This window comes from Macrococcoides caseolyticum (assembly GCF_002902665.1).
GTDB lineage: Bacteria > Bacillota > Bacilli > Staphylococcales > Staphylococcaceae > Macrococcoides > Macrococcoides caseolyticum.
In genome coordinates this window covers 1-54,798 of record NZ_PPRM01000011.1, presented here as the reverse complement: position 1 = coordinate 54,798, position 54,798 = coordinate 1, and the positions used below count along the sequence as shown (strand labels likewise).

The following is a 54,798-nucleotide window of genomic DNA, read 5'->3' as shown; positions in this document are numbered from 1 at the left end:
GGGTAACGATAGAGAATAAAAGAATATATTTTATTATTAAAAAAACTTTTAGGCTTACCTAAAGTTATGGTATATTATTGTATAAGGAGATGATAATATGAATAAAAGTCTGGAAGAAATAAATGGTAAGGTGTCTTTTGATAGTGAGGCACATGGCATCAAGAAAATGATTATGTATTTGGGACCAGGGCTGTTGGTAGCCGTCGGTTATATGGATCCAGGAAACTGGATCACATCAATGGCAGGGGGTGCACAGTTTGGGTATACGCTGCTCTTTGTCATACTGTTATCCAGTCTGTCAGCGATGCTCTTGCAAAGTATGTGCGCGCGTCTTGGGATTGCTAGTGGTATGGACCTCGCTCAGGTTACCAAGCATATGAGCAATAAGCCTGTGTCCATCGCTGCATGGGTTGTTACAGAGCTTGCAATTATGGCGACAGATATTGCGGAGATCATCGGTAGTGCAATTGCTTTAAATCTGCTGTTCAACATTCCTCTAGTTATCGGAGTAACGATTACTGTTGTAGATGTCTTGCTGCTACTTGTCATCATCAAGCTGGGTTTCAGGAAGATAGAAGCTATTGTTGGTGTTTTAGTATTCACGGTCTTATTTATCTTTATGTTTGAAGTATATTTTTCTTCACCTGAATGGAGAGACGTGCTGGAAGGATTTCTGCCAAGTACAACTATCGCTACAAACAGTAACCTGCTATATCTTGCTCTTGGAATCATCGGTGCAACCATCATGCCCCATAATCTTTATCTGCACTCATCTATCGTGCAGTCTCGGAACTATATACGTGATAATGTTGCTAAGAAGAAAGAGGCTATTTGGTATGCAGTGATCGACTCACATATTCAGTTGACGATTGCTTTTGTAATCAACTGTCTTATATTGATACTTGGGGCTTCGTTATTCTATGGCAACGGGGAAGAACTCGGCAGATTCTATGATCTATATAATGCGCTAAAGGCATCGACATTCACAGGTGCAGTGGGCGGTGCATTGATGAGTACATTATTCGCTATAGCATTGTTAGCTTCGGGTCAGAACTCGACAATTACAGGAACATTATCAGGTCAGATAGTTATGGAAGGGTTCCTTAACATAAAGATACCGCAGTGGGCAAGACGACTGATTACAAGGATGATTGCTGTAATTCCTGTTTTCCTATGCTTGTGGTTGTATGGTTCAAGTGCAACAAAGATTGAAGATTTGTTGATTTTTACACAAGTATTCTTAAGTCTTGCGCTACCATTCAGCATTATTCCATTAACGTTAGCAACAAGCAACAAAAAGATCATGGGAGAAGCGTTCGTCAATAAAACATGGGTGAATGTCATCGCCTGGCTGTTAACAGTAATCCTTAGCGTACTGAATATGTATTTGATTGTAGAGACGGTAAAAGAATTTTTATAATAATAATGATGTAAAAATTATATAATTGAATACGGCACTGTTAAAAATGGATATAATATACTTAGTTAAAAACTACAAATTAAAATTTAGAGCGTAGTGGATAGTATGAGTTTCTCAATGAACTTCAGAGTATTAATTATCTAATAAAAGTAATGAAGTTGGTGATAATTTTATATTAAACATAAATTGAATCATTTAATATAAACAAGAAATAACCTAGGTATTGATATGTTCAATACCTAGGTTATTTCTTGTGTTTTTATTGTCTATCACTCCATCCTACCGAGCACTACTTCCCCAAGTGACTTCGCACAGATCATCATCGACTCTTCATTAATTTCAAACTTCGGATGATGGTTTGGATATGGATCTGCTATTCCTTCAGGTTTAGCACCGACGATGTAGAAGGTTCCTGGTGTTTGCTTTAAGTAATAAGCAAAATCTTCTGATCCGGAGAGTGTATCGCCTTCAACGACTTCATTAAAGTAGCTGCCTTCACTTTGTTTAAGAATATCTCTAACTGCACGTGTTTGTTCAACGTGGTTATAGAGTACGGGGTAGTTAAAGTGATAGTCTAAATCAACTGTAACACCGAATGCTTTCTCCAGCCCTTCGACTTGGTTTTTAATGGCTGCATACGCTATGTCTTTTGATGGTTCGTCGAGATAACGTGTCGTTCCTTTTAATACGCCTTTGCCTTGAATGACGTTGTGCGTCCCTGGTGCTTCGAATGCGCCGATGGTTACGACGACTGAATTTTTAGGGTCTGTACAACGTGATACGACGGTTTGTAGTTGTGTGACAAAGTAAGAAGCGGCAACGATGGCATCCTTTGTATTCTGAGGCATTGCAGCATGGCCGCCTTTTCCTTGAATGACGATATCGAAGGTTGAAGAACCTGCATATGTCTCTGCTTCATGTATTTCAATCTTCCCTTGATCAACGAAAGGAAAGACATGGATGCCATAGACCTCGTCGAGATTATCCAGGATGCCTGATGCTACGATATCTCTTGCACCACCTGGCGGCTTCTCTTCAGCATGCTGATGGATGATGCGGATTGTCCCAGATAACTCATCTTTCATCTCAATCAGTGCATCGGCAAGTGTTAATAAGTACGCAGTGTGGGCATCATGACCACAAGCGTGCATTAATCCGTCACGCGTTGATTTATATGCTAAGCCCGTTTCTTCATGTACCGGCAGTGCATCAAAGTCTGCGCGTAACCCGATAATCTTCCCTGGATTCCCACTTTCAATATCAACAATGACTGCAGTGCCGCCACCAACATTGGTGTGTACTGTGACATCCTTTCCTTTATAGAAGTTCTCGATAAATGCAGCAGTTTCATGCTCCTCGAATGATAATTCAGGATGAGCATGCAAATGACGTCTGATCTCAATCATTCGATCCTGTTTTTCATCTAGCTTCTTGAATAATGTGTCTTTGAGTGTCATATTGTATCTCCTCTCATTTTTCTTAAATATATCAGATTTAAGTTATGAAATGTTGCTGAGTAAGTATATCGGCATCTGCTGCTATCAATATAAGATTAAGTGAAGCATAGTTTTCATTTTTTAATAGATATGAGTCCCTTGTTGACGATAAATAGATTCACTAAATAATCAGTGGATTTATTTTCATAATAGCTTAAACTTTTTGTAAAGGCTTTCTTTACGAATTGTGTCTAGTTTGTTAAGATTGTAAAGATAATGTAAATATAGAAAATGGGAGGAAATTTATGTTAAAGTTTTTACAACCTGCGCCTAAAGCACAGCCTTTAGATCGCAAAGAAGTTGATGCAGAGTACAAGAAGTTACGTCTGCAGGTCTTTATCGGAATCTTTATTGGTTACGCAGCTTACTATCTGTTAAGAAAGAATTTCTCGCTTGCGATGCCAGCACTTATTGAACAGGGGTTCACAAAGACCGATCTTGGTTTCGCGTTATCAGCGGTATCTATTGCATACGGTATTAGTAAATTTGTGATGGGAACGGTATCGGACAGGAGTCACGCCAGAAACTTCATGGTGCTTGGTCTTGTACTGACAGCAATCGTCAACTTGCTGCTTGGTTTTGTTCCGTTCTTTACCTCTTCGATTGCTATTATGTTTGTCTTATTATTCTTGAATGGATGGTTCCAGGGTATGGGCTGGCCGCCTGCTGGAAGAACATTAGTCCATTGGTTCAGTGTATCTGAGCGTGGAAGTAAAACAGCACTATGGAACGTTGCACATAACGTAGGTGGTGGAGTGATGGCACCGCTTGCTGTATTTGGTATCACACTGTTTACAACATACAACTTTGGCTATCTAAAAGGTTTTGAAGGTGCGTTTATCTTCCCGGCACTGATTGCCTTAGTATGTGCTGCAATAACGTTCTATTTCATGAAGGATACACCTCAATCACAAGGATTACCACCGATTGAAGTATATAAGGATGATTATCCGAATAAGGCACATGAGACATTGGAAGAAGAATTAACGACGAAAGAGATTCTCTTCAAATATGTACTGAATAACAAGTGGGTCTGGATGATCGCAATCGCTAATATCTTTGTCTACTTCGTAAGATATGGTGTATTAGACTGGGCACCGACGTATCTTAATGAAGAGAAAGGATTTCAGCTTAACGAATCCAGCTGGTCTTACTTCTTATATGAATGGGCAGGTATTCCTGGGACCTTATTGTGTGGCTGGTTATCAGATAAAGTATTCAAAGGGCGTCGTGGTCCAGCAGGATTTATCTTTATGATCGGCGTAACGATTGCAGTAATCGTCTACTGGCTGAACCCTGCAGGCAACCCGTGGATCGATAATATTGCACTGATTACTATCGGGTTCTTGATCTATGGACCGGTAATGCTGATTGGCTTACAGGCACTGGATTATGTACCGAAAAAAGCAGCAGGGACAGCAGCAGGACTTACTGGATTGTTCGGTTACCTGGCTGGTGCGGTGATGGCGAATATCCTGATGGGAGCAATTGTTGATAACTTCGGCTGGGATGCTGGATTTATGCTATTGGTCGGAGCTTCTGTGCTTGCGACATTAAGCTTTACCTTCACGTGGAACGTGCGTGGACAAGAAGTAATTAAATAGGAGGAAAATGCATAGAGTATTCTATGCATTTTTTTTATAATACAGGTAAGGAGGTGTGGAGAATGCTGAAGCTAGAACATATCAGTAAACGTTATAGAGAAGATTATGTGCTCAAGGATATCTCATGTGATGTGCAGCTTGGTGAGTTCTTTGTCCTTGTCGGCCCGGGTGGCTGTGGGAAGAGTACGCTGCTAAACATGATTGCGGGTCTTGAGGATATCACAGAGGGTGAACTCTATATTGACGGGCAGCTTGCAAATCATCTGCATCCGAAAGCACGTTCATTGTCGATGGTGTTTCAGAACTATGCGTTATATCCGCACATGACGGTTGAGAAGAATATTCTGTTTACGCTAGAGAATCGTAAGGTACCTAAAGCGGTGCGTTATGACAGGATGTTAGAAGCGGCGAAGCTTGTTGGGTTAGAAGATTATTTGAAGAAGAAACCCGGCGAACTATCTGGTGGCCAGTGTCAGCGTGTGGCATTAGCGCGTGCCATCGCCAGTGAATCGAAGCTGTGCTTAATGGACGAACCGTTATCTAACCTGGATGCCAAGCTGCGTAGTCAGATGCGTGTCGAGTTACGACAGTTACAGCAGCGCCTCGGTATGACGATGATTTATGTAACGCATGACCAGGTTGAGGCGATGACGATGAGTGATCGTATTATGGTCTTGAATGAAGGGCAAGTACAGCAGATTGGCACCCCGCTTGAAATCTATAATGAGCCAAACAATAAGTTCGTTGCGAGTTTTATAGGATCTCCTGCGATGAATATTGTACGCGGTGATGTAGTGGATGGTATGGTGCAGTTCGGTGACTTCAATCTACCAATTAACATGCCGGTTGCTGATGGTACGATAGAGGTAGGGTTCAGACCCGAAGATGTGACACGGGATTCATTAGGGACATCCGTTACTGTAACGGCATGTGAGATGTTAGGAGATACGACGGTCGTCACCTTCATGGTCAATGGCGCGCAATGTATTGCTAAGTTTTCAGAGCAGCTGACGCTTGCAATCGGTGATGAGATTCGCATCTCGATCAATGATAAGAAAGTGAGATATTTTGATTCTGAAAGTGGAATAGTGATTAAATAAACGGGCAATCGCCGTTTATTTTTTTGGGATGATTGTTAACTTATATTAATAATTAGTTTACAATATAATAGTGCAGTTATATTATAAAAGTATACAGGGGGGATTTTATGTTAGCACAACGTATTATTAATGGAGAAAATATTTCAAAAGAAGAAGCATTATCATTATTTGTTGATAATAATATAGATACATATGACTTACTGCATGAAGCATATCAAGTGCGTAAATATTATTATGGTCGTAAGGTGAAACTGAATATGATTCTTAATGCGAAGAGTGGAATTTGTCCAGAGGACTGTGGTTATTGCGGACAATCGAAACTAATGAAGAATAAAGACAAATATTTACTGGTTGATAGTGAACAGATTAAATCAGGTGCAGATTTCTGTGCGACACATGACATCAGCACTTATTGTATCGTTATGAGTGGACGAGGGCCAAGCGATAAAGAGGTTGAGCATATTGCAGATACTGTTGAATCAATTAAACATGAACATCCGCAGCTTAAGATTTGTGCTTGTCTCGGTCTGACGAATGACGAACAAGCGAAGAAGCTGAAATCGGCTGGCGTAGACCGTTATAATCACAATATTAATACGAGTGAAAATTATCATGATGAAGTCGTAACGACACATACATATCAAGACCGTGTCGATACCATTGAAATCATGAAAGCCAATAACATCTCGCCATGTTCAGGTGTAATATGTGGGATGGGTGAGACAGATGAGGATATTATTGATATGGCATTAGCGCTTCGAGCGATAGACGCAGATAGTATCCCGGTAAACTTCCTTCACCCTGTGAAGGGGACGAAGTTCGGTAATGAAGATAACTTAACACCAGAACGCTGTTTAAGAATATTATCGATGTTCAGATTGATTAATCCATCGAAAGAAATCCGCATTGCTGGGGGTAGAGAAGTGAATTTAAGAACATTACAACCCCTTGCGATGCAGGCAGCAAACTCCATCTTTGTAGGAGATTATCTGATTACCAATGGACAGCCGAATGAACTTGATTATAAGATGCTGGAAGATCTAGGGTTTGAGATTGATATAAATGAATCTGAAGTAAATGAAGCAGCACTCAAAATTTGAGTGCTGCTTTATTCACTACTATTATGGATCAACGCAAATGGATAGACTTTATCAGCGCTTTCTAGCAGCTGTGATGCAATAACGGTCATCGTCCATCTGGAATTTACGACGTCGTCTATAAGCAGTATGTTCTTACCTGCGAGTTGCTCATGATTGACGATATGAATCGTGTCTTTAATATTTTGTTCCTGCATCATAGAATTTTTCATTTCTCTTTGTAATGCGCCAGGACGTATCTTTTCCACAGCTTCGATGTAGTCGATGTTAAAACTTTGAGCAAGCTGCTTGGCCAATGTTTTGACGAGTCCTGGATTCCTTAAACTTGGAACGGGAACAATCGCATCAATTTCATTCTGATATATCATATCTTTCAAGAAATGGCGGACTGTTGCTGCTGTTTTTTCAGAAAACTGATCGTGTTCTTTTTCTAGCATAAATCGTCTGCCGATAGGAGAATATGCATCGGTCGTATATGTCCATCCGGGTTGCATCTGTAAGTGTTCTTCAATCTTTTTGTTATAAGCTGTACGTTTTCTTGGTGCTATCTCACCATGTAACTTATTTTTATATTGCGTTGCTGATTCAAGGTATGGATTATCATTTGTCATTGGGACAAATATACGATTTCTGCAATAAGTACACATGCCACAGACTTCTTTCATGTCTGGGGCATCAAGTTCTTCGGCAATGTATTTCATATAACAGCCATCATAGTTAATAAATCGTTTGAGGTTGTTTAATTCATTCATGCGCGTATCATTGAGTTTGTTCTGAAGCTTCGCATTTTCAGTCGCATCAAATGTATTTTGTTCGTTGATGACATACTTTCTTTTGTGCAGCTCAATATATTCATGGACATAGAGATACTTTAGAACACCTGCAAGCTTTGTCGTATTCAAGTTGAAGTGTGGGAGTATCTCATTACGTGATAAGCCTTCCGGATACTGTCTCAGCAGATCGAGAATCTGTGACAATAGCTCTGGGTCTTTGTAAGATGAATCTATAAATGATTTGATAATTTCTTCATCTTCATCACCATGCAGAAGGATAGCAAGGGCAGGTTTTCCGTTTCTGCCTGCACGACCGATTTGCTGGTAATACGATATTAAGTTTTGTGGCAGTTGAAAGTGCATTACGAATCCGATGTCTGATTTATCATAGCCCATGCCAAGTTTAATTGTGGCAACGATCACGCGCAGAGTACCTTCATGAAAGCGTGCGAGTACCGCTTCCTCTGTATTATTACCGAATTCATCCTGCATACCGGAGTAATAAGCTTCAGCGTCGATATTATGCAGTTTTAAGAACTCGGCTACTGAATCACATTCTTTCTTTGTGAGACAGTAGATGATGCCTTGTGACTTGCTTATGAAAGAGTGATTCAGTAATGCGTCAGTCACAAAAGCAAGACGCTCAACTTTAGATTGTACCGGGTTAATTTGAATAGAAATATTATCACGCATTAAGTTGCCGCGAAAGACAGCTAAATCATCACCGAGCTGCTCTTTAATATCATCGATGACACGATCATTGGCTGTAGCGGTCGTACCTAATACTGCGATAGAATCTGGTAAGGTCTTGAGTAAGTTGACGATGCGTTGATAATCCGGTCTGAAATCATGGCCCCAGTCTGAGATAGAATGTGCTTCATCCACAACAATCAGCTCGATATCATTGATCGCAGTCAGTGCTTCTATGAAACGTGGGTCTGATAATTTCTCCGGTGAGACGATGATAGCGTCTGCTGCATGAAGGTTGGAGTAGATGCTGTCCCATTCATCACGATTATTGCTGTTAATTGATACAACATTCAACCCGAGCTTCGCAGCCGCATCAATCTGATTGTGCATCAATGCAAGCAGTGGACTGATAATGATTGTTGGACCACTGCCGTCTTCTCTTAGTAGCTTTGTAGCTATAAAGTAAACGATAGATTTTCCCCAACCGGTCTTCTGTATGACGAGCACTTTTCTTTTATCTGCTACTGCTTGTATTGCTTCAAGTTGCCCATCGCGGAACTGAGCGTCGTTGCCATATGATGTCTGTAATAACGTTAGTGCGCGACTTTCAATATTCATTATGTAACCTCCCTTTGATATTATCATAACATGCTTTTTTCTATGCGCTCAGCTTATAAAAAGCATACACTTCAATATGCTTGATTATTGCGTCTTACAACATATCATACGTAATATATTTTAAAATATGTAAAAGGAGAGGATTATAATGCACAAACGATTGTATCTAGACGGCTCAGTCCTTTTGATGCAGGAGTTGTAACAATAGGGTCGTTTGACGGGCAGGGTCAGTTTAACATCATATAGGATACCGTATCATTAGAAGGTGATATCAGAGGGCTGACAGATCAGACAAAAGAAGTAATCGAAACAGAGATCCGACGCATTGTTAAAGGGATTGAAGTGATGTTTGACGTAGAGTGTGAACTTGATTATCAGGACGACTATCCTGCCCTTTATAACGACCCTGAATTTACGCAGTATGTCGCAGATACACTTCAAAGCACAGATCTAGACTTTGATGTTGCACTGACCGAGCCGCAACCCCCTTTAGAGGATTTTGCCTATTATGCTAAGGAAAGACCTTCGTCATTTATTTATGCAGGGGCGAGCCCGGAAGATGGACATATATACCCGCATCATCATCCGAAATTTAATATCAACGAAAAATCATTGCTAATTGCAGCTCAAGCAGTTGGTACAGTCGTCATAGACTATTTAAATCAATAAAAGGTACAAAAATGAAAAAATTTAATTGCAAAAATTCCTGAATTTCGATACTATAGTATTTATTTCTTACAAAAACTATCGGAATTATAGGAGGTTAATTATGGGCTGGACTATTTTTAGTGGTTTAATTATTGGTTTATTACTTGGATTTGTGATGCAGCGTACACGTTTTTGCTTAACTGGAGGTTTCAGAGATATGTACGTTCAAAAGAACAATAAAATGTTCTATGCATTGCTTGTCGCGATCACGATACAAGCGATCGGATTAGCGATATTGACGTCTTTACATGTGCTAGAAATTCCTTATGATGCATATTCTGTAATCGGTACGATATTCGGTTCATTTATATTTGGCGTGGGTATCGTTCTTGCAGGGGGCTGTGCAACGGGAACATGGTATCGCGCAGGTGAAGGATTGATTGGAAGCTGGATTGCATTATTTATGTATGCACTGTTTGCAGCGATTACGAAGAACGGTGCATTAAAACCAGCGCTTGATAAGGTTAATGGTATGACTGTTGTTGAATCAAAGATGAGTACAATGTTTGGTTTACCCTATTGGGTATTAGTTTTAATATTAAGTGCACTTACATTATTCTTTGTCGTTAAAACTTTAAGAAGACCTAAAGTTGCGGTACCGAAATTAAAGCAAAAATTTACTGGTATACGTCATCTATTCTTTGAAAAGAAATATCATCCTTTCTTTGCGGCTGTACTTATTGGACTTATCGCACTTGCTGCATGGCCGATGAGTTACTCGACAGGTCGTAACTATGGCTTAGGAATCACAACACCGTCAGCCAAGCTATTACAGTTCTTAGTCAATGGTGATGTTACGCTGCTTGACTGGGGTGTATACTTAGTACTTGGAATTCTTATCGGTTCATACATTGCGGCAAGAGGATCAAGAGAATTTAAATGGCGTCTTCCAGATAAGATTACGATTCGCAACAGCGCAATAGGCGGTGCATTGATGGGGATCGGTGCAACATTTGCTGGCGGGTGTTCTATCGGTAATGGTTTAGTATCCACTGCCACGATGAATACACAAGGCTGGCTGTCATTATTATTTATTATTCTTGGAACTTGGTTTATGAGCTATTTCTTGTTCGTGAAACCGATGAAACAAGCGAAATCTGAAATCGCGGCTACAAAGGTTAAAACACAGACAGTATAGGAGGATAAATTATGTTATATGAACTTGGAACTGTAGGGATGGTATGTCCATTTCCTTTAATAGAAGCGCAGAAGAAAATGGAAGCATTAAGTTCAGGTGATGAACTTAAAATAGATTTCGACTGTACACAAGCGACGGAAGCAATTCCGAACTGGGCAGCTGAACAAGGCTACCCTGTTACAAACTATGAACAGTTGGATGATGCTTCATGGACGATTACCGTTCAGAAAAAATAAACTAAAGGATCCGGAAAATTTTCCGGATCCTTTTTTATGTGTTTTTATTATGCGTGATGACCTTCGTACCTTTATTATCAGCGATTTCATGTGCACGTTTAACGGCTTCAGCTTTAGTGGAGAAACTATCGGAGGCGCGCTTTGCACCTTTCGTCCTAACTTTCCAAGTATCTTCGAAATACACTTCTACATCATTATCCATAAGTTCTGGATTGCTCGTATCCTCGTCATTATGAAGCGTAATTTTTTTATTCTTTAATTCCTTAAGTTCTTCTTGTGAAGCGGATTGATACCACTTCTTAGCTTGGGCTGTTGCAATTGGAATAAGATCTGATTCTTTATAACCTTCCTTCAGCATCGCGTTTGCAATATCAATCGCTTTCTTACGTTCGAGCGGTTCAAAGTGTTTCCATGTGTCCGGATAATCATCCATTGTCCACATAATATCATCTCCTTTTATATACTATAACCGATTATCTCGGTATTAATCATCTGTAATCAGCGATAATCGATTCATAGTTGAAAGAAAGGGATTTCTGTATATTGAAATTTAATATGTTTGTTGCATTTGTACAACTGTTTATGTAAAATACACATATAATATTTGAAATGCAATCGATGAGGAGGAGATGTGATGGTAGAACAAAAGGTAAAGAAGAAAGGGTTTATCAATCGATCTTTAGATATCATCGAGAAATCAGGGAATAAATTGCCTGACCCAGTTGTTATTTTTATTTCACTATGTCTTATCATTTTGTTTGCTTCATTTGTTACTGGAAAGACGGGAGTTTCCGCTAAGAATCCCGCTGATGGTAAAGTGATTGAAGCGGTGAATTTATTAACGCCTGAAGGTATTGCTAAGATTATTTCAGAAGCAGTTAATAACTTTGCAACATTTCCACCACTTGGCCTCGTTCTTGTTGTAATGATCGGTGTAGGGGTTGCAGAGAAAACGGGGTACTTTGAGACGTTAATGAAGTATACCATTGAGAAGACACCGCGCAAGATTATCGTTCCAATGATTATATTGGTAGGAATCCTTGGAAATGCTGCGGGTGATGCGGCACCAATCGTACTTCCTCCAATCGCTGCGATGGTCTTTATTAAGCTTGGTTATCATCCAGTCGCAGGGCTGGTTATGGCTTATGCCTCAGCACTCGGTGGGTATTCAGCAAGTTTGATGATTGGGATGAGTGATGCATTAATCGTGTCGTTCACAGAACCCGCGGCGAAACTTGTCGATGATAGTGTTCCAGTAAATGCGGTGATGAACTACTATTTCCTATGCGTTTCTACAGTTGTGTTACTCATTGCTGCTTGGTTTGTTACTGTCAAGATAACGATACCTAGATTTGGAGCATATAAAAGCGATGTACATACTGCTGCTGAAGATGTAACGCCAACAGAACGTAAAGCAATGATCTATGCAAATATTGCATTGCTGATTGCGATGGTGGTTGTGACACTTTTAGCGGTTCCTGAGAACGGATTATTGAGAAATGCGAAAACAGGAAGCCTTATTCAGGACTCTCCACTTATGAATGGAATCGTTCCAATTATAACAGTGCTGTTCTTCGTGCCAGGACTTGTCTATGGCTTTGTAGCAGGGACGATGCGTTCTACAAAGAAGTTTGCAGAGATGCTAGGGGATGCGATGAGTACGATGGGACCATTTATCGTAATCGTATTCTTCGCTGCACAAATGCTTGCATATTTTAAATGGAGTAATCTTGGAACAATCATCGCGATCAAAGGGGCGGAGGCTTTGCAAGGGCAAAACGGTGTCGTATTGATACTCGGCGTATTAGCTTTGTCTGCATTTATCAATATGCTGATTGGTAGTGCATCAGCCAAGTGGGCAATCATGGCTCCTATCCTAGTCCCGATGTTGATGCTACTCGGATTCCATCCAGCATTTACACAAGTAATCTACCGTGTCGGAGATTCGATAACAAATCCGATTACACCGATGATGCCTTACTTACCACTATTATTGTCTTATGCACAACGCTATGTGAAGGATATCGGCCTTGGAACATTGATTGCAGCATTGATGCCGTTCTCTGTAGCATTCGGTATATTCTGGACAATATTATTAATTGCTTGGTATTTAACAGGACTTCCAGTGGGACCAGGAGGACCAATCCATTTGAAATAGGGTGTAGAATTTAAGAGTGAAATTGGCGCCGTGCCAAATTCGGGCAGAAAAAGAAGAGTGAAATTGGCGCCATGCCAAATTCGATATATGATTGACTTAAGGTCTTAAGAAAGATGTCAATAAAATGGCATCTTTTTTTTATGTTAAAATGGAATAAACTAGAAAAAGAGGTGTGGCAATGAATTCATATTTATCATTTTGGAAGCGAGCATTTGATTTTAAAGGAAAGTCTTCTGTAAATGACTTTAAAATACCATTCAATTTTCATTTGTTATTAGCTTTCATTATTTTTCCTTTCGTACATAGTTTTGTTGGTGGAAAGCTTTGGACAATACAAGATATCAAGATAGGTAATTTAATGATACCAATTAAGATTTCAAGTTGGGTACTTTATTTATATGTCATTACATACATTCCTACACTTGCTTTAACAATGAGAAGATACCACGATTTAAATGAAGAAAAAGAAAAGGGATTATTATTTGTAACATTTCCGCTTATTTATATCATTGGGACGTTTATGCTGCTTATTGCTGGGCAGGGATTACCTGATACTTTGATGGTCTCAATCATTATCGTCATCCTCCTGATCCTACCTTTAATATGGTTTATTGCAGAATGGTTTAAATTATCATTTAAAAGTATAAAGTAATATAATTAGAGTGAAGGAGGCGTTAACTTTGAAAAAATTACTTAAAGAAAAGACATCGTTTGTATCAGATATGTTAAAAGGAATGGCTCTTACTGATGAATCTCATGAAGTGGTTGCAGATTCTATTATTGTACGTAAAGAAAAGAAGATAGGAAAAGTTGCGCTTGTATCAGGTGGTGGTAGTGGCCATGAGCCGGCACATGCTGGTTATGTTGCTGAGGGCATGCTAGATGCAGCAGTTTGCGGTGAGGTATTTACTTCTCCAACACCGGATAAAGTTCTTGAAGCCATTAAATCAGTTGCAACAGATGCGGGTGTATTACTGATTATTAAAAATTATGCCGGAGATGTCATGAATTTTGAGATGGCGATGGAACTTGCTGAAATGGAAGGAATAAAGGTTGATCGCGTGATTGTACGTGATGATGTTGTAATTGAGAATAAAGAGCAACGCCGCGGTGTGGCAGGTACGGTCATCGTTCACAAAGTTGCAGGTTATTATGCTGAACAAGGGTTATCATTAGAAGAAATTAAATCAAAAGTTGAAGCATTACTTCCGAATATTGCAACCATCGGAATGGCGATTGAGCCTTGTATGGTCCCTACAACAGGTCGATATGGATTTGACCTGGCAGATGACGAAATGGAGATTGGTATTGGGATTCATGGTGAGAAAGGAATTTATCGTGAAAAGATTGAACCAATTGATAAGGTTATCGAAAGGCTGATGACTGAAATAGAAGCGAATTTAGAGTTTGATGACGCAATAGTAATGCTTAATGGCATGGGAGGTACACCGCTAAGTGAGCTTTCGGTAGCCGCGCATTACTTAGATGAATATTTTAAATCAAAAAACAAATCAATTACTAAATTTCTTGTAGGTGACTATATGACAGCATTAGATATGCAAGGATTTTCGATTACAGTAGTCAAATCAGATGAAGCATTGATTGAAGCATTAAGTGCAAATACTAAAAGCAAATATTTTTTGTAGGAGTGGTTGGATGAATGCACAAGAACTTTCAGTAAATTTAAAGGCATTATATAAAGTATTTGAAGAAAATGAAATATTGCTTACAAACTTAGACCGTGAAATCGGTGATGGCGATCATGGTGTGAATATGCTCCGAGGATTTAAAGCAGTCGATGAAAAGTTGTCAGGTGATACGATCAGTGAAGTCTTGAAAAATTGTGGTATTATACTGATGAGTGTTGTCGGTGGGGCGTCAGGTCCGTTGTATGGTTTCTCATTTGTAAAGATGTCACAAGTTGCTGAAGAAGAAATTAGCCGTGACAATGTTAGTAAGCTGATTGAAGCTTTTAAAGACGCGGTTGCAAGCCGTGGTCAAGTTTCAGGTGGAGAAAAGACGATGTATGATGTGATCAGTAAAGTTAGTGATGCATTGAATCAAGGTAATATCCCATCGATTGAAGCATTACAGCAGTATGCAGAAGAAACGAAGGATATGATGGCGACAAAAGGTCGAGCAGCTTATTTTAAAGAACAGTCGATAGGTACAATTGATCCTGGTGCACAGAGCAGTGTATGGGTGTTAGATGCCTTACTTTCGGGAGTGAGATAATGGAAATATTAATTGTAAGCCATAGTGAAGCTATTGCTAAAGGGGTTAAAGCTTTGCTTGAACAAATGGCACAAGATGTTGTTGTAAAGGTTACTGGAGGTATAAATGGAGAGATTGGTACGTCTATAGATGATATTATGCAAATGTTTGATAGTGTCGAAGGAGAAGCACTTTGCTTTTATGACATCGGATCTAGTAAGATGAATATAGAGATGGCCTTAGAAATGAAGAACTATAGTAATATCCATATTGCACATTATCCGATTGTTGAAGGTGCATTTCTAGCAAGTGTAGAAAGTAAGATTGGTAAAGGCTATAAAGAAATACTGGAAAGCTTAAGTAACAACTTTAAAGAAAAATAAAAAAGCGTGAAATTGGCGGTGTGCCAATTTCACGCTTTTTATATCATATTTATTATCATCTTAATTGCAGCAAGGGCAATCAATAGTGCGAGTATTATTCTTAATAATTGCTGGTTCGTCTTCTTTGATACTTTCGTTCCGATAGGCGCAAATAACAAACTTGCAATGACTAAAGGAATCATCATTACAAAATCAATTTGACCTGTCATCGACTTCATGAGAAATGTGCCAATGGATGAGATAAATGCAATCACAATGCTACTCGCAACTACACTTCTGAAAGGTGCTTTAAAAATTGCAAGCAATACAGGAACAATAATGAATGCGCCCCCTGCACCGACGATTCCAGAGAGTATCCCTATCACAAGTGCTGTGATAAATAGTGAGATTTTATTGAAGTGTGTGCACTCATTCTCTGTCTTTACTTTGACAAACATTAAGAAAACGGCAACTATTGCTAAAAATGTATAGACGATATTGATTAATGATTCATCAAATATTGAAGCACTATATGCGCCGATTAAACTTCCAAGGAATATACCAGCTCCCATTGGTACAATAATCCCTTTATTGAGGTCAGGATTATTGCGCTGACTCATGCTGCCGCTCATCGTACTAAAGAATACTTGTGCTGCTGTAAGACCGGATGCAAGTTCTGGTGTTATCTTATATCCGAATATTGGTGGAATAAATAGCAGCATCGGATAAATTACAATAGCTCCCCCGATTCCGACAAGTCCTGATATAAATGCACCAAATGCTCCAATTAAAGAGAGAATTAAGATTAAAGACGTGCCCATTCGATCATGCCGCCTTGGACATTTGTCGTCTTAATATCAAACTGTTCCAAATAGTCACATGCCATACCACTTCGGTTACCTGAACGGCAAATAATAATGTAGTCATCGTCTTTATTAAAGTCACATACATGCTGATCCAGTTCAGATAATGGAATATTTTTAGCTTCTTCAATATGTCCTGCTTCAAATTCATCAATTTCTCTAACATCGATTAACTGTACTTCGGCATTTTGTTCTAATAGTTGTTTTAAACTTTTTACTGTAATTGTATTCATATGCATTACCTGCTTTTTATTAGTAGATTTACTGCTTCTTTTACAAGATTGTCAGTATCCGTATTATTTTTTACGTTCTCTTTTACACATTCTGCTAAATTCTCACTTACGATGACGCCGATTAATCGTTCAATCCCACTTCGGGAAGCACTAAGCTGTGTTACGACATCTTTGCAATCTTTGTTTTCTTCCATCATCTTCAGGACGCCATTTAATTGTCCTTGCAGACGCTTTAGACGATTGATCTGATTTTTATCGTATTTCATAATGGTCCTTCTTTCTAATTTATTGATATCCATACTATATACCCCTCTAGGTATCTGTGTCAATTAAAAAATACCCCTATAGGTATTTGACAAATGAATATTGTTCATTGTATGATACCCCCATAGGTATAAAAAAGGAGGAAACAATATGAGAAAGATTATGATAATCGGTGGTGTTGCAGGTGGCGCATCTGTAGCAGCACGCTTAAGACGATTAAATGAACAAGATGAAATAACAATTATTGAAAGAGGTCCGCATGTATCATTTGCAAACTGTGGATTACCTTATTATATCGGTGATGAGATACAAGATAGAGATAAATTATTAATTCAAACACCTGAACTGATGAATAACCGTATGAATATTAACGTCAGAACGAATACGGAAGCAACTCAGATCAATCCAGATAATAAAACAGTCTTACTAAAAACACAGAATGGGGTCGAAGAAGCTTCATATGATGTTCTTATTCTTTCGATGGGAGCGCGTGCGATCGAAGTACCGATTGAAGGTGCAAAACAAAACCATGTCTTTACTCTAAGAAATATTCCGGATATGGATAAAATAAAATCTTATATAAACGAGCACAATGTTAAAACAGCGTCTGTCGTTGGTGGAGGATTTATTGGATTAGAGATGGCTGAGAATTTACATGCATTAGGAATTGATGTAACACTGTTTGAGCTTAGTGATCAAGTGATGCCGGGCATGGATAAAGATATGACTAAATTATTAGAAACACATATGGTGCAGCGTGGTGTCCATTTAAAGTTAAAATCTTCTATTAAAGAAATTAATGAGCATAATGTCATTGCAGAAAATGGAGATGTCATTCAAAGTGATATGGTCATTATGGCGATAGGGGTCATTCCAGAGTCTGCAATTGCTCAAGAAGCAGGGATTGAGACGGGTGCTAAAGGTGCTATCAAGACAAATGATGTATTTGAAACATCAATAAAGGATATTTATGCTATTGGTGATGTTGCTGAGATTACACATAAGATTTCACAGCAGGATGTGCATATTCCACTTGCGTGGATTGCGAATCGAGAAGGACGTCTCCTTGCTGATCACCTTAATGGAAAGGTGATTGAAAAGATAAAACCGATCGGCACAGCAATTGCGAAAGTATTTGATCTCACTGCAGCAAGCACAGGACTTAATGAACGTACATTAAAGATGCAGGGACTTGATTATCATATTATTCATGTATCTGGACAATCGAATGCGATCTATTATCCAGGCGCTGAGCCGATGACGATCAAGGCGCTGTTTAGTCCTGAAGGCGAAATTTATGGGGCGCAGATTGTAGGACGTAAAGGTGTGGATAAACGTATCGATCTAATTGCGAGCGCTATGACATTTAACCAGGATATTAGAAGCCTCGCTCAAATTGAAATTGCATATGCACCACCATTTTCATCAGCAAAAGATCCGGTTAACATGGTGGGTTATATCGCACAAAACGTACTGGATGATGAGATGAAGATGGTTCAATACGATGAAATCGAAAATTTTAATCAATTGATAGATGTACGTGAACCAATTGAATACGACATGGGTACTATTGGCAGTGCGAAGAATATTCCACTTGGCACGCTGCGTGATCGTCTAGCTGAACTTGATATAAATGAACCAGTAGCAATCTTCTGCCAAGTCGGTCAGCGCGGTTATAATGCCGCACGACTATTACAAAATAATGGGTTCGATGTTGTCAATCTTGACGGTGGATATAAACATTATAAAGCGATGCATGAAACAGTAAATAGACCGGAAGTAAAAGCGGTTGAACAAACACAGATCGAAGAACGTACTAAGAAGGAGCAGCCAATGAAAAAAGAGGATAGACGTATTATTGAAGCAAGTGGACTACAGTGTCCTGGCCCTATTCTAAAAGTAAAAGAAAACATGGATGAAATGAAAGACGGAGAGCAGCTTGAGATTCATGTGACGGATTTCGGTTTCTGTACAGATATCGAAGCTTGGGCTAAGAATACAGGAAATACAATGATCAGCAATGAAATGAAGGATGGGAAAGTCGTTGCAGTTGTTCAAAAAGGAGCAGACTTACCGATAAATGTGATGAACGACAGAGAAGGACATCAGCTTGTTGAGACGAAGAATGGTGCAACGATGGTTGTATTCAGTGGCGATCTTGATAAGGCGTTAGCTTCATTTATTATTGCGACGGGTGCTGCATCATACGGTAAAGAAGTGACGATGTTCTTCACTTTCTGGGGCCTTAATGTGATTAAGAAACCTGGTGTGACTGTTGCAAAAGAAGGGCTCGATAAAATGTTCAGCAAGATGATGCCGAAACATGCAGGAAAACTCCCGATATCTAAGATGAATATGGGTGGTGCAGGTGCACGTATGATTCGTCACGTAATGAACAAGAAAAAAGTAGATTCTTTAGAAACAATGATCGAAAAAGCCCAATCTATGGGTATTAAGATGGTTGCATGTACGATGAGCATGGATATTATGGCAGTGACAAAAGAAGAGTTAATCGATGGCGTTGAGTTTGGCGGCGTTGCAACATATCTCGGTGATACAGAACAATCGAACTTAAACTTATTTATTTAGGAGGCATATGATGTATTTTAAACAATTTTTTAATGAGCAACTTGCACAGTATTCTTATTTAGTAGGGTGTCAAAAAACAGGAGAAGCTATTGTCATTGATCCGTTACGTGATGTTACACCTTATATAGAGGCTGCAGAAAAAGAAGGACTACGCATTACGCATGTGACTGAAACACATATTCATGCAGACTTTGCATCAGGTATAAGAGAAGTCATCAATATGGGAACGCAAGGCTATGTTTCTGGGCATGGCGGTAAAGACTGGACGTATCAGGACATTGAAGCAGACATTATCCATGAAGGAGATGTTATTAAAGTAGGGAATGTGAAGCTTGAAGTCATGCATACGCCTGGACATACTCCTGAAAGTATTAGTTTCTTGCTCTATGATAATGGCATGGATGTTCCCGTGGGACTATTTACAGGAGACTTCATCTTTGGCGGTGATGTTGGACGTCCTGATTTATTAGAAGAAGCGGCTGGTATTAAAGATACGACAGAAATAGGCGCAAGACAGATGTTCCAATCACTGAAGAAGGTGAAAAAACTTCCAGATTTCATTCAAATATGGCCAGGTCATGGTGCAGGCAGTGCATGTGGTAAATCCTTAGGCGCTGTCCCGATGACGACACTCGGCTATGAACGTACGAATGGCTGGGCGTTCCAGATTGAAGAGGAGGATGCATTCGTCAAAGCATTAACGAGCGATCAGCCCGAACCTCCATACTACTTTGCTGAGATGAAACGTATGAATCGTGACGGTGTAGCGCTTATGCATCACAATATTGTAACACCTGTAGAGACGCTTACAGAACAGGCGATAGATCTCCGAGCGAAAGAAACCTACGCCAATAATATGTCAGAAGGCATCAATGTACCATACAATAAGAAGTTTCTGTCATTTGCAGACTGGTACTTAGATTACAGCCGTCCGTTACAGCTTGTTGGAGAGTTTGACGAAGTTCAAGAAGCAGCACATGATCTAAAGATGATAGGCTTTGACAATGTTCATACCTATGTTCATGCTGCTGATGGAACTGCATATCAAACAATTGAACCACGAGCATTTAAACAGCTGAATAAAGATGATATCAATATACTGGACGTGCGAACGAAAAAGGAATGGGATGAAGGATATTTTGACGGCGCTGTACATGTTCATTATGGCAAACTGCAGCAAGCATCTATTCCATTTGCCAAGGATGAAGAAATTTATGTGCACTGTCAGTCAGGTGTTAGAAGCGCGATTGCAATGAGTATTCTAGAAAATGAAGGCTATACGAATTTGATCAATGTGAACGGTGGCTATGCTGCTGTAAAATAAAAAAGATGACATATCTGAAGCACACCCCTAAGGTTCAATCTTAGGAGTGTGCTTCATTTAATGGATATGACCTGTTGTAAATTTAATATCTTCCTGATATGTGAGTGCTGCTTCAATTGCAAGCTGCAGTGCTTCTGTAACTGTTGCAATTGGCATTGAAGGCTGTATATCAGTTTGTTCAGGTGCGAAAGGAATATGGATAAAACCACCACGGATTGAAGGGAATTCGTTTTGTATCATGTATAATAATTGATACATAATTTCATTGCATACAAACGTTCCTGCGCTATAAGAAATTTCAGCAGGAATCTCATGGTCCTGTATACTTTTAAGCATCGCTTTAACAGGTAAATTTGAAAAGTATGCATTGCTCCCATCCTCATGAATAGGTGTGCCTGAAGGCTGAATACCTGCATTATCTGGTATACGCGCTTCGATCACATTGATAGCGACTTGTTCTATAGATATTTTGTCACGTCCACCTGCTTGGCCAACACAGATGACAATATCAGGAAAGTTCTTCATGATGGTTGCCTTTAATTGTTCAGCACTTTGTTGGAATACTGTTGGCAATTGTTGTTTTATAATCTCTGCGCCCATTATAGTATCCGGAAGTCCTTGGACTGCTTCGAATGAGGGATTGATTGTTTCCTCACCGAATGCATCGAATCCTGTTACAATAACACGTTTCAATAGAATCATCCTCTCTTTTTGTTACTACTATTTTATCCATAAATGGAACAGATGTATAATATAAGTAACGATAATGGGAGGTAATGAAATGACGACATTCAATGCTTATCAAGCTAATAAATATGACGCTTTCTTTGAAACTAAAAAAGGTAAGTATATCTATGAAGTGGAAACAAGAGATTTACTCAACATGCTTGATCTGAAACCTGGCATGTGTATCCTGGAAATCGGTAGTGGTACAGGCCTATATATCACGAAGTTTGCAAAGCAAGGTATCAAGATGGTCGGAATTGATATTTCTGAACATATGACAGCGATAGCACAGCAAAAAATTGACCATCTACAGCTTGATGCAGAAGTGCATGTAATGGATGCAAATCATATTGATTTCCCAGAAAATTATTTTGACGCTGCTTTTTCTATGGGGGTTTTTGATTTTATTGAACAACCTGAAAACGTCTATCAGTCAATCAGTAAAGTGGTAAAGCCGGGTGGTAAGATTGTGATAGCAACTGTAAATCGTGAAAGTCAATATGGTGAACTTTATATGAGTCCAGAATTTAATAAAGGTAAAGTATATGCACACGCACATTTTAAGTCGATGGATGATTTGGTTGCGATGCGACCTGACCATGTATTCCAGAAATCAGCATGTTTATTTGTTGCTTATGATGCAGAGGAATCAATGTTTACAATAGAAAAAGAAGAGGAATTAAGAAACAAAATTGCTGGTGGATGGATTACTGTAGGGTTTACTAATAAAAAATAGAATTGTACTATACTGATCTTTTGTATCCGGTTACATTTTTTAGATTAAATGCGATGCGAGTATTACAAATGACAAAAAAAGGTCTATAATAGAAGTATTGCAGTTTATCAAAAATGGGGGCAGAGATAATGAAACGTAAATTTAAAGAAACAGATGTAATCCTAATCGGTGGCGGTATTATGAGCGCGACACTAGGTGTATTGTTGAAAGAACTTGATCCATCAATTAATATTAAAGTGTTTGAAAAGCTAGAAGCTTCAGGACTCGAAAGCTCTAACGCCTGGAATAATGCGGGGACAGGACACTCAGCACTGTGTGAACTGAATTATACGACAGAAGATGTGGACGGCAATATTGACATTACAAAAGCAAGTGGTGTTAATGAACAGTTTCAGTTATCTAAACAGTTATGGGCGTACTTAGCACAGCAAGGCAAATTAAAGGATCCTGGCAACTTTATCATGCCCGTACCGCACTTAAGCTTTGTGGAAGGTGAGCAAAATGTAGATTTCTTGAAACGTCGCCTTAAAGCTTTATCTGATAATCCATTATTTGAAGGGATGGAACTTACGGAAGACCACGACAAGATGCGTGAATGGGTTCCGTTGATGATGGAAGGCCGTAATCCAAATGAAAAGATTGCAATTACACGTATGGAAGCGGGTACGGACGTTAACTTCGGTGCATTAACGAATGACCTGTTCGATATTATGACAAGTTATGATGGTGCAGTTATTCATTATAATCATACAGTGAAAGATATTAAGAGAAATGACAATGACAGCTGGGATGTTAAGGTCTATAACCAAAATAGCAAGAAGACAGAGACCCACAGTGCGAAGTTTGTATTTATTGGTGCTGGAGGATACGCTTTACCATTATTACAGAAGACTAAGATTCCTGAGGCTAAAGGGGTAGGCGGCTTCCCGGTGAGTGGATTATTCTTGGTATGTAAAGAGCCATCAGTTGTTGAACAGCATCTTGCAAAAGTTTATGGTAAAGCAAAAGTAGGTGCGCCACCAATGTCAGTGCCGCATTTAGATACACGTTATATAGACGGTGAACGTGCATTACTCTTTGGACCATATGCCGGGTTCTCTCCAAAGTTCTTAAAAACAGGTCGTTATACAGATCTAATTGAATCTGTAACACCAGGCAATATTACGAATATGCTTTCGGCAGGTGCGAAGGAGATGAAATTAACACAGTACTTAATTTCCCAGGTGATGCAGAATCATGAAGCACGTATGGAAGAGTTACGTGAATTCGTACCGAATGCGAAATCTGAAGACTGGGAGATTGTTGTCGCAGGACAACGTGTTCAAGTTATTAAAGAAACTGAAGATGGCGGCAAAGGAACGCTGCAATTTGGTACGGAAGTGATTACAAGTGAGGATGGTAGTATCGCAGCCTTGCTAGGAGCATCACCTGGGGCTTCAACTGCAGTCCATGTTATGCTTCGTGTAATTAATGAATGTTTCGGTGAGCGTATGACAGAATTTGAACCTAAGATAAAAGAGATGATTCCATCATACGGTAAGAAACTTGCTGAACACCCTGAACTGTTTAAAGAAATTAACAAACAGACAGCGAATGCTCTAGGACTGAAAGAGAAGTAAAGATAGATGACTTATGATTTATTTTGATATATGACCCGGACGATACTCATAAGTATTGTTCGGGTTCTATTGTCCCTACAGCATCATATTTCATAACAACATTAATTATTATTTCAAACGCTTGAATTATGATATTTTAAATATAATATTAAGAAAAGAAGGACAGCCTATGCTTGATCGTATGAACATTGTATTACAGAAGTACATCGCTGTATTGACGCTATTGTCTTTATTATGTGGTGTTATCTTTGATGGCTACTTGAAACATCTGATCTTTATTGTACCTTATATATTCGCCTTTATGACATTTAGTGGCAGCATCCGTATGAAATTCAGAGACCTTCGTATATTTCTGGAAGCGAAAGGTACAATTCTGTATTGTATGTTCATCTTGCATGTTGTCATGCCTGCCATCAGCTATGTGATTGCATCCACATTGTTTGATGATCAATTGTTAGTGATTGGATTTGTCATGCTTATGACCGTCCCGACAGGTGTTACAAGTCTGATCTGGATAAGCATCGGTAGAGGAGATGTTGCACTTGGCATCGCGGTAATATTGCTGGATACATTGTTAGCATCGGTCATCATCCCTTTCGTGCTGCATCTGGTGTCTGGAACGACAGTTGAGCTTGATACCTTCAGCCTCGTGATTGGATTGATACTCATGATTGTTGTACCTACAATCATTGCGATACTCTTGAATGAACTCACAAAGGGTAAGTTTCCAGACCGGATTGGCAATCGCCTAAGTCCATTTTCTAAAATTGCGCTTTTCCTTATTGTATTGATTAACGGAAGCGCGATTGGTCCTTATGTGAAAGATATGGATCTTGAGTTACTGAAGATTATCGCAGTTGTCTTTGTTATCGTAGTGATAGGGTATATCGTCTCAGTAGGTTCCAGCTACTTAATGCAGCATAGCTATGCACGCCATGTGTCGATGACCTTTTTAGGGGGAATGAGAAATATCTCCACCGGTGTCATAGTTGCAACCACATACTTTCCACCAAAGGTTGCAATGCCAGTTGCTTTTGGGATGCTGTTTCAACAATTATTTGCGAGTATCGTCAGCACACAGCTAGAAAAGAGACGTCCTGGAGAAAACTAAAATTTAATTTTTTGACGTAATTATTAAAGAATTGCAGAAAATACTGCGATTCTTTTTATTTTTGCAGAAAATAATTGAAAAACTGCAGAAGCTTTGATTTTAATGGATTTGCATTCAAAAAAATTACGCATTATATTGAATTTGAGGTGATATTTTGATAAAAAAGGTTCACAAACCGAGTACAGTACAAGCGTATTTGTATGAATTAGAAAGTCGAGTACGTATGGAGCTAGATGATTATTATAAATTTGTGAGATATAAGAAAGGCTTTGAAGGTGAACTCAGGTTCTTTGAAATGATTGAACATCTAGAAGGAGAATATATCATAATATGGGATATTAATATCATGAAACCTGTACGCGTGCAATTCGACTTCATTATTATTACGGCAAATAATATATTGCACTTTGATATCAAAAATTATAGCGGTAATTATCGATATCAGAATAACCGGTTAATGAGTGAACAAGGTAAGACGGATAAAGATATCTTTATCCAGTTAGACAATGCAGATTCCTATTTAAAACAGCTCATTGCAAAGTACGAGATGCCTCAAAAACTGATCAGTAAAATTATTTTTATCAATGAGGATTTCCATTTAACAGGATTTAGCGGAAAAGAATGTGTAATGTTCTCACATGAACTTGAACCAGTGTTTAATTACTTAAAGTCCAGTAAAGGAATCACACAGCAAATGATCAACTTTGCAGATGCACTTATACAGCTTCATGACAATGAAGGTGTTGACAACCGAATCCATTATTATAATATTGAAGATTTAAAGTTAGGATTACGCTGCCCAAAATGCAGTAAGATAGAGATGAATAGAATTCGAAGGAAGACTTATTTTAAATGTAGTTGCGGATGTAAATTAAAAAACGAGAATGCAGTATTGCAAGCTTATGAAATATTAGCTTTGTTTGGTAAGGATAAAGTGAAAAGAAAAGATATCGTAGATTTTACTGGTTTATCAAATCGCACGGTAACGAGATTGATGAATCAGCATTTCCATAAACATTCACATTACAGAGGTACTTATTACAGTAAAGGAGAACAAATTAATATTTAGATAGATTTAATTGCAAGATGGCTCATAAAAATAAAACATGGGCCAAGATGAAGAGGAGATGAGGGGAAGTGGAACAAGTTGGCTCATGAAAAATAAACATGGGCCAAGATGAAGAGCGAGAAGAGCGGAAGTGGAACAAGTTGGCTCATGAAAAATAAACATGGGCCAAGATGAAGAGCGAGACGAGCTTAAGTGGAACAAGTTGGCCCATAAAAATAAAACACGGGCCAAGATGAGGAGCGAGACGAGCGGAAGTGGATCAAGATGGCCCATAAAAATAAAACATGGGCCAAGATGAAGAGCGAGACGAGCTTAAGTGAAACAAGTTGGCCCATAAAAATAAAACATGGGCCAAGATGAGGAGCGAGACGAGCTTAAGTGGAACAAGTTGGCTCATAAAAAATAAACACGAGCCATCCTGGTGGTAATCTGACGAAAGTATATTACAAGATCTAGAAAAAACACCTCATCCACAATGGATGAGGTGTTTATCGTATTAATCAGTGTATTACTGATAGATGCCTTTAGCTTTATCTGAGTAATCGATATAAATATTTTTTACTTGTTGGTAGTGACGTAACGTATCTTTATAAGTTTCACGTCCGATACCTGATTTCTTGTAACCACCGAATGGAGATCCTGCTGGAATCTGATTGTATGTGTTGATCCAGATTCGACCAGTGTCCATGGCATTGGCAACTTGCAATGCATCATTTAAGTTTGCTGTGAAGATACCGCCAGCTAAACCATATTCTGAATCGTTTGCTTTCTCGATAACTTCTTCTTTCGTTTTAAACTTAGATACCAATACGACTGGTCCAAAGATTTCTTCTTGAACTAGACGGGATTTGTTATCTTCGAATTCAATGATTGTTGGTGGGAAGAAGAATCCTTTATCACGTCCATTATCCATTAAGCGTTTACCACCAGTAACGATATTAAGGCCTTCTTGTTTTGCGACCTCAATATATTCTTCAATCTTATCGATTTGAGCCTGTCCTGTTTGTGAACCATAATGATTATTTTCGTCCATAGGATCACCTACACGTACTTTTTCAAAAGCATCTTTAAGTTTAGCTACAAATTCATCATAGATACCTTCTTGAACATACAGTCGGCTACCTGCTGAACAAACTTCTCCTTGGTTAAATAAAATACCGAGTTGGGCACCTTCGATTGCTTGCTCGATATTTGCATCATCAAAGATAATGTTCGCACTTTTACCACCAAGCTCTAAAGTCGCTGGAACGATACGCTTTGCTGCAGCTTCTGCTACACCATATCCAACTTCTGTTGAACCTGTAAATGATACTTTCGCTACATCCTCGTGATTGAAGATTGCGTTACCTGACTCTGAACCTTTACCTGTTACTACATTTAATACCCCTTTAGGTAAGATATCCTGAACGATTTCAGCAAACTTCAATAATGATAACGGTGTTGATGATGATGGTTGGATAACGACCGCATTACCAGCAGCAAGCGCAGGTGCTAACTTCCAGGAAGCAAGTAACATTGGGAAGTTCCATGCAACAACTGCACCTACTACACCGATGGGTTCATGTTTGATAATACTGATAGCATCTGCATCTATTTCTTTATTCGTTCCTTCATCAGCAAGTATGACACCTGCAAAGTAACGGAAATGTTCGATGGCCATTGGAATATCAATGTTTAATGACTCACGAATAGCCTTACCACTATTTAATGATTCAATTTTAGCAAGTTCTTCGCGGTGTTCTTCCATTTTGTCTGCAATTTGATTTAATAGTTTTGCTTTTTGGTTGTGTGAAGTGTGACGCCATGTTTTAAAAGCTTCCTCAGCTGACTTCACAGCTGCATCTACATCTTGTTCTGTTGCTTTTGCGATCTTAGCTAATACTTCTCCTGTGGCAGGATTTGTGACATCAAGCGTTTCTCCTGCTGCACTATCTTTAAATTCACCATTAATAAATAATCCATATCGTTCTTTTAATAAGTTACTCATGATCTTCCTCCTAATAGTAAAATTGTATTGTTCCTATTTATTGTACATCTGTACTCTCTGTATAAGCAATTGAATTGCTTATACATTCAGAATATTATGTAAATGATCTGTATATACAGCAAATAGATAGGTGTTTCGCAAATATTATATTTCAATGCTGTAATATTTTTGGATAATACTTACAATTACTATTTTCAAATATTAGTTGCAATCATTGATATGACAATAATTATTAATGATATGGATTTGTTACAGCAATATATAAAATGTATCACTTAAGTAACAAATCATTAACAATGCTCAAAATCATGTTTAAACATGTTATAGTATTTTCAGTGCTCAAGAGCGCAGTAAAAAATTAAAAACTAATCTAAACTATTTTAATATAACGATTATATTACACGGAGGAATTTTAACTATGAAAAAGACAGCATTAACTTTAACGACACTTGCAACATTATCGACTTTAGGCACAGCTCAAGCTGATGCGGCGGCGCACGGTAGAACAGATGTTGCTCAAACTTCATCTTCAGTGAGTTCAATTGATTCAAGTGCATATGACTATACATATAATAATGATGGTTCATACACTTATACTTATAACTATGATGCACCTACTTCAGTAGTTGCACAAACAGCTACACAAGCAGCACCTGTAGTGTCACAAACTTCTACAAATACAGAAGTGAAGAAAGCTCCTGCAACAACGGCAGTTAGCGGAAATGTTGCATCAGTAGCATTAAGTGTTGCAGCTGGTAAATCTTATGTATATGGTGCGAACTCTGCTTCAGCAGTAGATTGTTCATCATTTGCACAACAAGTATTAGCAGCAATGGGGAAATCAATTCCTCGTACTACTTATGCACAAGCAGCAGCAGGTACACAAGTATCAGCACCACAACCAGGTGACTTAGTATTCTTCAATAACTATAGCCACGTTGGTGTATATATTGGCGGAGGACAAATGGTAGATGCATTAAATCCTTCTGAAGGTGTCGGACAACGTGCGGTAAGCTATGTTAGTGGACATGTAGACGGATACTACCGTTTCTAAGATTAAGCATTTTAAGGCGCAGTGCAGTCGCACTGCGCCTTTTTTATATTTAACTTTATTAATTCTATGGTGTGTATTACAATCAAATAAATATGGTGCTGGAGGCGATGTAAATGTGGGAATATAAGAAATTTGAAGCATTAACACACGATGAAATTTTTCAGATCTTTAAACTTAGAATAGATACATTTGTAGTTGAACAGCAATGCTTTTACCCAGATATTGATGAAAGAGACTTAACTTGTATCCATTACTTCAATAAAGAAGATGATAAGATAGCGGCATATGCTAGAATTATCGTTGACGGACAAACGGTGAAACTGGGCAGAGTAATTGTGAGTCCACAGTTTCGTGGTAGGGGATTAGCAAGAACACTTGTGCAAAATGGACTTGATTATATAAAAGAGAATTATCCGGATAAACATATTTCTTTAAGTGCACAAGCTCATCTAAAGGATTTCTATAGCAGTTTCAATCTATCACCAGTATCTGATATTTATTTTGAAGATCTAATCCCCCATATAGATATGGCGCGAAAACCTTATGCAATAGATGCACAACTGGAAGGATGAATGATTTGAAAATTTATATAAGTTGTTTTCTCGTGCAGGATATCGAATTTATTATAGCTTCTGATGAATGTGGTGTCATATATTTAGCGAACGAAGATACACATGAATATGTTAATCGCCATATTGAGCGTTTCTTCAGTCAAGCGACAAAAGTTACTGGCTATGAAGCTGACCAGTACCATACGCATTATATTGAAGAGCTGAATCTTTATTTTGCAGGCAAGAAGCAGCAGTTAGAGTGGCCGCTTAATCTTGCAGGGACAGACTTTCAAAAGTCTGTATGGCAGACGCTGCTTACGATTCCATATGGTGAAACACGATCGTATAGCGATATTGCATTGCAATCAGGTAATGTGAAAGCTGTCCGTGCGGTAGGAGGTGCAATTGGTGCAAATCCCGTGATGATTGTTGTGCCTTGTCATCGTGTTATCGGCAAGGATGGAACATTGACAGGATTTAGTGGTGGTTTAGATTTAAAGGATAAATTATTGAATATAGAGAAAATACAATTATAAAAATCAAAGGAGTAAGCTAATGACAATACCAGCATGTCCCAAATGTAATTCAGAATATACTTATGAAGATGGTCTAAACTATGTATGTCCAATGTGTGCTCATGAGTGGCCGCAGCAAGAAATCGTCGAAGAGACGATTGTAAGAGATGCGAACGGTAATGTTTTAAGTGATGGAGACAGTGTAACAGTAATTAAAGATTTAAAGGTTAAAGGAAGCTCCTCTGCTATTAAACAAGGAACGAAAGTGAAGAATATTAAACTAGTTGATCCTGATAATGGACATGATATCGACTGTAAGATAGATGGATTTGGTCAAATGAGCCTAAAAAGTGAATTCGTAAAAAAGGTATGACAAAACGTATAGAAAGTATCGATATTATGCGTGGAATCAGTATCATGGGGATTTTATTCATGAATATCGTTGGTTTTCATATGAATGAAGTTTATACGAATCCTCTGGATCACTTTCAGTTGTCTTTAGATAGAATGCTATATTACCTTGATATTTTATTCGTACACAATTCATTCTATCCTATTTTTTCATTTTTATTTGGGTTTGGCCTCGCTATTATGGCAACAAATATTAGGCAGCGTGGTGGAAATTTTATCCCAATATTGTATAGAAGGGTATTCGCACTACTTGCATTTGGCTATATTCATGGCTTACTGATCTTTTATGGCGATATATTAAATGTATATGCAGTGCTCGGCATGATTGCAATCCTCTTTTTGCTTATGCCAAATATCGTTAGTCTGATTGCTGCACTCGTGTTATCTATCATGTTCCTGCTGATAAATCTGATGGTTATCATCACTGTAATACTCTCACCAGAAGCAATTCCTGCTGCTTCTTCTACCAGTGCTGCACAGAGCTGGATACAAGTGATGCAAAGCGGAGACTTTAGTCAAATATTCGCGCTGAATCAGCAATTCTTTCTGGAGAATTTCACAGCATTAAGTTTAACCGGGATATTTGGTTATGGATTATCGGTTCTGCCTTTTATCTTATTTGGAATGTATGCGATGCGTGCTGATATGATTGGCGCTATACTTAAGCATAAACGTATGATGATGATAACAGCAGCTGTATCACTTGCCTTAGGACTACTGATTAAATACTATGTCATCTATGCACACCTGGATATGTATGCATCTCAGTCGTTCATATTCTATGGTGGTACATTAGTAGCAGTCTGTTATTTTATCGTAGTTGTGCTGCTTACAGATAATCAACTGTTCTATAAGGTGATGCAGCCATTTCGCTATGCGGGTAAGATGAGTTTTTCATTATATATATTGCAGAGTATCTGTATGTTCATCATATTTTATGTGCTACGTTTATATGCGAAGCTGGATCTGTATCAAGTATTCTTGATCGCACTGTTTATTATAATCTTTGAACTGGTCATTGCTACATATTATATGAAAAGACATAAATATGGACCATTAGAATGGGTATGGAGGAAAATTACATACTTAAAATGAAGGCTTAAGCGATAGGAAATAAGATGATATTATGGTACAATGTTAATCGAAAAGGTGGTGTATCAAATGCATAATATACAGGAACGCTTAGCTGAATCTATACTTAGCGGAAATTTTCATGTTGCTGAAGGTATAATGAATGAGACAGACTTTCTAGAGTTTGAAGAGCTCTTTATCAGTGCTTGTCATAAAAGTGAATCTGTGATGTACTATACATTTATATTAGAACAGATGAAAAAAGAGGAGACAGTAGAACTCCATGACTTAGCTTTCTTGTTACTTGTCTATCCGCTTTGTGAAGTTAATGGAGCTTTTGATAGCGCATATTATCATGCTGAACGTGCTGTATATATGACTGAATCTAAAGAAATCAAGAATTTGTTACAGTTGCTCTTCTTGTATACTGTACCGAATCCGGTGCTTTCTGACAGAGAAGCGTTTGATACAGCCAAACAGATATTATCTATTGATTCGAATAATCAGGTTGCGAGAAAGTTGATGCAAAAAGCGGCTAAGAAATTAGATCAAGTTGTTGTTGATATTAAAGACTTTAATCAGTATAAAAACGCCTAGACATTTTAGATGTCAGGCGTATTTTTATTGTTCCAGCCATATCTCTATTGGAACGATTATTGGAAATTGACCTCTGTCTTCGGATAGCTTTGTAACGAGTGCCGATGCTTTTGCGTACAATGGAAGTGCGAACATGGTTTCATTTGCTTTAATTTCTTGTAGTATATTAATCTCAGAATCAGCTTGAATCAGTAATGTAGATTCAATGACGCCATCAACCTGTGTGCCGAAATGACCAAACATAAAGGTGAGTTTAAACTCAAACAGATGCGGATCTTCCTGGCTTATTTCATAATCTATTCGATGCATTACAGTAGGTTCTTCAGAATGACTTTCAAAATCACGTACATGTGCTTCGCGTACAAATGTCTGTAAGATTTGTTTGTTAAGTTCCATAACAAGCTCCTTTTATCAAGTTAATTTCATAATGAGATAAGGCGTTATGAAATGCAAATAATTATACTTCATAACAATAAGCATATAAAATAATGAACGTGAGGTATTGTTTTTATATATATTGTACTTTAAGATGTATAGACATCTATAATTTCGGAGGAAATATGAAAAAATCTACTATAATTATGACTACATTTTTAATTGGTGCATTCTTTACCTTTTTAAATGAAACTTTACTGAATATCGCGCTAACGAAGATTATGACAGTTTTTCATGTGGATGCACCGACTGTGCAGTGGCTTGCTACTGGATTTATGCTTGTTATGGGAGTATTGATGCCATTATCTGCGACTATAATACAGTGGTTTACAACGCGACAATTATTTATAGGATTGATGTCGATCTTTCTTATCGGGACATTGGTAGCAGGGTGTGCAGTGAATTTCCCTATGCTCTTAGCGGGCAGAATGATTCAGGCTGCAGGTACAGGATTATTGATACCTGTTATTATGAATGCCATGCTGCTATTATTCCCGCCGTATGAACGTGGAAAGGTCATGGGGAATTTTGGTCTTGTAATGATGTTTGCGCCAGCAATTGGCCCGACACTTTCTGGCGTAATCGTTGACACATTAGGATGGAGATGGTTGTTTTTTGCTGTCGTACCATTCGTTCTATTTTCGATTGGATTTGCGTTTAAATATCTGGATAATGTCGGTGAAGTGACAAAACCGAAAATCGATATATTCAGCGTTGTCTTATCAACAATCGGTGTTGCAGGTATTATATATGGCTTTAGCTCTGTCGGGAATATAGAAGGTGGATTTAGCAATAAAGCAGTATTCTTGCCGATCGTTATTGGACTCATTTCCTTGATCATCTTTATTTACCGTCAAAATCATCTGACATCACCGCTACTTGATATGTCCGTATTTAAGTATAGCAACTATAGTAAAGGGATGTTTATCTTTGTTGTGGTTGTTATGGCGATGTTTGCTTCTGAGATTGTGATGCCGATGTACTTGCAAGGGCCGATGGAATTTAGTGCCAAAGTTGCAGGTATGATCCTGTTACCGGGTGCTTTATTAAATGGCGCGATGAGCCCGGTTATGGGACGAATATTTGATAAGATTGGTCCACGTAAGATGATCATTCCAGGTATGGTTGTTCTGATACTCGTCATGATATTCTACTCGACGATTCACCCAGGTATACCATTATATATATTTATCATTGTTTATATGGTGCTCATGGTATCTATTTCGATGATTATGATGCCAAGTCATACGAATGCAATCAATCAGCTACCAAAACATTTGTATCCGCATGGAACAGCAATCGGTAACATGATACAACCAATTGCCGGTGCTATGGGAATTTCAGTCTTTGTAAGTATAATGACGCATGGCCAGCAAAATGCATTAGAAGGAATAAGTAATCCTACCCATTCACAGACTCAAGCGGCACTGACATATGGTGTACATCACGCTTATTGGTTTGCGATAGCTCTTACACTCATAGGTTTAATTACGGCCTTATTTATCACACGTTCCAAGGCACCTGAAGGCGAAACATTTGGACTACCTGAAGAACAAAATCAAATTTAACGTTTATGACCTTTAATTTCGGGTATTAAAGACTTGTTGTGAAATAATCATAGCAAGTCTTTTATTATATTAAGGGAGAGGTTGGATGTCTAAAGGCAATATAGAATCAATGAAAATCGGTGCAGCTTACGTGGGTGTGATTGTAGGTGCTGGATTTTCAACAGGTCAGGAAGTTTTAAAATTTTTCACGAACTATGGTATTTACAGCTATTGTGCAATACTTATTTCTGGAATTATGTTGACGTTCTTTGGTCGTCAAATCAGTAAGGTTGGTTATGGATTAGATGTAGATAGTCATGAACCAACGATTACATACCTTTTTGGTGAAAAATTTGGTAAAATCATTGACTATATTTTAGTGTTTTTCTTATATGCGATATCGGTCATCATGGTCGCAGGATCAGGGAGTGCGTTTCATGAAAGTTTTGGAATCCCGATATGGTTAGGATCGTTAATTATGATTTGTGCTGTAGTAGGTACGTTGCTGCTGGACTTTAATAAGATTGTTAGCGCGCTTGGAGTTGTAACGCCATTCTTGATTATAGTTGTAACAATTATTGCAGTTTATTTCTTCTTTAAAGGGCATGTGCCATTAAGCGAAGTAGATAAATATATCGATCCTTCAAAGCAGCCATTTAAATCGAAGTTTCTTCCGGAAGGTTCGCTATGGTGGTTCTCAGGATTAAACTATGGCGGCTTAGCATTTGCTACTGGATATAGTATGTTAGCCGCAATCGGTAGTGATGCCTCGAAGAAACGTATTGCAGGACGTGGGGCCTTTATCGGTGGGATTACATTACTCGTACTATTATTGATGGTAAACTCTGGCTTACTGAGTGAACTGGAATTAATTCAAGATTCAGCGATACCAACTTTAGTTTTAGGTCGTATGATTCACCCGGTGCTTGGTTTAGCGTTAAGCATTATTATGCTGATGGTGATGTATAATACAATCGTCGGTTTGATGTATTCATTTACAGCGCGCCTTACAACACCATATTCAAAACAGTATATTATTTTACTTATCGTATCGATGGTTATTGGTTATGCTTTAAGTTTTGTCGGCTTTGTAGAGCTTGTAGGAACAGTGTACCCAATAATGGGCTATGTAGGATTATTACTATGCCTAGGACTGTTATTTAAATATATTAAGCGTAAAAAGGCAGGGAAAAATCACATCGCGTAAGCGTTGTGTTTTCCTGGCTTTTATTTATATGGACGGATGATAATGTTATAATTAGTGTAGATTGAAGGGAATAAGAAATGAAGAAAACATACTTATTAATCATAATTTTAGTTGCATTAACTGTAATGGTGTTCTCATTAGTTTTTGGCTGGTATAAAAAAGAAAATCCCGCATTAAATCATGATACGGTGTTCGATGAACTTGGCGTGGCAATGAATGTTAAGCTGATTTCTGACGTCCAATACGGTAAAGGTGCGCCGAACTCAGAAATGGATATTATTATGCCAAAGAAAATTAAAGCTGGAGATAAATTACCGCTTATTATATGGACCCATGGTGGAGGATATATCGCAGGTGATAAAAAACATAAAAATGCTTATCTTGCGCGTATTGCAGAGCGTGGATTTATTATTGCAAATATGAACTATGCGCTTGCACCTGCCCATCAATATCCCGTGCCTTTAATTCAGGAAAAGCAAGCTGCACAGTTTATGAAGCGTAATACATTCCATCTTCCGATTGACTTTAATCAAATTATTATTGGTGGAGATTCAGCAGGAGCACAAATTGCAGCGCAGTTTGCAGCACTTCAGACGAATGAATTATTAAGGAAAGAAATGCAGGAAGAGGCGGTCTTTACACCGGATGATATTAAAGGGGTAATATTATTTGGTGGATTATACGATATGGATACCGTAAGAGCAACGAAATTTCCACGAATTGAAGATTTTATGGAAAGCTATACTGGAGAAAAATATTGGGAGCGCGATTTTAAACAGATTGATCAAATGTCTATCACACAGCAGGTAACAGGAAAGTACCCTCCAACATTTCTGACAGTAGGAGATGCAGACCCATTTGAAAGTCAGGCAAAAGAACTGCTCAAAGTGCTGCAAGAAAATCAAGTACCGAATTCGACGTCATTTTTTGATGGCTCACATCGATTAAGACATCAATATCAATTTCATATGAATCTAAAGGAATCTCAAATAACATATGATAAAGTGATTAAGTTTCTGAGCACGTTTACTGATCAAGCATTGTACAATACGTTAGAAGAAGAACCGCTTACAACGAAAACGAAATAGCAGGAGGAATGCACCTTGAAAGATAAAGTATTACTCACAGGCGCAACAGGATATATCGGTAAGTATATATCAAGTCAATTGACAGCGCAGTATGATATTTATGCGATGAGTAAATATCCGAGCAGACCATTAGAAGGCATCACCTGGCTGACTGGCGATATATTCTCTTTGAATGACTGTATTGATGCAATGGCCCATGTAGATTTTGGGATATACTTTATTGATCCTAACAAACGTTCCAGCAGGATGAACGATACAAAGTTTCGTGATATCAATGCTATCAGTGCAGATAATTTTGCACGCGCTGCAGAAATCACACAATTGAAAGCGATTTTCTATGTATCTGGTACAACAGAAGATCAAGAAACATTGGATATTCTGCGTAGCTATAAAACACCTGTTCATGTCTCAACCACTTCAATTAAGCGTAAAGGAATAGTCGCACAAACACAGAGTTCAGAAATCAATGATGTAAGAAGTATTCAACGTACGTTGATGCCATCAGACTGGACGATAACAGATTTGAGTCATTATTATTTTAGCTGGTTGAGTGATATGGCGTTTAATATTATCAACGTAAAACGTCAGGATAACGGATATACGATTTATGCAGCGGGCAAGCATGTACTTACGTTATGTGAGGATGAAGCAAAAAGTGATGAAAATAGAATGGTCTATAAGATAACAGAAGGTGCATTATACAAAAATACACTAACAAGTCGTGCACGCATGGAGTTTAGAAGACTGAAGCATACTGACACCCTTATCATTGCACTTCATGATTATGAACCTACAATACCATGGATCCTCTATATATTGACACAATTACCGATGTATCATCTTTCGATGAAAATCTTTGATGTCGAGATGCGTATTGCTCGCTTTCAGGAAGATAAAGCAAAGGGTATAGAAAAACAGTATACAAAGTAACAAACGGCTGTATGATACAGTCGTTTTTTATACGTTCATTTAAATTTTTATATTACATTTTTGTAAAGAATGTAAAGAAGGTTGACTATACCAACGTTTTGCAAACGCTTACTTTACAGACTTAATACATTTTTAACAAAACGCTATTAAAAGTTAACAATTTCCTTTAAAATAGCGATGTAGATAACTATGGTGAAAATATTAGGAGGCAGTAACATGTTTAATAAGAAGAAAGATAAGTTTGCGGTTCAATTAGAAGCGATGGCAGAGAATCTAGATCGTGCTGCAGTAGCATTTGGTGAGATGACATTTCACAATGCGTTTGATCTAAAGAAATATGCAGATACAATTAAAGCCTATGAAACCAATGGTGATGAACTGATGCACCAAATGATTTCAGATTTAAATCAAACATTCATCACACCGATTGAACGTGAAGATATTCTTGCTCTTTCCAACGCGATTGATGATGTCATGGACGCTATGGAAGAAACATCAGCAATGTTTGAAATGTACTCAATTGAATACTCAGATGAGTATATGGCTGAATTTGTTCAGAATATTCAAGGGTGCGCAAAAGAAATTAAGACCGCAGTGACGCTCGTTGCTGAGAAGAAGTTATCCCATGTGCGCGTACATTCGATTAATATTAAGGAGCATGAAACAAACTGTGACGGTATTTTAAGACAGTCAATCAAACATATTTTATCTGTAGAAACGGATCCGTTAACTGTGATGAAAGTAAAGGATATTTATCAGTCTTTAGAAGATATTGCTGATAAATGCCAGGCAGTTGCGAATATACTCGAATCTATCATTATGAAGAATAGTTAAGGAGCATTTTTATGGAACCGATTATTATTTTTACATTTGCGATTGTATTCTTCGCGTTAGCTTTTGATTTTATCAACGGTTTTCACGATACGGCAAACGCAATAGCAACAGCAGTTTCAACGAAAGCACTGAAGCCACGTCATGCAATCTTGATGGCTGCTGTGCTTAACTTTATCGGGGCGATTCTTTTTCATGGGGTAGCGAAGACGGTTACGAAAGATATTGTAGACCCATTTACGTTACAAAATGGTCAAGTGGTCATCCTTGCGGCATTAATCAGTGCGATTACATGGAACTTAATCACATGGTATTTTGGGATTCCGAGTTCGTCATCACATACATTGATTGGCTCAATTGCAGGTGCTGCAATTGCATCAGGTGGTTTTGGAATTCTGGAATATGCAGGATTTACGAAGATTATTGTAGGATTATTGATTTCACCATTACTTGCATTCATCGTTGGTTATATTATGTATACTATTATTAAAACAATATTTAAGAATGCAAACTTAACAAAGACAAATCGTAATTTTAGGTTCTTGCAAATATTCACAGCAGCAGCGCAAGCATTTGCTCATGGTTCAAATGATGCGCAAAAGGCGATGGGTATTATTACGATGGCATTAATCTCTGCTGGGATGCAAACTGGAAGTACCGAACCTCAGACATGGGTTCAAATCTCCTGTGCTGCTGCGATGGGATTAGGTACAGCAGTTGGTGGATGGAAGATCATTAAAACAGTTGGTGGTAATATCATGAAAATTCGTCCGGCTAATGGTGTTGCAGCAGACTTGTCATCTGCTTTTATCATCTTTGGAGCAACACATTTTCATCTACCTGTATCCACAACGCACGTTGTATCTTCTTCAATTCTAGGTGTAGGATCGAGCCACCGTGTAAAAGGCGTGAAGTGGACGACGGCACAGCGTATGATTATTACATGGGTGATTACATTGCCGATTTCGGCCTTAATTGCAGCAATTATCTATTTTGCTGTTAACTTTATTACACATATTTTTTAATTAAATCATATACATTCGGGTAAACTGTTAATAGTTTACCCGAATTTTTTTAGGAGTGATAAAAATGGAACATATTGTATTTGTACATAGTGCAAGTGAACAAACAAAAGAGAGTGGAAGTAATCCATTGCTAAGAACCATTCCGCAAGGGAAGTACGTATGGCATAAACAACATTATCCGAGAGAAAAAGGACAAGTTTATGAATTGTGGGTGGAACCATTTATTGAAAGTCTGAATGAAATTGATGATCATGAACCTGTCACTTTAATTGGGCACTCGTTCGGTGGTACTGTAATTATGAAGTATTTAACTGAAAATCAAGTGACTCAAAAAATTAAACAAGTGATTCTTATAGGGTCACCTTTGTTTGGCTGTGATGACAAGTTTAGTGATAAGGACAATGAATTGCGAGATAATGCACAGTCATACATCAATGTACCTATTACGCACATTCAGTCTGTTGATGATAATCGTGTAGACATTAAACACCAAGCTTGCTGGCAACAAAGATTTCCACAGATGAATATCATTACAAAACAATCCGGGCAACACGAATTTCATGATGGCATAGATGAACTGAATCAATTGCTTTGATTACAGAAAAAAGATAGATAAAGTCATCACTTTATCTATCTTTATTTCTTATTTCAAACGAAAGCGTTTACAATTTATTGATTTTATATTACCATACTTGTATACAAGTAGACGGAGGTAAGCCATGATACCTAAACAATGGATGGATCAACTTTCAACAGGAGAGCAGATAGCATTGGATTTGAGATATAAAATTATTTCAAATCAGATTAAAGATGGAGAGAAGCTCTCGGAGAATACTTTAGCACAGATGTATGAAGTGAGTCGTTCACCCGTAAGAGATGCCTTAAAGATTTTATCTAATGATAAATTGATTCGTTTAGAGCGTATGGGTGCAGTGATAATGGCTTTATCAGAAAATGATATAAAAGAGCTTTATGACATGAGATTGATGATCGAAAGCTTCAGTTTTGAAAGAATGAGTAAAAAGGATGTATCTAAAGTTGTATTGGAGCTCCATAAGAAACTTGAGATGATGAAAGTAGCGGTTAAATTTGATGATGCTGCAGAGTTTGCATTACAAGACATTCTTTTTCATCAAACGATGATTGAAAGTATTCACCATAAGCAGTTAGAAAAGTTATGGATCAGCATTAAACCCACAATGCTTATACTGAACCTAATTTCGATGGAGAAAAGAATGAAGTTTAATAAAGATGATTTTGAACGCATCTTTAAGAATCATCATGAATATATCTTGACTGTCGAACAAAGAGATAGAAAAGGTTATAAAGAAGTACTTCATATGAATTTCGATGATGTCCATGAAGAAATAGATGATTTATTCTATTCGCAGACGAAGGAGGAAATATAGTGTTCAAAATAGGCGTAGATATAGGTACAACGAGTACAAAAGCGGTAATCTATAAAAATCAAGATATAGTAGGGATACATCATGTTGAGTATCCGTTATTAACACCCACTACAGATACAGCTGAGCAATATCCGAATGAAATCTTTGAAGCGGTGTTAGAAACTATCCGAGTGGTTGTGAAAAAAGCAGAAGCCGCAAAAAACGAAATTGATTTTATCAGCTTTTCTAGTGCAATGCATAGTTTGATCTTGATGGATGAACATAATAAACCACTTACCAATAGTATTACATGGGCAGATAATCGGAGCTATCAGTATGCAGAAAAGCTTAACCGGGAACATGATGGTCTTGCTATCTATCATCGAACAGGGACACCGATTCATCCAATGAGCCCGTTGACCAAGATGTTATGGTTGAAAGAAACAGAAACCAAGCTTTATCAGTCGACTAAAAAATTCATTGGTATAAAAGGTTATGTGTTCTACCAGCTCTTTAAAAGATATATCGAAGATTATTCTATATTAAGTGCCACGGGTATATTTAATATTCATCAGCTTGATTATGATGATGAAGTGCTTAAGCTTTTAGAAATCGATAAAAGTCAGCTATCGGAAGCTGTAGATACGACGACACTATTAACAGGCATTGATAAGCATTATGCAGAAATGATGAATATTGATGTCAACACACCGTTTGTTATCGGTGCGAGTGACGGTGTGCTTAGTAATCTCGGTGTAGATGCATTTAAGCCTGGAGAAGTTGCAGTAACCATTGGTACAAGTGGTGCGATTCGCACAGTAATTGATCAACCGAAAACAGACAGTCAAGGGAGATTGTTCTGCTATGCTCTGACGAAGGACAAATGGGTCATTGGTGGCCCGGTGAATAATGGTGGTGTCGTCTTGCGCTGGATACGTGATGAGTTTGCTTCAAGTGAGATTGAGACAGCAAAGCGCCTCGGTGTCGATAGCTATGAAGTATTGACTAAAATTGCTGAACGTGTGCCACCAGCGAGTAATGGCTTGATCTTTCATCCTTTCCTCGCAGGAGAACGTGCGCCACATTGGAATGCCAATGTGCGTGGCTCATTCTTTGGATTAACCCTCTCGCATAAAAAAGAGCATATGATTCGTGCGGCACTTGAAGGTGTCATCTTTAATCTCTATACAGTTTATATTGCGCTTTCTGTGCTGATGGATGAAGAAGTGAAGACATTAAAGGCAACAGGAGGATTTGCAAAAAGTGCACTATGGCGACAGATGATGTCCGATATTTTTGAACATGAAGTGATTGTACCAGAGAGTATCGAAAGTTCTTGTCTCGGTGCTTTTATTCTCGGTCAAATTGCCATCGGAGAAAAAGATAACTTTGACCATGTCAGTGCTATGGTTGGTGCAACAAAGCCACATCAGCCGATTCAGGAAAATGTATACATCTATCGTGAGATATTACCGATTTATATTAAAATGACACAGCAATTGATGGAAACGTATGATGATATTGCTGCATTTCAAAGAAAATATGAAAAGAGGGAAATATAATGGATTTTATCGTACAACAATGGCCATTATTTACAGTCGCTATCGCGATTATTATTTTACTGGTCTTAATTATGGGACTCAAACTTAACACGTTTATATCATTAATTATCGTCGCTTTTTTAACAGCGCTGATGCTCGGAATGCCTTTAGATAAAGTCGTGGCTACGATTGAAGCAGGTATGGGTGGCACCCTTGGACATATTGCGCTCATCTTTGGTTTAGGCGCAATGCTTGGGAAGTTGCTTGCTGATGGTGGTGGTGCAACGAGAATTGCACATACGCTCATCGACAAATTTGGACTAAAACATATTCAGTGGGCTGTTGTTGTGGCATCATTCATCATAGGAATTGCGTTATTCTTTGAAGTCGGTCTTGTGTTACTGATTCCGATTGTATATACCATTGCGAAAGAAACGAAACTACCAGCACTTTATTTAGGTATTCCTATGGCTGCAGCACTTTCTGTAACGCATGGTTTCCTGCCACCACATCCTGGACCGGTCATGATTGCAAAAGAATATGGTGCAAATCTTGGAGAAGTATTAATATATGGCTTTATCATTGCAATTCCAGTGGCAATCATTGCAGGACCGCTATTTACAAAGCTTGCGAAGAAAATTGCGCCGACAGCATTCACACGTGAAGGGGATATCTCATCGTTAGGTAAAAACGTGAATTTTAAAATTGAGGAAACACCAGGCTTTTTCATTAGTACACTTACAGCATTATTCCCTGTATTATTAATGCTGATTTCAACAATTGTTAAATTAATGGTAGAAGCACAAGGGATAAATGTAAACGGACTGATCAAGGCTATTTACCTAATTGGGGATGCATCTACTGCCATGCTGATTTCAATATTGATTGCAGTATTCACAATGGGTCTTTCAAGAGGTCGTAAGATGAAAGATGTGATGCAGTCAGTTACAGATGCAATCTATCCAATTGGAATGATGATTCTGATAATCGGTGCAGGTGGCGCATTTAAACAGGTATTGATCGACGGTGGCGTAGGTAAGCATGTCGAAACGTTATTTACGCATTCAGACTTTTCTCCGATTCTGTTAGCCTGGCTTGTTGCAGCAGTACTTAGAATTGCTTTAGGATCCGCAACAGTTGCTGCGATTTCTACGACAGGTATCGTTATTCCATTACTGGAAGCTTCCGATGTGAATTTGGCATTAGTTGTTCTTGCAACAGGTGCCGGAAGTGTCATCGCATCACATGTAAATGATGCAGGATTCTGGATGTTTAAAGAATACTTCGGGTTATCCATTAAAGAGACGGTGCTGACATGGACGCTTCTAGAGACAATCATATCTGTTAGTGGGATCATCTTTATTATGATTTTCAGCCTGTTTGTATAATCAAATCACTCGTAAATATAAGTTGTAAACTGTATAATCATTATATAACATTAGTTAAATGAGGGATTATATGAATAATTATTATAATGCACAACCTGTGACACGCGCGTCAGCGTACCGTCAAACGTTTTTATTCTTTATGTATTACTGGATCATCTTTGCGGTAGGAACATATTTAGGACAATTTGTGCCAGCGGGATTAAGATTCACGGTTTCTATGGCAATTTTTGCACTTGTAATGTTATCGTTATTCGTGCGTGCTTCACGTAAGTTTGGATTCTTAATTTCTAACTTAATGGCGTTTGGTATGGGGATTGTAAGTTACGGTACATTTATGTACTACATGTCAACATTAGGTGAAGCCGCTTTCTATCAAAACGTTGCACTTGCTGTAGGAGCATTCTTAGCTTTCGGTTTAGTTGGATACTTTGTAGTAGGTGATGCATCTAACTTGGGACGTCTTTTATTCCCAGCATTAATTGCATTAGTATTCGCAAGTTTCTTAGGTATATTCATTCAAATACCGATGTTCCAGATGGTGATTACAATTGCAGGGCTTGCAATCTTCTTCTTGTATACAGTATATGACTTTAACCGTTTAAAACAAGGGAACTTCTCACCACAGGAGATGGGATTTAGCTTATTTATCAACCTATTGAATATCATTTTAGATATTTTACGATTAGCAAGTATTTTAAAAGATTAAAGGCACATGCCTTTAATCTTTTTTGTGTAATGAAGGATTAATGTGTATAATAATGACATAAATTATTGAAAGAGAAGTGTATATTATGGGTCGTAAATGGAACAATATCAAAGATAAGAAAGCTGCAAAGGACAAGAATACGAGTAGAATCTATGCGAAATTCGGTCGTGAAATCTATGTTGCAGCAAAGTCTGGTGAGCCAGATCCTGAATCGAACCAAAACTTGAAATTCGTTCTTGAACGTGCAAAAACATACTCTGTACCGAAACATATTATTGATCGTGCTATCGAGAAAGCTAAAGGTGGTGCAGAAGAGAACTACGACGAACTACGCTATGAGGGATTTGGTCCTGGTGGTTCGATGTTAATTGTAGATGCCCTTACAAACAACGTTAATCGTACAGCGAGTGATGTTCGTGCAGCATTTGGTAAGAACGGGGGTAATATGGGGGTATCCGGTTCAGTAAGTTATATGTTTGATAATACTGCGGTGTTTGGATTTGATGGTAAGAGTGCAGATGAAACGCTGGAAATCCTGATGGAAGCAGATATTGACGTACGCGATGTAATGGAAGAGGATGGACACGTTATTGTCTATGCAGAACCTGATCAATTTGCAGCAGTGCAGAATACATTGAAAGAAGCGGGCATTGAAGAATTTACTGTAGCTGAACTTTCGATGGTACCTCAGACTGAATTAGACTTATCTGACTCCGACTTAGAAGTATTTGAAAAGTTAGTAGACGCGATTGAAGATTTAGAAGACGTACAGACTGTACATCATAATGTAAATGCATAATATGTAAGCACTGAAGCGATTTCAGTGCTTTTTTAGGAGGTATTATGAATAAACAGGATTTTATAGAGACGCTGCAATTACAACCACATCCAGAAGGTGGCTATTACTATGAGACATATCAATCCGAAATTAAAGTAGCTGATAAAAGACTATATACAAGTATCTATTTCTTACTAGAGTCAGGGAATATTTCACACTTTCATCGTATACAGTCAGATGAATTATGGTACTTTCATGCGGGACATTCACTGACGATTCATATGATTCATCCTGATGGGCGCTATCAGTCTGTTAAGCTTGGACTTGATGTCAAAAAGGGTGAAGTGCCACAATATCTAGTACCAAAGAACACGATATTTGCTTCTACTGTTGAAGGAGAAGACAGCTGGAGTCTCGTTGGCTGTATGGTCGCACCAGGATTTACATTCGAGAGCTTTGAACTGTTTACGCAAGATGAACTGATAGAGTGGTACCCCAAACATCAAAAGATTATAGAAAAATATGCATTAAAGCACAAGGAGAATGTATAATGAAAAACAAGAAAATTACACCATTTATGATGTTTAATGGCAAAGCAGAGGCGGCGATTGAATTTTATACCTCTGTATTTCGTAATAGTGAAATTATTTCTATGATTAAGTATGATGAACGAGGACCAGGCGCACCCGGGACGGTGAATCATGCAGTGTTTACAATTCATAATGAACAGTTTATGGCGATAGATAACGCGAATGGGACAGATATTCCTTTTACACCGGCACTTAGTTTTGCGGTTGAATGCGAATCAGCTGAAGAGATTGAATTCTTATATGATCAGTTAAAGGAAGATGGACAAGTGCTGATGGCGCTTGCACCGATGCATCCAGTGTCAGAGAAGTTTGCATGGGTAGCTGATCAGTTTGGTATCAACTGGCAATTAAACCTATCCATTGGATGATAGCACCTTATTGATAAGGTGCATTTTTTTATACTTACTTTAATATTTGTTATGATAAGAGAAAGGAGCTGAGGATATGGATTTAGGTTTAAAGGGCAAAGTAGCTATAATTACAGGTTTAAGTAAAGGTATCGGTAAGGAAACCGCGACGGTATTAGCTGCAGAAGGTGCTCATATAGTGATTGCTTCCCGTCATGAAGACGAACTGATTGATGTTGCAAAGGAAATTAAGGAGCAGACAGGACAACAAGTATCTTATCAAGTATGTGATGTTACGAAGGAAACGGACTGTAAACAATTTGTTCAAAAAGCAATCGATACGTACGGAAAGCTTGATATACTCATCAATAATGCAGGAAGTGCGTTTGCTAAAAATTTCGAAGATGTTTCGCTGGATGACTGGCAGGATGATCTTGACCTCAAACTATTCGGAGCGCTCCATATGTTACATGCAGCATTACCGGAACTTAAGAAGAATGGGGGCGCCATAGTCAATCTTACAGCCATTGCCGGCAAAAACCCTCCAGCCGATACAACACCAACCTCTGTCACACGTGCAGCAGGACTTGCATTGACCAAGACATTAAGTAAGGATCTTGCACAGTATAATATTCGTGTGAACGCTGTATGTATCGGTCTGATTCGCAGTGGTCAGATTGAAAAACGCTGGCAGGAGGAAGCACCTGAAAAGCCTTGGGAAGAATATGCAAGAGATCCTAAGTTTGAAATTCCGATTGGCCGTATTGGTGATACTAGAGAAGCGGCAAATGTCATTTCATTCTTAGTAAGTGATGCAGCAAGTTATGTTACGGGTACTGCTGTAAATATCGATGGTGGTAAATCACCAAGTCTTTAATGAAGATAGCATCAGGATGTTTCCTGATGCTATTTTTTTGTCAAAAGGTTGACGAATTCTGTGTTAGGTGTATTATATTATATAGTACAGTTAATACAGTAGAACGGAGAGGTTTTATGATATCAATCGACAATAGGAGTCGTATTCCGATATATGAGCAGCTTATCAATGGATTTAAGCTTCAAATGATGAATGGCGTTCTGCTACCAGATGACCAGCTGCCGTCTGTAAGGCAATTAGCACAGGAGTTAACCATCAATCCGAATACCATTCAAAAGGCATACCGTGAACTAGAACATCTAGGTTACACCTATTCAGTCCCAGGTAAAGGAAGTTTTGTAAACAACATTCAAAATGAGATGAATAAGGAGCGCATCAACATGTTAACAGAGACTTTGCATAAAACAGTGCAGGAATTACTATTTCTAGGTCTGACGAAAGAAGAGATTATAGCAGCAATTGAAAACATGAGGGGTGAGCACGATGACAATCAGACTGAATAAGGTCAGCAAGTCATTTGGAAAGTTTAAAGCGGTGGACGAAGTTGACTTGATAATAAAGCAAGGTTCAATTCAAGGGTTACTTGGAAGTAATGGGGCAGGTAAGACAACATTGCTCAAGCTAATTGCAGGTATCTATAAAAGTGATACTGGACAGATTACAGTAAATGATATGGATATATTCGAAGACATCCATTATAAGGCACATATGATCTTTATCTCTGACATTCCTTATTTCTTTGGACATGCGAGTCTGGATGAGATGTCTGAGTTCTATAAAATGATGTTTCCCGATTTCAGTGAAGAACGATACAAACAGCTTGTAAAAGTGCTTAATATGAATCCATCTAAGAAGATTGCAAAGTTATCAAAAGGTATGCAGCGTCAATGTGCATTTATACTAGCGATTGCAGCACGTCCTAAAGTTATGCTGCTAGATGAACCTTTTGATGGATTAGACCCGATTGTCAGACATACAATCAAGAACATCTTGATTCAGGATGTTACCAATCATGACATGGCTTTGTTCGTGTCTAGCCATAATTTAAGGGAGATGGAAGATTTCTGTGATGCGGTAACTTTGATGCATGAAGGACGTGTATTGATGACGCGTGACCTCGATGACTTAAAAGGAAATGTAGCTAAGATTCAGATGGCTTTCAGCATATTACCTGATGAATCATTCTATAAAGGGATGAATGTTATTGAGAAAGTGACTAAAGGACGTGTAGTTACTTGTATCGTAAAAGACAACCTAGACAGAATAGAAGAATATATTACAACAGCAGATCCACTGCTCTATGATATACTACCGCTCACATTAGAAGAAATCTTTACATATGAATTGGGAGGTTACGGTTATGCAATTGAAAACATCATTGTGGAATAAAGCGCTGTTCAGAAACTTATCACGCAATATCATGTTTTTGACGGTAATTAATATCATCTGTACATTTATTTTAGTGCCGTTCTCCTATTTTATGATGGATGTTGAAGGTACGAATAATATTAGTAAGTATATTATCGGCTCATTAAATACAGCAGGGCTATATTTCTTTGGCACAATGATTTATGCAGGGTTAAGCGGTATTTTTATTACCTATTTCTTTAAAGGGCAAGGTGCATCTGACTTTATTCATAGTCTGCCGATAAAACGGTATCGTATTTTAAATACAGTTTACCTAACATATTTTACGCATGTGCTCCTCAATTTATTGATAAACGGTGTTATCACATTAATATTCGGGATTAAATTTAATGGCATAAATATTGAGAAAGCGCTGATATGGGTACTGTTAAGTTTACTCATTCACCTGTTTATCTTTAGTTTAACTGTATTATTAGGCTTATTGATAAATAATTACTTAAGTCATACTGTTGGGACGATAGCACTGCTTATTTCCCCGGTAATTATGGGAACACTAATCTATACAACGCATATGGTATTATTCAAAGGTCTTTCGGAATATCCTACTGTGCTGCTTAATGATATTACGATACCTGTAAAGTTTATGGAATTCGTGATTGCAGATCGCTATCACTTTGTCTATTTGGTCGTAGTGTTTGTAATATCAATCGTCATGATTGCACTTTCTTATTATGCATATATGCGACGTAAGAATGAGCGCATCAATGAACCTTATGCGAATCAGTTTATCTATTTGATTATCTATTTTATTATGCTGTTTATAGCGACCATGCTAGGAGGATTGATATTCAGCTCATTATTTAGTGAGATGAAGATTATTTCACTCATCATCTATGCAATCGCATTTACAGTTGCGTTCATACTGATGGAAATGATTTCACAAAAGTCTGCTCGAATCACTTTCGATAAGCGACTTTATATCACCTCGTTCGCGATTGTAGCTGCTGCGTTGATGTTAGTTTTTATTTCAGGATATATGCGTGAACAATTTATACCTGATAAAAAAGAAATCTCATCTGTCGCAACAACTTTTGAAGATGATAATCAAATGTACATGAATCAAAATTTGCTGAACGATACGAAAGTAAGCAATCAAGCATTTATTGATAGTGTTGTCGATGCACATAAACAATTAAAGAACGCAAAAAAAGGTGTATATAACAATGATGTAGCAATCCGTACGATACATATTCAGTATATTATGAATAATGGTCGAGTAGTTGATAGAAATTACGAAGTCTTTGAAAAAGATTATGATAACTACATTAAGCGTGTCAATACAGAAGACAATATGAAAGCGCTAGTCACTGCACTTGATCTTAGTAAGCATAAAAAAGATCAAATTTCTATTACCCATGAAGTGAATAACGATTCATTTACGGGTGACAGCATGAATAACAAACAAAAAGAAAAGCTTATAAAAGTTCTGGAAACAAGTATTAAAGAAAGAAGTTTTAATTCAAATCTTGAAGCAGGAAAAACAAAGTATAGTATTACTTTCGATTATGAACATATGAAATCGAATGGAATGGTTACCGAGTCTGGAAGTTATGACGTTCCGATTTCGATATACGATACGAAGTTAATACAATTTCTAATTGATGAGGAAATCATCTCTGAGCCGAGTGATGTACTAAAAGATGGCAACGTATATGAACTTCCACGAAAAACATCTTTTGAACATGTCAGAAATATTGAAACGATAAATGAAGTAAAAGGTGCGAAAAAAATAGATAGAAAAGAATTTAAACGCATGGTAAACGCACAGCAGATTGATTCAAAAGGGCAACGAATCTTCGTTATTGATAGCCCGGAAAAATCATTTATATTTATAAAATAAGCAGGGAACTCCCTGCTTTTTGTTATAATTTATATGAGGAGGTGTGCTATGCCGACAAAAAGGAAAGCAGTTCAGACAAGAAAGCAATCTACAGCTAAAAAGCGTCCTGTGAATAAAATGCGTAAGACAAAAAAATCAAGGTCAAAGTCAAAGTTTAAATTCAAGCATTTCGTTATTCTAGGATGTATCATTTATATATGCAGTGTCATCTACGGTGCGTTCAAACCATTGCCAGGTGGCGTCAGCAAATGGTTTGAATCAAGTAAGACAAATGATGTGAAACTACTTGTAGATAAAACGTACGAGAAAGAAAATCATATGTATTATAACCATGAAATATTCAATGAACAATTGAAAACGATTCAGGAAGCGGATGATTTTATCATTTTAGATATGTTTTTATTCAACGATACATATGACGGACAAAAAAAATTCACAAAGCTGACAGAAACACTGACACAAGCATTGATTGATAAGAAAAAAGAAAGTCCCAATATTCGCATCTACATGCTGACAGATCCCATCAATTCTTTTTATGGAAGCTATACACCAGAGCACTACAGAAAATTGCGCGATAACGGTATTGCACTGTATGAAACGAATCTTGTGAAACTAAGAGATCCCAATCCACTTTATTCCGGGTTATGGCGTCCGACATTAAGATGGCTCGGTAATAATGAGAACGGAATAATCACAAATATATTTTCTAAGGACGCACCAAATGTTACTGTAAGAGGATTCGGCAGATTGCTGAATATGAAAGCGAACCATAGAAAAACATTAGTCACTGAAGATGCAGCGATAATCTCGAGTAGCAACCCCCATGACTCGAGTGCGCATCATCAGAATATTGCAGTTAAAATCACTGGACAGCTGCAGGAAGACTTGATTAATAGTGAAGTCCATGCACTCAACATGAGTGGTGGAAATTTGAATAAGAATGATTTTCAGATTAACAATCGCGCCTATCGTAGTGACATGGACTATACTACAACATTAGTCACGGAAGGTAAGATTAAAGCTGCACTGCTCGAACAGATCAATATGACGAAAACGGGAGATCGTGTGAAGATGGGGATGTTCTATCTTTCTGACAGAGATATCATTAAAGCATTGATAAAAGCATCGAAACGAGGTGTCGGGATTCAGATGATACTAGATGTGAATAAAGAAGCATTTGGTAAGGAAAAACCTGGTATTCCAAATAAACCGGTCGCACATGAGCTAGTATCCAAATCAAATGATAGGATCCAAGTAAAATGGGCGGTAAGTCATGGTGAACAATTTCATGCGAAGTATACGTTATTCCAATATAAAGACAGCAAGACAAGTACAGTGATACTCGGTAGTGCAAATCTGACACGTCGTAATGTTGGGGACTACAATATGGAGACAGATGTGATTATTAGTGGACGCAGCAATCTTCCTGTCTTCCATCGACTGAATCAGGAGTTTAGTGCGATGTGGAACAATGAAGAGGCCTATGTTACAGATGATTATGAAGTGAAGAAAGACCCGTCATTCATTAAAGATGTCATTTACAGAGTACAAGAATTTACAGGAATATCGAGTTTCTAATATTAAAAAAGTTGGATGAATTCTAAAAAGACATTGACTTATAAATCTAACCCATGTAATATAAAAAACAACTTAATATATTTTATCAAGAGAGACAGAGGGATATGGCCCGACGAAGTCTCAGCAGCGGACTCTTTATAGAGCACTGTGCTAATTCCATCAAGCTTTAGCTTGGCAGATAAATGTTGACCGTGAAACGCTCATTTAGCTCAAGCTAAGTGAGCGTTTTTTATTTTAAGGAGGAAAGAATGAATGGGAATTATTGAAGTACATGACGTGACGAAGGTTTATCGCACGAAAAAAGGTGACATCAATGCTTTAGACCATGTCAACTTAACTATTGAAAAAGGTCAGGTTTTCGGTATTGTAGGATATTCAGGTGCGGGTAAATCTACTTTACTCAGATTAATCAATCGACTTGAAAAGCCATCAACAGGTCAAGTGTTTGTTGAAGGCAATGAGATTACAGCATTGAAAGAAAGTGCACTTAGAAAGCAGCGACAAAATATTGGAATGATCTTTCAACAGTTCAACTTATTTAAATCGAAAACAGTCAGCGATAATATCCGATATCCATTAAAGCTGACAAAGAAATATAGCAAGCAGGAAATTGAGGAGCGAGTGGATGAACTCTTAAGCTTTGTTGGCCTGAGTGACAAGAAAGATGATTATCCGAATCAACTTTCAGGAGGACAGAAGCAGCGCATCGGTATTGCGAGAGCCCTTGCAACTGAACCGGATATATTATTATGCGATGAAGCAACGAGTGCCCTGGATCCAGAGACAACGGATGATATTCTGGAATTACTCAAGAAAATTAATCAGCGGCTCAATATTACGATTGTTATTATTACGCATGAGATGGAGGTCGTCAAAAAGATTTGTGATGAAGTGGCTGTAATGGAAAAAGGGAAGGTTGTTGAGCAGAATAAAGTGTTCGAGTTATTCACTTCACCGCAGCATGCAACTACAAAACGATTTGTCCACAGTGTGCTGAATGACGACATTCCTAAAGATATCAATATTAGTAATCGACGTTTATATCGTTTTATATTCAATCATGAACAAATATTAAAGCCAGCACTAAGTGAGGTTGGACGCCAGTATCATGTAGATTTCAATATTTTATACGGCGGTATAACGGAGTTAACCGATAAGTTGTTTGGTAATCTACTGATTGAAGCGGTTGGACAGCCAGGACAGATAAACAGTGCGCTAGATGATCTCGTACGAAAAGGAATTAAAGTAAAGGAGGTTGAAGGATTTGAAAACTGATATCACAACATTCTACCCCGTCATTATCGAACAGACGATCAATACACTGATCATGGTGGCAATCACGTTAATCTTTGCAACACTAATTGGATTACCGCTTGGCATATTGCTTTATGCAACAGCAAAAGGCAACATACTCGAGAATAAAGTAGTGAACAGCATACTCAATGCCATTATCAATACGATACGTCCGATTCCATTTATCATATTTCTAGTAGCTTTAATACCTATAACACGATTTCTTGTCGGGACATCTATCGGTATCTGGGCAGCGATATTCCCGATGACACTTGCTGCATCGCTTTCTATCGCACGAATTGTAGAGAATAATATCGTATCTGTAGATAGAGGCGTCATTGAAGCAGCAGAAGCGATGGGATCAAGCAAGTTCGACATACTGTTCAAAGTACTCATCCCAGAAGCGGCGGGTGCATTGATATTAGGGCTGACATTTACAACTGTATCTTTAATAGAATTCTCAGCTGTGGCAGGACTTGTCGGTGCAGGTGGTATTGGATATTTAGCATTTACTTATGGATATCAAAGATTTGACGTGCTGATCATGTTTATTACAGTTGTCATTCTGATTGTATTAGTACAGATTACACAATTTATCGGTAACAAAGTAGCAAGCATATATACAAGTAGATTATAAAAGGAGAAAAGAATATGAAAAAATTATGGGTATTATTATTATCATTAGTGGTTGTACTTGCAGCATGTGGGGGAAAAGAAAGTAAAGAAAAGACTGTAAAGATCGGTGTTACAGGGGTAGATTCAAAAGTATGGGAAGTTGTGAAAGAAGAAGCAAAAAAAGATGGTATTAATATTGAGTTTGTAGAATTTCAGGATTACACAGCACCAAACAATGCTTTGAGTGAAGGTGAAATTGATTTAAATGCGTTCCAGCACTTCGCATTCTTGGATCAGTTTAAGAAAGATCACAACCTTGATATTTCAGTGGTAGGAACTACAGTATTTGCACCACTAGGTGTATATTCAGAAAAAGTAAAAGATATTAAAGATATCAAAAAAGGTGAAACAATCGCAATTCCAGATGATGTAACAAATCAAGCGCGTGCACTTCGCTTACTAGAAGCAGGTGGACTGATTAAGTTATCTGATGACTTTGGATTATTTGGTGGTCCTGATAAAATTAAAGAAAACAAATTAAACCTCAAGATTAAACCGATTGATGCACAGCAGACACCAAGAGTATTACCCGATGTTGCAGCAAGTATTATCAATAACGGAGTTGCAGCGCGTGCAGGACTCAACCCGAAAGATGACCCAATTTTCTTAGAAGATTCAAATAGTAAAAATGTTGCACCGTATATCAATGTAATTGCTGCACAGACGAAAGATAAAGATAACAAGACATATAAAAAGATTGTAGAACTCTATCATTCGGATAAAGCGAAAGATGCATTGAAAGTAGATACAAAAGATGGCGAAATCGCGAAAAACTTAAACACAGACGAAATTAAGAAAATTGAAGAAGGATTAAAATAAAAGGACGTGACACGAGCGTTCAGACACGAGTGAAATCATGAAAAGATGGCAAAAAACGGTCTTGAACATCACCCAGTCAAGTAGACACTTAAAAAAATAAAAATTAATTACTCGGCTGTGCTTGTATTAGCGCAGCCATTTTTAATGATATAC

The 54,798-nt window shown here is 38.0% G+C and carries 54 protein-coding genes, 1 pseudogene and 1 riboswitch; of the genes and pseudogenes, 46 read left to right on the top strand and 9 right to left on the bottom strand.

Annotation, left to right across the window (positions count from 1 at the left end):
- The first annotated feature begins 97 nt into the window (after positions 1-97).
- Positions 98-1,420 (top strand): Nramp family divalent metal transporter, encoded by a 1,323-nt coding sequence (locus CD152_RS02500; protein WP_103214344.1) that lies wholly within the window; start codon positions 98-100, stop codon positions 1,418-1,420.
- 269 nt (positions 1,421-1,689) lie between these two features.
- Here the strand turns inward: CD152_RS02500 and CD152_RS02495 are convergent, their stop codons facing one another.
- A complete protein-coding gene (locus tag CD152_RS02495; protein ID WP_103214343.1) occupies positions 1,690-2,877 on the bottom strand; it encodes an amidohydrolase in 1,188 nt (395 codons plus the stop codon).
- Between the two features lie 284 nt (positions 2,878-3,161).
- On the opposite strand from CD152_RS02495, the gene glpT reads away from it, so the two are divergent.
- From glpT to bioB, 3 genes are all read left to right on the top strand, one after another.
- Positions 3,162-4,520, top strand: coding sequence for a glycerol-3-phosphate transporter (gene glpT, locus CD152_RS02490; RefSeq protein ID WP_103214342.1), 1,359 nt, complete (start codon positions 3,162-3,164; stop codon positions 4,518-4,520).
- Between the two features lie 62 nt (positions 4,521-4,582).
- A complete protein-coding gene (locus CD152_RS02485) occupies positions 4,583-5,620 on the top strand; it encodes an ABC transporter ATP-binding protein (RefSeq protein WP_169926146.1) in 1,038 nt (345 codons plus the stop codon).
- A 107-nt stretch (positions 5,621-5,727) separates the two neighbouring features.
- Entirely contained in the window at positions 5,728-6,720 is a 993-nt protein-coding gene (gene bioB, locus CD152_RS02480) for a biotin synthase BioB (protein ID WP_103214340.1), read from the top strand.
- A gap of 8 nt (positions 6,721-6,728) precedes the next feature.
- On the opposite strand, the gene CD152_RS02475 is transcribed toward bioB, so the two are convergent.
- The gene (locus CD152_RS02475; protein WP_103214339.1) at positions 6,729-8,798 is read right to left on the bottom strand and encodes a RecQ family ATP-dependent DNA helicase; all 2,070 of its coding nucleotides are present in this window, start codon (positions 8,796-8,798) and stop codon (positions 6,729-6,731) included.
- A gap of 153 nt (positions 8,799-8,951) precedes the next feature.
- On the opposite strand from CD152_RS02475, the pseudogene CD152_RS02470 reads away from it, so the two are divergent.
- The 3 genes and pseudogenes from CD152_RS02470 to CD152_RS02460 form a co-directional block, all read left to right on the top strand.
- A pseudogene (locus tag CD152_RS02470) lies at positions 8,952-9,467 on the top strand (M20/M25/M40 family metallo-hydrolase); the annotation flags it as partial.
- 100 nt (positions 9,468-9,567) lie between these two features.
- Entirely contained in the window at positions 9,568-10,644 is a 1,077-nt protein-coding gene (locus tag CD152_RS02465) for a YeeE/YedE family protein (protein ID WP_103214338.1), read from the top strand.
- Between the two features lie 11 nt (positions 10,645-10,655).
- Complete coding sequence (locus tag CD152_RS02460; protein WP_099482697.1) at positions 10,656-10,880, top strand: sulfurtransferase TusA family protein; 225 nt, start codon at positions 10,656-10,658, stop codon at positions 10,878-10,880.
- Positions 10,881-10,914: 34 nt separating this feature from the next.
- Here CD152_RS02460 and CD152_RS02455 read toward each other — a convergent pair whose 3' ends face one another.
- Entirely contained in the window at positions 10,915-11,325 is a 411-nt protein-coding gene (locus CD152_RS02455) for a DUF2188 domain-containing protein (RefSeq protein ID WP_165982996.1), read from the bottom strand.
- A 189-nt stretch (positions 11,326-11,514) separates the two neighbouring features.
- Between CD152_RS02455 and CD152_RS02450 the strand changes: the two genes are divergently transcribed.
- The 5 genes from CD152_RS02450 (at position 11,515) to dhaM (ending at position 15,635) form a co-directional block, all read left to right on the top strand.
- Positions 11,515-13,038: an AbgT family transporter gene (locus tag CD152_RS02450; RefSeq protein WP_103214337.1), complete on the top strand. Its 1,524-nt coding sequence runs from the start codon at positions 11,515-11,517 to the stop codon at positions 13,036-13,038.
- A gap of 178 nt (positions 13,039-13,216) precedes the next feature.
- A complete protein-coding gene (locus CD152_RS02445) occupies positions 13,217-13,690 on the top strand; it encodes a DUF805 domain-containing protein (protein ID WP_103214336.1) in 474 nt (157 codons plus the stop codon).
- Positions 13,691-13,718: 28 nt separating this feature from the next.
- A complete protein-coding gene (dhaK, locus tag CD152_RS02440) occupies positions 13,719-14,684 on the top strand; it encodes a dihydroxyacetone kinase subunit DhaK (RefSeq protein WP_086038112.1) in 966 nt (321 codons plus the stop codon).
- 10 nt (positions 14,685-14,694) lie between these two features.
- On the top strand, positions 14,695-15,273 hold the full coding sequence (dhaL, locus tag CD152_RS02435) for a dihydroxyacetone kinase subunit DhaL (RefSeq protein ID WP_103214335.1): 579 nt from the start codon (positions 14,695-14,697) through the stop codon (positions 15,271-15,273).
- A complete protein-coding gene (gene dhaM, locus CD152_RS02430; RefSeq protein ID WP_307774180.1) occupies positions 15,273-15,635 on the top strand; it encodes a dihydroxyacetone kinase phosphoryl donor subunit DhaM in 363 nt (120 codons plus the stop codon). Before dhaL ends, dhaM begins: the two co-directional genes overlap by 1 nt.
- A gap of 38 nt (positions 15,636-15,673) precedes the next feature.
- On the opposite strand, the gene CD152_RS02425 is transcribed toward dhaM, so the two are convergent.
- The 3 genes from CD152_RS02425 to CD152_RS02415 are packed head-to-tail and all read right to left on the bottom strand — an operon-like array spanning position 15,674 to position 16,976.
- A complete protein-coding gene (locus tag CD152_RS02425; protein ID WP_103214334.1) occupies positions 15,674-16,435 on the bottom strand; it encodes a sulfite exporter TauE/SafE family protein in 762 nt (253 codons plus the stop codon).
- The gene (locus CD152_RS02420) at positions 16,420-16,710 is read right to left on the bottom strand and encodes a rhodanese-like domain-containing protein (RefSeq protein ID WP_086038115.1); all 291 of its coding nucleotides are present in this window, start codon (positions 16,708-16,710) and stop codon (positions 16,420-16,422) included. The genes CD152_RS02425 and CD152_RS02420 overlap by 16 nt, the downstream gene beginning before the upstream one ends.
- Positions 16,711-16,715: 5 nt before the next feature.
- A complete protein-coding gene (locus tag CD152_RS02415; protein ID WP_086039361.1) occupies positions 16,716-16,976 on the bottom strand; it encodes a metal-sensitive transcriptional regulator in 261 nt (86 codons plus the stop codon).
- Positions 16,977-17,124: 148 nt separating this feature from the next.
- Between CD152_RS02415 and CD152_RS02410 the strand changes: the two genes are divergently transcribed.
- Positions 17,125-19,563 (top strand): CoA-disulfide reductase, encoded by a 2,439-nt coding sequence (locus CD152_RS02410; RefSeq protein ID WP_086038116.1) that lies wholly within the window; start codon positions 17,125-17,127, stop codon positions 19,561-19,563.
- Between the two features lie 10 nt (positions 19,564-19,573).
- Positions 19,574-20,887, top strand: coding sequence for an MBL fold metallo-hydrolase (locus tag CD152_RS02405; RefSeq protein ID WP_103214333.1), 1,314 nt, complete (start codon positions 19,574-19,576; stop codon positions 20,885-20,887).
- A gap of 57 nt (positions 20,888-20,944) precedes the next feature.
- On the opposite strand, the gene pcp is transcribed toward CD152_RS02405, so the two are convergent.
- Positions 20,945-21,580 (bottom strand): pyroglutamyl-peptidase I, encoded by a 636-nt coding sequence (gene pcp, locus CD152_RS02400; RefSeq protein WP_279488745.1) that lies wholly within the window; start codon positions 21,578-21,580, stop codon positions 20,945-20,947.
- Positions 21,581-21,668: 88 nt separating this feature from the next.
- Between pcp and CD152_RS02395 the strand changes: the two genes are divergently transcribed.
- From CD152_RS02395 to CD152_RS02380, 4 genes are all read left to right on the top strand, one after another.
- Complete coding sequence (locus CD152_RS02395) at positions 21,669-22,349, top strand: class I SAM-dependent methyltransferase (RefSeq protein ID WP_157820964.1); 681 nt, start codon at positions 21,669-21,671, stop codon at positions 22,347-22,349.
- A gap of 113 nt (positions 22,350-22,462) precedes the next feature.
- A complete protein-coding gene (mqo, locus tag CD152_RS02390; protein WP_269669112.1) occupies positions 22,463-23,968 on the top strand; it encodes a malate dehydrogenase (quinone) in 1,506 nt (501 codons plus the stop codon).
- Between the two features lie 169 nt (positions 23,969-24,137).
- Positions 24,138-25,079, top strand: coding sequence for a bile acid:sodium symporter family protein (locus CD152_RS02385; protein WP_103214332.1), 942 nt, complete (start codon positions 24,138-24,140; stop codon positions 25,077-25,079).
- A 154-nt stretch (positions 25,080-25,233) separates the two neighbouring features.
- Positions 25,234-26,148 carry a nuclease-related domain-containing protein gene (locus tag CD152_RS02380; RefSeq protein WP_103214331.1) on the top strand — a complete coding sequence of 305 codons (915 nt, stop codon included), beginning with the start codon at positions 25,234-25,236 and terminating at the stop codon, positions 26,146-26,148.
- A gap of 508 nt (positions 26,149-26,656) precedes the next feature.
- Here CD152_RS02380 and CD152_RS02375 read toward each other — a convergent pair.
- Positions 26,657-28,135 carry an aldehyde dehydrogenase family protein gene (locus CD152_RS02375; RefSeq protein ID WP_103214330.1) on the bottom strand — a complete coding sequence of 493 codons (1,479 nt, stop codon included), beginning with the start codon at positions 28,133-28,135 and terminating at the stop codon, positions 26,657-26,659.
- Between the two features lie 418 nt (positions 28,136-28,553).
- Between CD152_RS02375 and CD152_RS02370 the strand changes: the two genes are divergently transcribed.
- The 6 genes from CD152_RS02370 (at position 28,554) to CD152_RS02345 (ending at position 32,334) form a co-directional block, all read left to right on the top strand.
- The gene (locus tag CD152_RS02370; protein WP_103214329.1) at positions 28,554-29,189 is read left to right on the top strand and encodes a C40 family peptidase; all 636 of its coding nucleotides are present in this window, start codon (positions 28,554-28,556) and stop codon (positions 29,187-29,189) included.
- A 113-nt stretch (positions 29,190-29,302) separates the two neighbouring features.
- Complete coding sequence (locus tag CD152_RS02365; protein WP_103214328.1) at positions 29,303-29,761, top strand: GNAT family N-acetyltransferase; 459 nt, start codon at positions 29,303-29,305, stop codon at positions 29,759-29,761.
- 5 nt (positions 29,762-29,766) lie between these two features.
- Positions 29,767-30,276, top strand: a complete 510-nt coding sequence (locus CD152_RS02360) for a methylated-DNA--[protein]-cysteine S-methyltransferase (RefSeq protein WP_232237403.1) — start codon at positions 29,767-29,769, stop codon at positions 30,274-30,276.
- A 19-nt stretch (positions 30,277-30,295) separates the two neighbouring features.
- Entirely contained in the window at positions 30,296-30,628 is a 333-nt protein-coding gene (locus CD152_RS02355; RefSeq protein WP_012656302.1) for a zinc ribbon domain-containing protein YjdM, read from the top strand.
- The gene (locus CD152_RS02350; RefSeq protein WP_103214327.1) at positions 30,625-31,761 is read left to right on the top strand and encodes a DUF418 domain-containing protein; all 1,137 of its coding nucleotides are present in this window, start codon (positions 30,625-30,627) and stop codon (positions 31,759-31,761) included. Before CD152_RS02355 ends, CD152_RS02350 begins: the two co-directional genes overlap by 4 nt.
- A 75-nt stretch (positions 31,762-31,836) precedes the next feature.
- Positions 31,837-32,334 carry a hypothetical protein gene (locus CD152_RS02345; RefSeq protein WP_041636298.1) on the top strand — a complete coding sequence of 166 codons (498 nt, stop codon included), beginning with the start codon at positions 31,837-31,839 and terminating at the stop codon, positions 32,332-32,334.
- 24 nt (positions 32,335-32,358) lie between these two features.
- Here CD152_RS02345 and CD152_RS02340 read toward each other — a convergent pair whose 3' ends face one another.
- Entirely contained in the window at positions 32,359-32,730 is a 372-nt protein-coding gene (locus tag CD152_RS02340) for a hypothetical protein (RefSeq protein WP_101039807.1), read from the bottom strand.
- 164 nt (positions 32,731-32,894) lie between these two features.
- On the opposite strand from CD152_RS02340, the gene CD152_RS02335 reads away from it, so the two are divergent.
- The 22 genes from CD152_RS02335 (at position 32,895) to CD152_RS02230 (ending at position 54,645) form a co-directional block, all read left to right on the top strand.
- Positions 32,895-34,337, top strand: a complete 1,443-nt coding sequence (locus tag CD152_RS02335) for a DHA2 family efflux MFS transporter permease subunit (protein ID WP_103214326.1) — start codon at positions 32,895-32,897, stop codon at positions 34,335-34,337.
- 85 nt (positions 34,338-34,422) lie between these two features.
- A complete protein-coding gene (locus CD152_RS02330; RefSeq protein WP_101031257.1) occupies positions 34,423-35,523 on the top strand; it encodes a YkvI family membrane protein in 1,101 nt (366 codons plus the stop codon).
- Positions 35,524-35,600: 77 nt separating this feature from the next.
- Entirely contained in the window at positions 35,601-36,611 is a 1,011-nt protein-coding gene (locus CD152_RS02325) for an alpha/beta hydrolase (protein WP_086038130.1), read from the top strand.
- Between the two features lie 15 nt (positions 36,612-36,626).
- On the top strand, positions 36,627-37,541 hold the full coding sequence (locus CD152_RS02320; RefSeq protein ID WP_101035367.1) for an NAD-dependent epimerase/dehydratase family protein: 915 nt from the start codon (positions 36,627-36,629) through the stop codon (positions 37,539-37,541).
- A gap of 216 nt (positions 37,542-37,757) precedes the next feature.
- On the top strand, positions 37,758-38,375 hold the full coding sequence (locus CD152_RS02315) for a DUF47 domain-containing protein (protein ID WP_012656310.1): 618 nt from the start codon (positions 37,758-37,760) through the stop codon (positions 38,373-38,375).
- A gap of 11 nt (positions 38,376-38,386) precedes the next feature.
- Entirely contained in the window at positions 38,387-39,397 is a 1,011-nt protein-coding gene (locus tag CD152_RS02310) for an inorganic phosphate transporter (protein ID WP_012656311.1), read from the top strand.
- A 64-nt stretch (positions 39,398-39,461) separates the two neighbouring features.
- Positions 39,462-39,992, top strand: a complete 531-nt coding sequence (locus CD152_RS02305; RefSeq protein WP_101035366.1) for an alpha/beta fold hydrolase — start codon at positions 39,462-39,464, stop codon at positions 39,990-39,992.
- Between the two features lie 124 nt (positions 39,993-40,116).
- A complete protein-coding gene (locus CD152_RS02300) occupies positions 40,117-40,806 on the top strand; it encodes a GntR family transcriptional regulator (RefSeq protein WP_101039812.1) in 690 nt (229 codons plus the stop codon).
- On the top strand, positions 40,803-42,347 hold the full coding sequence (gene gntK, locus CD152_RS02295; RefSeq protein ID WP_165982997.1) for a gluconokinase: 1,545 nt from the start codon (positions 40,803-40,805) through the stop codon (positions 42,345-42,347). The genes CD152_RS02300 and gntK overlap by 4 nt, the downstream gene beginning before the upstream one ends.
- Positions 42,347-43,714, top strand: coding sequence for a gluconate:H+ symporter (locus tag CD152_RS02290; RefSeq protein ID WP_101041824.1), 1,368 nt, complete (start codon positions 42,347-42,349; stop codon positions 43,712-43,714). Before gntK ends, CD152_RS02290 begins: the two co-directional genes overlap by 1 nt.
- A 70-nt stretch (positions 43,715-43,784) precedes the next feature.
- Positions 43,785-44,420 (top strand): Bax inhibitor-1/YccA family protein, encoded by a 636-nt coding sequence (locus CD152_RS02285; protein WP_012656316.1) that lies wholly within the window; start codon positions 43,785-43,787, stop codon positions 44,418-44,420.
- A gap of 85 nt (positions 44,421-44,505) precedes the next feature.
- Positions 44,506-45,219: a YebC/PmpR family DNA-binding transcriptional regulator gene (locus CD152_RS02280; protein WP_101140431.1), complete on the top strand. Its 714-nt coding sequence runs from the start codon at positions 44,506-44,508 to the stop codon at positions 45,217-45,219.
- 44 nt (positions 45,220-45,263) lie between these two features.
- Positions 45,264-45,749, top strand: a complete 486-nt coding sequence (locus CD152_RS02275; RefSeq protein WP_101140430.1) for a cupin domain-containing protein — start codon at positions 45,264-45,266, stop codon at positions 45,747-45,749.
- Entirely contained in the window at positions 45,749-46,156 is a 408-nt protein-coding gene (locus CD152_RS02270) for a VOC family protein (protein WP_101140429.1), read from the top strand. The genes CD152_RS02275 and CD152_RS02270 overlap by 1 nt, the downstream gene beginning before the upstream one ends.
- Positions 46,157-46,232: 76 nt before the next feature.
- Positions 46,233-47,012, top strand: coding sequence for an SDR family NAD(P)-dependent oxidoreductase (locus CD152_RS02265; RefSeq protein ID WP_103214325.1), 780 nt, complete (start codon positions 46,233-46,235; stop codon positions 47,010-47,012).
- 116 nt (positions 47,013-47,128) lie between these two features.
- Complete coding sequence (locus CD152_RS02260) at positions 47,129-47,515, top strand: GntR family transcriptional regulator (protein WP_101140458.1); 387 nt, start codon at positions 47,129-47,131, stop codon at positions 47,513-47,515.
- Positions 47,496-48,401 (top strand): ABC transporter ATP-binding protein, encoded by a 906-nt coding sequence (locus tag CD152_RS02255; protein WP_103214324.1) that lies wholly within the window; start codon positions 47,496-47,498, stop codon positions 48,399-48,401. Before CD152_RS02260 ends, CD152_RS02255 begins: the two co-directional genes overlap by 20 nt.
- Complete coding sequence (locus tag CD152_RS02250) at positions 48,373-50,280, top strand: hypothetical protein (RefSeq protein WP_101140426.1); 1,908 nt, start codon at positions 48,373-48,375, stop codon at positions 50,278-50,280. The genes CD152_RS02255 and CD152_RS02250 overlap by 29 nt, the downstream gene beginning before the upstream one ends.
- Positions 50,281-50,328: 48 nt before the next feature.
- The gene (locus tag CD152_RS02245) at positions 50,329-51,858 is read left to right on the top strand and encodes a phospholipase D family protein (protein ID WP_101140425.1); all 1,530 of its coding nucleotides are present in this window, start codon (positions 50,329-50,331) and stop codon (positions 51,856-51,858) included.
- Positions 51,859-51,937: 79 nt separating this feature from the next.
- A riboswitch (SAM riboswitch) is annotated at positions 51,938-52,043 on the top strand.
- A 73-nt stretch (positions 52,044-52,116) separates the two neighbouring features.
- Complete coding sequence (locus CD152_RS02240; RefSeq protein WP_111626107.1) at positions 52,117-53,133, top strand: methionine ABC transporter ATP-binding protein; 1,017 nt, start codon at positions 52,117-52,119, stop codon at positions 53,131-53,133.
- Complete coding sequence (locus tag CD152_RS02235; protein ID WP_012656326.1) at positions 53,123-53,788, top strand: methionine ABC transporter permease; 666 nt, start codon at positions 53,123-53,125, stop codon at positions 53,786-53,788. Before CD152_RS02240 ends, CD152_RS02235 begins: the two co-directional genes overlap by 11 nt.
- 14 nt (positions 53,789-53,802) lie before the next feature.
- On the top strand, positions 53,803-54,645 hold the full coding sequence (locus CD152_RS02230; protein ID WP_103214323.1) for a MetQ/NlpA family ABC transporter substrate-binding protein: 843 nt from the start codon (positions 53,803-53,805) through the stop codon (positions 54,643-54,645).
- The last annotated feature ends 153 nt before the right edge of the window (positions 54,646-54,798 follow it).

Coding starts and splice junctions, on each gene's coding strand:
- CD152_RS02500 (WP_103214344.1), top strand. CDS start 98: ATGAATAAAAGTCTGGAAGAAATAAATGGTAAGGTGTCTTTTGATAGT.
- CD152_RS02495 (WP_103214343.1), bottom strand. CDS start 2,877: ATGACACTCAAAGACACATTATTCAAGAAGCTAGATGAAAAACAGGAT.
- glpT (WP_103214342.1), top strand. CDS start 3,162: ATGTTAAAGTTTTTACAACCTGCGCCTAAAGCACAGCCTTTAGATCGC.
- CD152_RS02485 (WP_169926146.1), top strand. CDS start 4,583: ATGCTGAAGCTAGAACATATCAGTAAACGTTATAGAGAAGATTATGTG.
- bioB (WP_103214340.1), top strand. CDS start 5,728: ATGTTAGCACAACGTATTATTAATGGAGAAAATATTTCAAAAGAAGAA.
- CD152_RS02475 (WP_103214339.1), bottom strand. CDS start 8,798: ATGAATATTGAAAGTCGCGCACTAACGTTATTACAGACATCATATGGC.
- CD152_RS02465 (WP_103214338.1), top strand. CDS start 9,568: ATGGGCTGGACTATTTTTAGTGGTTTAATTATTGGTTTATTACTTGGA.
- CD152_RS02460 (WP_099482697.1), top strand. CDS start 10,656: ATGTTATATGAACTTGGAACTGTAGGGATGGTATGTCCATTTCCTTTA.
- CD152_RS02450 (WP_103214337.1), top strand. CDS start 11,515: ATGGTAGAACAAAAGGTAAAGAAGAAAGGGTTTATCAATCGATCTTTA.
- CD152_RS02445 (WP_103214336.1), top strand. CDS start 13,217: ATGAATTCATATTTATCATTTTGGAAGCGAGCATTTGATTTTAAAGGA.
- dhaL (WP_103214335.1), top strand. CDS start 14,695: ATGAATGCACAAGAACTTTCAGTAAATTTAAAGGCATTATATAAAGTA.
- dhaM (WP_307774180.1), top strand. CDS start 15,273: ATGGAAATATTAATTGTAAGCCATAGTGAAGCTATTGCTAAAGGGGTT.
- CD152_RS02425 (WP_103214334.1), bottom strand. CDS start 16,435: ATGGGCACGTCTTTAATCTTAATTCTCTCTTTAATTGGAGCATTTGGT.
- CD152_RS02420 (WP_086038115.1), bottom strand. CDS start 16,710: ATGAATACAATTACAGTAAAAAGTTTAAAACAACTATTAGAACAAAAT.
- CD152_RS02415 (WP_086039361.1), bottom strand. CDS start 16,976: ATGAAATACGATAAAAATCAGATCAATCGTCTAAAGCGTCTGCAAGGA.
- CD152_RS02410 (WP_086038116.1), top strand. CDS start 17,125: ATGAGAAAGATTATGATAATCGGTGGTGTTGCAGGTGGCGCATCTGTA.
- CD152_RS02405 (WP_103214333.1), top strand. CDS start 19,574: ATGTATTTTAAACAATTTTTTAATGAGCAACTTGCACAGTATTCTTAT.
- CD152_RS02395 (WP_157820964.1), top strand. CDS start 21,669: ATGACGACATTCAATGCTTATCAAGCTAATAAATATGACGCTTTCTTT.
- mqo (WP_269669112.1), top strand. CDS start 22,463: ATGGGGGCAGAGATAATGAAACGTAAATTTAAAGAAACAGATGTAATC.
- CD152_RS02385 (WP_103214332.1), top strand. CDS start 24,138: ATGCTTGATCGTATGAACATTGTATTACAGAAGTACATCGCTGTATTG.
- CD152_RS02375 (WP_103214330.1), bottom strand. CDS start 28,135: ATGAGTAACTTATTAAAAGAACGATATGGATTATTTATTAATGGTGAA.
- CD152_RS02370 (WP_103214329.1), top strand. CDS start 28,554: ATGAAAAAGACAGCATTAACTTTAACGACACTTGCAACATTATCGACT.
- CD152_RS02365 (WP_103214328.1), top strand. CDS start 29,303: ATGTGGGAATATAAGAAATTTGAAGCATTAACACACGATGAAATTTTT.
- CD152_RS02355 (WP_012656302.1), top strand. CDS start 30,296: ATGACAATACCAGCATGTCCCAAATGTAATTCAGAATATACTTATGAA.
- CD152_RS02350 (WP_103214327.1), top strand. CDS start 30,625: ATGACAAAACGTATAGAAAGTATCGATATTATGCGTGGAATCAGTATC.
- CD152_RS02340 (WP_101039807.1), bottom strand. CDS start 32,730: ATGGAACTTAACAAACAAATCTTACAGACATTTGTACGCGAAGCACAT.
- CD152_RS02335 (WP_103214326.1), top strand. CDS start 32,895: ATGAAAAAATCTACTATAATTATGACTACATTTTTAATTGGTGCATTC.
- CD152_RS02330 (WP_101031257.1), top strand. CDS start 34,423: ATGTCTAAAGGCAATATAGAATCAATGAAAATCGGTGCAGCTTACGTG.
- CD152_RS02325 (WP_086038130.1), top strand. CDS start 35,601: ATGAAGAAAACATACTTATTAATCATAATTTTAGTTGCATTAACTGTA.
- CD152_RS02315 (WP_012656310.1), top strand. CDS start 37,758: ATGTTTAATAAGAAGAAAGATAAGTTTGCGGTTCAATTAGAAGCGATG.
- CD152_RS02310 (WP_012656311.1), top strand. CDS start 38,387: ATGGAACCGATTATTATTTTTACATTTGCGATTGTATTCTTCGCGTTA.
- CD152_RS02305 (WP_101035366.1), top strand. CDS start 39,462: ATGGAACATATTGTATTTGTACATAGTGCAAGTGAACAAACAAAAGAG.
- CD152_RS02300 (WP_101039812.1), top strand. CDS start 40,117: ATGATACCTAAACAATGGATGGATCAACTTTCAACAGGAGAGCAGATA.
- CD152_RS02290 (WP_101041824.1), top strand. CDS start 42,347: ATGGATTTTATCGTACAACAATGGCCATTATTTACAGTCGCTATCGCG.
- CD152_RS02285 (WP_012656316.1), top strand. CDS start 43,785: ATGAATAATTATTATAATGCACAACCTGTGACACGCGCGTCAGCGTAC.
- CD152_RS02280 (WP_101140431.1), top strand. CDS start 44,506: ATGGGTCGTAAATGGAACAATATCAAAGATAAGAAAGCTGCAAAGGAC.
- CD152_RS02275 (WP_101140430.1), top strand. CDS start 45,264: ATGAATAAACAGGATTTTATAGAGACGCTGCAATTACAACCACATCCA.
- CD152_RS02270 (WP_101140429.1), top strand. CDS start 45,749: ATGAAAAACAAGAAAATTACACCATTTATGATGTTTAATGGCAAAGCA.
- CD152_RS02265 (WP_103214325.1), top strand. CDS start 46,233: ATGGATTTAGGTTTAAAGGGCAAAGTAGCTATAATTACAGGTTTAAGT.
- CD152_RS02260 (WP_101140458.1), top strand. CDS start 47,129: ATGATATCAATCGACAATAGGAGTCGTATTCCGATATATGAGCAGCTT.
- CD152_RS02255 (WP_103214324.1), top strand. CDS start 47,496: ATGACAATCAGACTGAATAAGGTCAGCAAGTCATTTGGAAAGTTTAAA.
- CD152_RS02250 (WP_101140426.1), top strand. CDS start 48,373: ATGCAATTGAAAACATCATTGTGGAATAAAGCGCTGTTCAGAAACTTA.
- CD152_RS02245 (WP_101140425.1), top strand. CDS start 50,329: ATGCCGACAAAAAGGAAAGCAGTTCAGACAAGAAAGCAATCTACAGCT.
- CD152_RS02230 (WP_103214323.1), top strand. CDS start 53,803: ATGAAAAAATTATGGGTATTATTATTATCATTAGTGGTTGTACTTGCA.